This is a genomic window from Streptoalloteichus tenebrarius (assembly GCF_024171885.1).
GTDB lineage: Bacteria > Actinomycetota > Actinomycetes > Mycobacteriales > Pseudonocardiaceae > Streptoalloteichus > Streptoalloteichus tenebrarius.
The window spans coordinates 1-57,671 of sequence record NZ_JAMTCP010000038.1 but is presented as its reverse complement, the minus strand read 5'-3'; the positions used below and the strand labels follow the sequence as shown (position 1 = coordinate 57,671).

Annotated in this window: 46 protein-coding genes, 2 pseudogenes and 1 CRISPR repeat array; of the genes and pseudogenes, 11 read left to right on the top strand and 37 right to left on the bottom strand. The window is 71.0% G+C overall.

Annotated elements, in window-relative coordinates; genetic code table 11:
• Nucleotides 1-796 precede the first annotated feature (796 nt).
• The 14 genes from LX15_RS24975 to LX15_RS24910 form a co-directional block, all read right to left on the bottom strand.
• Entirely contained in the window at nucleotides 797-2,047 is a 1,251-nt protein-coding gene (locus LX15_RS24975) for a glycosyltransferase family 4 protein (protein WP_253672099.1), read from the bottom strand.
• A gap of 236 nt (nucleotides 2,048-2,283) precedes the next feature.
• Nucleotides 2,284-2,655: a hypothetical protein gene (locus tag LX15_RS24970; protein WP_253672098.1), complete on the bottom strand. Its 372-nt coding sequence runs from the start codon at nucleotides 2,653-2,655 to the stop codon at nucleotides 2,284-2,286.
• A 58-nt stretch (nucleotides 2,656-2,713) separates the two neighbouring features.
• Nucleotides 2,714-3,964 carry a DegT/DnrJ/EryC1/StrS family aminotransferase gene (locus LX15_RS24965; RefSeq protein ID WP_253672097.1) on the bottom strand — a complete coding sequence of 417 codons (1,251 nt, stop codon included), beginning with the start codon at nucleotides 3,962-3,964 and terminating at the stop codon, nucleotides 2,714-2,716.
• Complete coding sequence (locus LX15_RS24960) at nucleotides 3,961-4,746, bottom strand: PIG-L deacetylase family protein (RefSeq protein ID WP_253672096.1); 786 nt, start codon at nucleotides 4,744-4,746, stop codon at nucleotides 3,961-3,963. Before LX15_RS24960 ends, LX15_RS24965 begins: the two co-directional genes overlap by 4 nt.
• Nucleotides 4,737-6,026, bottom strand: a complete 1,290-nt coding sequence (locus LX15_RS24955) for a glycosyltransferase family 4 protein (protein WP_253672095.1) — start codon at nucleotides 6,024-6,026, stop codon at nucleotides 4,737-4,739. Before LX15_RS24955 ends, LX15_RS24960 begins: the two co-directional genes overlap by 10 nt.
• The gene (locus LX15_RS24950; RefSeq protein WP_253672094.1) at nucleotides 6,016-7,233 is read right to left on the bottom strand and encodes a Gfo/Idh/MocA family protein; all 1,218 of its coding nucleotides are present in this window, start codon (nucleotides 7,231-7,233) and stop codon (nucleotides 6,016-6,018) included. The genes LX15_RS24955 and LX15_RS24950 overlap by 11 nt, the downstream gene beginning before the upstream one ends.
• On the bottom strand, nucleotides 7,230-8,390 hold the full coding sequence (locus LX15_RS24945; protein WP_253672093.1) for a 2-deoxy-scyllo-inosose synthase: 1,161 nt from the start codon (nucleotides 8,388-8,390) through the stop codon (nucleotides 7,230-7,232). The genes LX15_RS24950 and LX15_RS24945 overlap by 4 nt, the downstream gene beginning before the upstream one ends.
• 29 nt (nucleotides 8,391-8,419) lie before the next feature.
• The gene (locus LX15_RS24940) at nucleotides 8,420-9,694 is read right to left on the bottom strand and encodes a DegT/DnrJ/EryC1/StrS aminotransferase family protein (protein ID WP_253672092.1); all 1,275 of its coding nucleotides are present in this window, start codon (nucleotides 9,692-9,694) and stop codon (nucleotides 8,420-8,422) included.
• A gap of 227 nt (nucleotides 9,695-9,921) precedes the next feature.
• On the bottom strand, nucleotides 9,922-11,634 hold the full coding sequence (locus LX15_RS24935) for a carbamoyltransferase family protein (protein ID WP_253672091.1): 1,713 nt from the start codon (nucleotides 11,632-11,634) through the stop codon (nucleotides 9,922-9,924).
• Nucleotides 11,635-11,750: 116 nt separating this feature from the next.
• The gene (locus tag LX15_RS24930) at nucleotides 11,751-13,277 is read right to left on the bottom strand and encodes a GMC oxidoreductase (protein ID WP_253672090.1); all 1,527 of its coding nucleotides are present in this window, start codon (nucleotides 13,275-13,277) and stop codon (nucleotides 11,751-11,753) included.
• A gap of 40 nt (nucleotides 13,278-13,317) precedes the next feature.
• On the bottom strand, nucleotides 13,318-14,505 hold the full coding sequence (locus LX15_RS24925; RefSeq protein WP_253672089.1) for an aminotransferase class III-fold pyridoxal phosphate-dependent enzyme: 1,188 nt from the start codon (nucleotides 14,503-14,505) through the stop codon (nucleotides 13,318-13,320).
• 139 nt (nucleotides 14,506-14,644) lie between these two features.
• Nucleotides 14,645-15,955: an MFS transporter gene (locus tag LX15_RS24920; protein WP_253672088.1), complete on the bottom strand. Its 1,311-nt coding sequence runs from the start codon at nucleotides 15,953-15,955 to the stop codon at nucleotides 14,645-14,647.
• 159 nt (nucleotides 15,956-16,114) lie between these two features.
• On the bottom strand, nucleotides 16,115-17,134 hold the full coding sequence (locus tag LX15_RS24915; protein ID WP_253672087.1) for a zinc-dependent alcohol dehydrogenase: 1,020 nt from the start codon (nucleotides 17,132-17,134) through the stop codon (nucleotides 16,115-16,117).
• A 684-nt stretch (nucleotides 17,135-17,818) separates the two neighbouring features.
• Nucleotides 17,819-18,379, bottom strand: a complete 561-nt coding sequence (locus tag LX15_RS24910; protein WP_253672086.1) for an alpha-ketoglutarate-dependent dioxygenase AlkB — start codon at nucleotides 18,377-18,379, stop codon at nucleotides 17,819-17,821.
• 858 nt (nucleotides 18,380-19,237) lie between these two features.
• On the opposite strand from LX15_RS24910, the gene LX15_RS24905 reads away from it, so the two are divergent.
• Nucleotides 19,238-20,179, top strand: coding sequence for an SMP-30/gluconolactonase/LRE family protein (locus LX15_RS24905; protein WP_253672085.1), 942 nt, complete (start codon nucleotides 19,238-19,240; stop codon nucleotides 20,177-20,179).
• 254 nt (nucleotides 20,180-20,433) lie between these two features.
• Here LX15_RS24905 and LX15_RS24900 read toward each other — a convergent pair whose 3' ends face one another.
• From LX15_RS24900 to cas3, 10 genes are all read right to left on the bottom strand, one after another.
• Nucleotides 20,434-20,793, bottom strand: a complete 360-nt coding sequence (locus LX15_RS24900) for a DUF6086 family protein (RefSeq protein ID WP_253672084.1) — start codon at nucleotides 20,791-20,793, stop codon at nucleotides 20,434-20,436.
• A 22-nt stretch (nucleotides 20,794-20,815) separates the two neighbouring features.
• Entirely contained in the window at nucleotides 20,816-21,259 is a 444-nt protein-coding gene (locus LX15_RS24895) for a hypothetical protein (RefSeq protein ID WP_253672083.1), read from the bottom strand.
• Between the two features lie 44 nt (nucleotides 21,260-21,303).
• A CRISPR array of direct repeats spans nucleotides 21,304-22,002; the repeat unit is 28 nt; unit sequence GAGCTATCCCCGCGCGGGCGGGGACGAC.
• A gap of 18 nt (nucleotides 22,003-22,020) precedes the next feature.
• Complete coding sequence (cas2e, locus tag LX15_RS24890) at nucleotides 22,021-22,239, bottom strand: type I-E CRISPR-associated endoribonuclease Cas2e (protein WP_253672082.1); 219 nt, start codon at nucleotides 22,237-22,239, stop codon at nucleotides 22,021-22,023.
• 8 nt (nucleotides 22,240-22,247) lie between these two features.
• Nucleotides 22,248-23,339: a type I-E CRISPR-associated endonuclease Cas1e gene (cas1e, locus tag LX15_RS24885; protein ID WP_253672081.1), complete on the bottom strand. Its 1,092-nt coding sequence runs from the start codon at nucleotides 23,337-23,339 to the stop codon at nucleotides 22,248-22,250.
• Nucleotides 23,332-24,141, bottom strand: coding sequence for a type I-E CRISPR-associated protein Cas6/Cse3/CasE (gene cas6e / locus LX15_RS24880; protein WP_301305208.1), 810 nt, complete (start codon nucleotides 24,139-24,141; stop codon nucleotides 23,332-23,334). The genes cas1e and cas6e overlap by 8 nt, the downstream gene beginning before the upstream one ends.
• Nucleotides 24,142-24,145: 4 nt before the next feature.
• A complete protein-coding gene (gene cas5e / locus LX15_RS24875; protein WP_253672079.1) occupies nucleotides 24,146-24,991 on the bottom strand; it encodes a type I-E CRISPR-associated protein Cas5/CasD in 846 nt (281 codons plus the stop codon).
• A complete protein-coding gene (gene cas7e, locus LX15_RS24870) occupies nucleotides 24,991-26,145 on the bottom strand; it encodes a type I-E CRISPR-associated protein Cas7/Cse4/CasC (protein WP_253672078.1) in 1,155 nt (384 codons plus the stop codon). Before cas7e ends, cas5e begins: the two co-directional genes overlap by 1 nt.
• 124 nt (nucleotides 26,146-26,269) lie before the next feature.
• On the bottom strand, nucleotides 26,270-26,872 hold the full coding sequence (casB, locus tag LX15_RS24865; protein ID WP_253672077.1) for a type I-E CRISPR-associated protein Cse2/CasB: 603 nt from the start codon (nucleotides 26,870-26,872) through the stop codon (nucleotides 26,270-26,272).
• Nucleotides 26,869-28,581, bottom strand: coding sequence for a type I-E CRISPR-associated protein Cse1/CasA (gene casA, locus LX15_RS24860; protein ID WP_253672076.1), 1,713 nt, complete (start codon nucleotides 28,579-28,581; stop codon nucleotides 26,869-26,871). Before casA ends, casB begins: the two co-directional genes overlap by 4 nt.
• A gap of 245 nt (nucleotides 28,582-28,826) precedes the next feature.
• On the bottom strand, nucleotides 28,827-31,787 hold the full coding sequence (gene cas3 / locus LX15_RS24855; protein ID WP_253672075.1) for a CRISPR-associated helicase Cas3': 2,961 nt from the start codon (nucleotides 31,785-31,787) through the stop codon (nucleotides 28,827-28,829).
• Nucleotides 31,788-32,378: 591 nt separating this feature from the next.
• Between cas3 and LX15_RS33665 the strand changes: the two are divergent.
• Nucleotides 32,379-32,546, top strand: a pseudogene (locus LX15_RS33665) (TipAS antibiotic-recognition domain-containing protein); the annotation flags it as partial.
• Nucleotides 32,547-32,778: 232 nt separating this feature from the next.
• On the opposite strand, the gene LX15_RS24850 reads toward LX15_RS33665, so the two are convergent.
• Nucleotides 32,779-33,687: a universal stress protein gene (locus LX15_RS24850; RefSeq protein WP_253672074.1), complete on the bottom strand. Its 909-nt coding sequence runs from the start codon at nucleotides 33,685-33,687 to the stop codon at nucleotides 32,779-32,781.
• Between the two features lie 364 nt (nucleotides 33,688-34,051).
• On the opposite strand from LX15_RS24850, the gene LX15_RS24845 reads away from it, so the two are divergent.
• A complete protein-coding gene (locus LX15_RS24845; RefSeq protein WP_253672073.1) occupies nucleotides 34,052-35,119 on the top strand; it encodes an ABC transporter permease in 1,068 nt (355 codons plus the stop codon).
• Between the two features lie 632 nt (nucleotides 35,120-35,751).
• Here the strand turns inward: LX15_RS24845 and LX15_RS24840 are convergent.
• The 4 genes and pseudogenes from LX15_RS24840 to LX15_RS24825 all read right to left on the bottom strand — a co-directional run bounded on the left by LX15_RS24840 (nucleotide 35,752) and on the right by LX15_RS24825 (nucleotide 41,960).
• Nucleotides 35,752-38,436: a bifunctional acetate--CoA ligase family protein/GNAT family N-acetyltransferase gene (locus LX15_RS24840; RefSeq protein WP_253672072.1), complete on the bottom strand. Its 2,685-nt coding sequence runs from the start codon at nucleotides 38,434-38,436 to the stop codon at nucleotides 35,752-35,754.
• Nucleotides 38,437-38,712: 276 nt separating this feature from the next.
• Nucleotides 38,713-38,971 (bottom strand): annotated as a pseudogene (locus LX15_RS24835) (IS5 family transposase); the annotation flags it as partial.
• Between the two features lie 1,238 nt (nucleotides 38,972-40,209).
• On the bottom strand, nucleotides 40,210-40,830 hold the full coding sequence (locus LX15_RS24830; protein ID WP_253672071.1) for a CBS domain-containing protein: 621 nt from the start codon (nucleotides 40,828-40,830) through the stop codon (nucleotides 40,210-40,212).
• Nucleotides 40,831-40,958: 128 nt separating this feature from the next.
• The gene (locus LX15_RS24825; protein WP_253672070.1) at nucleotides 40,959-41,960 is read right to left on the bottom strand and encodes an Acg family FMN-binding oxidoreductase; all 1,002 of its coding nucleotides are present in this window, start codon (nucleotides 41,958-41,960) and stop codon (nucleotides 40,959-40,961) included.
• Between the two features lie 296 nt (nucleotides 41,961-42,256).
• Here LX15_RS24825 and LX15_RS24820 point away from each other — a divergent pair, with 296 nt between their 5' ends.
• Nucleotides 42,257-42,754: a universal stress protein gene (locus LX15_RS24820; protein WP_253672069.1), complete on the top strand. Its 498-nt coding sequence runs from the start codon at nucleotides 42,257-42,259 to the stop codon at nucleotides 42,752-42,754.
• A gap of 421 nt (nucleotides 42,755-43,175) precedes the next feature.
• Nucleotides 43,176-43,730, top strand: coding sequence for a hypothetical protein (locus LX15_RS24815; RefSeq protein WP_253672068.1), 555 nt, complete (start codon nucleotides 43,176-43,178; stop codon nucleotides 43,728-43,730).
• Nucleotides 43,731-43,802: 72 nt separating this feature from the next.
• Here the strand turns inward: LX15_RS24815 and LX15_RS24810 are convergent, their stop codons facing one another.
• From LX15_RS24810 to LX15_RS24800, 3 genes are all read right to left on the bottom strand, one after another.
• Complete coding sequence (locus tag LX15_RS24810; RefSeq protein ID WP_253672067.1) at nucleotides 43,803-44,474, bottom strand: PEP/pyruvate-binding domain-containing protein; 672 nt, start codon at nucleotides 44,472-44,474, stop codon at nucleotides 43,803-43,805.
• A gap of 152 nt (nucleotides 44,475-44,626) precedes the next feature.
• Nucleotides 44,627-45,040: a DoxX family protein gene (locus tag LX15_RS24805; protein WP_253672066.1), complete on the bottom strand. Its 414-nt coding sequence runs from the start codon at nucleotides 45,038-45,040 to the stop codon at nucleotides 44,627-44,629.
• An 89-nt stretch (nucleotides 45,041-45,129) separates the two neighbouring features.
• Nucleotides 45,130-45,552, bottom strand: a complete 423-nt coding sequence (locus tag LX15_RS24800; protein WP_253672065.1) for a low affinity iron permease family protein — start codon at nucleotides 45,550-45,552, stop codon at nucleotides 45,130-45,132.
• A 326-nt stretch (nucleotides 45,553-45,878) separates the two neighbouring features.
• On the opposite strand from LX15_RS24800, the gene ctaD reads away from it, so the two are divergent.
• The 3 genes from ctaD (at nucleotide 45,879) to LX15_RS24785 (ending at nucleotide 49,042) form a co-directional block, all read left to right on the top strand.
• Entirely contained in the window at nucleotides 45,879-47,648 is a 1,770-nt protein-coding gene (gene ctaD, locus LX15_RS24795; RefSeq protein WP_253672064.1) for an aa3-type cytochrome oxidase subunit I, read from the top strand.
• A gap of 10 nt (nucleotides 47,649-47,658) precedes the next feature.
• Entirely contained in the window at nucleotides 47,659-48,273 is a 615-nt protein-coding gene (locus LX15_RS24790; protein ID WP_253672063.1) for a DUF4383 domain-containing protein, read from the top strand.
• Nucleotides 48,274-48,499: 226 nt separating this feature from the next.
• Nucleotides 48,500-49,042 carry an AAA family ATPase gene (locus tag LX15_RS24785; protein WP_253672062.1) on the top strand — a complete coding sequence of 181 codons (543 nt, stop codon included), beginning with the start codon at nucleotides 48,500-48,502 and terminating at the stop codon, nucleotides 49,040-49,042.
• Between the two features lie 169 nt (nucleotides 49,043-49,211).
• Here the strand turns inward: LX15_RS24785 and LX15_RS24780 are convergent, their stop codons facing one another.
• A complete protein-coding gene (locus LX15_RS24780; protein WP_253672061.1) occupies nucleotides 49,212-51,743 on the bottom strand; it encodes an ATP-dependent Clp protease ATP-binding subunit in 2,532 nt (843 codons plus the stop codon).
• A 114-nt stretch (nucleotides 51,744-51,857) separates the two neighbouring features.
• Nucleotides 51,858-52,109: a hypothetical protein gene (locus LX15_RS24775; RefSeq protein ID WP_253672060.1), complete on the bottom strand. Its 252-nt coding sequence runs from the start codon at nucleotides 52,107-52,109 to the stop codon at nucleotides 51,858-51,860.
• Between the two features lie 339 nt (nucleotides 52,110-52,448).
• Between LX15_RS24775 and LX15_RS24770 the strand changes: the two genes are divergently transcribed.
• On the top strand, nucleotides 52,449-53,333 hold the full coding sequence (locus LX15_RS24770) for an NAD(P)H-binding protein (protein WP_253672059.1): 885 nt from the start codon (nucleotides 52,449-52,451) through the stop codon (nucleotides 53,331-53,333).
• A gap of 101 nt (nucleotides 53,334-53,434) precedes the next feature.
• Here the strand turns inward: LX15_RS24770 and LX15_RS24765 are convergent, their stop codons facing one another.
• From LX15_RS24765 to LX15_RS24755, 3 genes are all read right to left on the bottom strand, one after another.
• Nucleotides 53,435-53,647, bottom strand: coding sequence for a DUF397 domain-containing protein (locus LX15_RS24765; protein ID WP_253672058.1), 213 nt, complete (start codon nucleotides 53,645-53,647; stop codon nucleotides 53,435-53,437).
• Between the two features lie 120 nt (nucleotides 53,648-53,767).
• Nucleotides 53,768-53,872, bottom strand: coding sequence for a DUF397 domain-containing protein (locus LX15_RS24760; RefSeq protein ID WP_308213517.1), 105 nt, complete (start codon nucleotides 53,870-53,872; stop codon nucleotides 53,768-53,770).
• A gap of 43 nt (nucleotides 53,873-53,915) precedes the next feature.
• Nucleotides 53,916-55,328, bottom strand: a complete 1,413-nt coding sequence (locus tag LX15_RS24755; RefSeq protein WP_253672056.1) for an NsdA family TPR-like regulatory protein — start codon at nucleotides 55,326-55,328, stop codon at nucleotides 53,916-53,918.
• A gap of 187 nt (nucleotides 55,329-55,515) precedes the next feature.
• Here LX15_RS24755 and rfbB point away from each other — a divergent pair, with 187 nt between their 5' ends.
• On the top strand, nucleotides 55,516-56,547 hold the full coding sequence (gene rfbB, locus LX15_RS24750) for a dTDP-glucose 4,6-dehydratase (RefSeq protein ID WP_253672055.1): 1,032 nt from the start codon (nucleotides 55,516-55,518) through the stop codon (nucleotides 56,545-56,547).
• Entirely contained in the window at nucleotides 56,544-57,548 is a 1,005-nt protein-coding gene (locus LX15_RS24745; protein ID WP_253672054.1) for an ATP-grasp domain-containing protein, read from the top strand. The genes rfbB and LX15_RS24745 overlap by 4 nt, the downstream gene beginning before the upstream one ends.
• Nucleotides 57,549-57,671 lie beyond the last annotated feature (123 nt).

The window sequence follows — 57,671 nt, the reverse complement described above, 5'->3', positions numbered from 1 at the left end:
GCGCGACCCGCCGGAACGTGATGGCCGCGGAAGAGGTTCAACAACCGGTTCCGGCAGTGGTCGGCCGTGTCGGTGACGATCCGGAACAGACCGGCGAACAACACGCCCAATCGTCCGCCAGCGCCCGTCTCCACGGCACTTCCCATCCACTTCTCGTCCGCCCAGGGCAGCCGGAGGGCGTCCGCTCAGGGTGCAAGGTAGGTGCTGCGGGGCGGGGTCACCACGTCCTTGGTGACGATTGGCCGGCTAAATGCGCCCGTGCGCCACGCCGGTGATCCGTCTGGGGCAGTGGCCCGGGTCTGGGCATTGCGCCACTCGGACCGTTCGGAGTGGACGGTTCCGGTGTCGAGGTGGACTGGTTGACGCGGTCAGCGGCGTCATCAGGGACTCAAGCGCGGCCGCCCGGTTCCACTGAGGACACGCTCGTGGTGCGCGACCACCCGACGCACACCGCGCCCCACCGAACGCCGCCTCGTTGTGCCGACAGCCGCCCGGGAGGACTCACGGATGACCGGGGCGACGGATTCTTCCCCTACTCGTCGACTGTGTCCGTTCACTGCGATGGCGTTCCAGCCTCCCGACCCAGTCACGAGCGCGACAGAGATGCCGATGTGCACGACATGGGCGATCACCAAGGCGCGTGTGGTCCGCCACGCGGCGAGCGCGACGAGTCTGGAGCCGGACTGACATCCGGACAGAAGCGCACTCCGTCTCGAATGAGGGGCGGTGTCGGCGCAGTAGGAGACCGCGAACCCACAGGAAACGTCGGTGAGATCGGAGTACGAAACACACCGTCCTATTCCTGAGGGCGGAGACGGGCGGTTCCACTGAGGACACGCTCATAGTGGGCGATCACCCGACGCGCGGCGGCACCGCCGTCGAAGAGGTCGGTCAGCCAGGAACGGCCGGCCGCCACCTGGTCGCGGTGGGGCCGCGGGTCGTCGAGCACACCACGAACGGCCTCCGCGAGCGCCGTGACGTCGCCGGGAGGCACGAGCAGCGACGGCGTCACGTGGCCCACGGTGTCCCGCAGCCCACCCACGGCGTAGGCGGCCACGGGCGTTCCCGCCAGCATCGCCTCCAGCGCGCTCCCGCCCAGCTCCTCGTGCCGCGACGGCATCACGAGCACGTCCAGACCGGCCATGACCGCCGGGATGTCGTGATGGGGCAGGAACCCGGTGAACAGGAACCGGTCGGACAGGCCGGCGGCGGCGACCTCGTCGCGCATGCGCCCGCTCTGCGGCCCGTCCCCGACGACCAGGAAGGTCGCCTTCCGGTCGGACAGCGCGCCGGCCACGCGCACGAGGTCGGGCCAGCCCTTCTCGTGCGCGACGCGGCCGACGTAGCCGACGGCCTCGTGGTCGGACGGCACGCCCAGCTTCTCCAGCAGCACGCGCCCCTCTGCTCTGTCCACAGTGGACGACGTGTCCACCGAGTCGGGGACCACGTCGACGTCCTCCGCGCCCACCCCGAGCGCGGAGGCGACCACCGACGCGGTGCGGTCGGTCAGGGTCGACACGCCGGAGGCCCCGCGCAGCGCCCACTTCTCCGCCGCGACGACCAGCCGGTGCTGGAGCTGGTCGATCCACGACATGGGCTGGTACACCGACAGGCGCGAGCAGTGCAGCGTCACGCAGTAGGGCACGCCGAGCACGCGGGACGCGGCCGGTCCCGCCAGCAACGCCCAGAGCTGGCCGTCGGCGTGCACGTGGACCAGGTCGGGGCGCCAGGTGCGCCTGAGCCGCACGCACGCGGCCAGCGCGGCGACCAGCCACGCCTGGTTGAGCCCGACCAGGCCGGTCAGCTCCGACCGCAGCCGGGGCAGCGGGGCCCTGGTGATCCGCACGACCAGGTTCGGCGAGTCGACCCGCACCCGGGGCAGGCCGGGGAAGCCCAGCGTGAGCACCTGCTGGCGCACGCCGCGCCGGGCCAGCTCGCGGGACAGCCGCAGGATCTGCAACTGCATCCCGCCGACCGCGTCGAACTCGGCCGGCCACGAGGTGACGCAGTCGTGGTGGAAGAACGGGGTGAGCCGGAGAACACGCACGGGTCCACGTCCCATCTGGCGCCCAGCGCGCCGCGTCGGCGCCGTCCGAGGAAGGAGTGTCGGGGAGAAGCCACAGGAAGAGGGGAAAGGGTTGCGGGGAAAGGGCGGGAGGGCCGGGGGTGCGGGCGTGGCGCTTCGCCCGCACCCCCGGCGCGCGGCTGGTCGGCCGCGCCGGGCGCGGTGTGGTGTCAGACGCCCGCGCGGGCGCCCCGGTCAGGCTCCCGCGCGGGCCCCGGTCAGGCTCCCGCGCGCGGCGGAGGCGTCTGCCGCCGGCGGCGTTCCTCATCGGCCGCCTCGCGAAGGGCGAACGTGCTCGCGACGACCGCGGCCCTGGCGCTGTCGACGGCCCGCTGGATGTCCTCGGTCCGCCGGCCTCGGGGTCCGGCGGGCGCGGGCGCCGCGCCGTTCCCCGTGGCCGTCCCGGCGTTGGCCGCGACCATCTCCAGCGCGGCCTCGACGGCCGCGACGCTCGCCGCGCCGAGCGCGTCCCACTGGTCGGTGTGGGCGAGCACCAGCGCCATGGCCCTGCGCAACAGGTCCACCGCGTCGTGGAGGCCGTCGCCGTGGCGCGGGGGATCGGTCCGAAGGTCCTGCCTCGTCGGGTTCACGGCGCCTCCGTCCGGTCGGATCGTGCGGTCGGGAAAGCGACCCAACGGCGCTGTCGGGTCAGCGCAGGGCGTCGACGTTGCGGCGGACCTTCGCCACGGCCTCCAGGATCTGGTCGACGTCCGTGGCCGGGCCGGTGAGCAGGGAGTGGTGGACCCACACCGACTCGTCGTAGGCGGCCCGCTCGGAGACCGGGAGGTGGAAGTCCTCCGGCCCCATGCGGTCGCCGTACCGGTCGCGGATCATCGGCCAGTCCTCGGCGCTGACCGTGAACAGCGAGTCCCGGTGCAGCGGCGGGTAGAAGGTGATGCCCTCGAACTCGACGCCCTCGGCGAGCAGGGCCTCCAGCACCCGGTCGCGGTGCACGCCCGCCCACTGCTCGGGGTCGAAGCGGTAGAGCACCTCGTAGTACTGCCGGCGCGTCACCCTGGGGTCGTCGTCGCCGACCGGCGTGAAGCCGCCGATCTCGGTGAGCCCCTTGGTCAGCAGCTCCACGTTGGACTTCCGCTGGGCGTGCAGCTCGTCGTGCTGTTCGACCTGTCCGATGAGGAAGGCGGCCTGCAACTCGGTGGCCCGGTTGTTCCAGCCGAGCATGCGGCCCTCGAAGGAGTCGTAGCCCTCCTCCTTGCGCCCGCAGTTGACCAGCGACATGGCCCGGTGGTGGGTGGTCTCGTCCCCGCTGACCAGGAATCCGCCCTCGCCGGAGGTCATGATCTTGCTGCTCTCGAAGCTGAAGCTGCCGGCGTCGCCGTGCGTGCCGACGCAGCGGCCGCGCCACTCGGCGAAGTGCGCGTGGGCGCAGTCCTCCAGCACGACCAGGTCATGCTTCCTGGCGATCTCCAGCAGCGCGTCGAGGTCGGCGATCTGGTTGGCCAGGTGCACCGGCACGATCGCCCTGGTCCTGGGCGTGATGGCCGCCTCGACGGCCGCCGGGTCGATGCACCAGGTGTTCGGGTCGATGTCCACGAGCACCGGCACGGCGTTGATGTGCACGATGGACGCGGCCGTGCCCATCCACGTGTAGCCGGTGGTGATCACCTCGTCACCGGCGTGCACGCCGAGGGCCCGCAGGGCCACGGACAGGCTCACGGTGCCGTTGGCGACCAGCACGCCGTGCCGGGCGCCGAGCCGGCCGCAGAACTGCTCGGCGAACGCCCGGTGGGTGCGGTTCGGGAAGGGGATGCCGCCGAGGCTGCCGGACTCCAGCACCTCCCGGATGCGCTCCAGGTCCCGCTCGCGGAAGCGGGGGCCGTCGGGGAAGGGCTCGGTGCGCACGGGTGTGCCGCCGAACAACGCGAGTTCCGAGGTCACTTGTCCTCCAGGTTGACCGGGATGAGGTGGGGTGAGGGGGTGTCCTGGTCGACCAGGCCGAGGGTCCCTGCGAGGTCCGGGGGCAGGTCGGCCGAGGTCCACAGGCGTTCGACGGGCTCGGCGCCGCCGTCGGGGCGGTAGTTGAGGACCTCCCCGATGTCGGTGTCGCTCATCTGGGACCGGTAGCAGGCCAGCGCGGCGCGTTTGGCAGGGAGCTGGGCCGTGATCCGCACCGGCCAGGGGCGCAGCGTCCGCCCGTCGACCGGGGAGCGCGGAGTGGGCACGGCGTCGTCGAGCGCGTAGGGCAGGTCCTCGTACCACAGGCACGGGATCTCCCCGAGCGCTTCGGCGACGGCGTCGCGCGCCAGCCGGTGGTCGACGTGGCCGCCCACCGCCAACGGCGCGACGACGACGGCGCTCCCCGCGACCGCCCGAGCGACAACATCGTCCACAATGGACTTGCGTGGGTCGGTGGCCGTGGGGGCCACCAGTTCCGACTCGTCGTCCATGCCCAGGCACGAGCAGTCGGGCAGCCCGAGCGCGGAGGGCCGCAGCCGCTGGGACCGGGCGAAGCGCAGGTCCTCGGCCAGCCGGAGCAGGCTCACGGCGTCCTCGTCCCGCGCGTCGTCCCCGGCGAAGGGCGCGTAGACGCTGCGACTGAACACCGTGACCAGGTCCAGTCGCCACCCGGACGCACGCAGGCGCGGGCCGACACCGGCCAGCCATCCCCCGACGGACAACGCGATGTCGTCGGGGTGCGGGGCGAGGAGGGTCAGACGCATACGCCCAGCTCCCGGTAGATGTCCGTGAGCTGGTCCGCCGCCGTGGTCAGCGAGTACTTCGCGGACGGCAGCGGGGCGGCGGTCTCGGCGATCCGCTCCCGCAGCTCCGGGTCGTCCAGCAGCGCCTCGATGGCGTCGGCCATCGCGGGCGTGTCGAACGGCGGCACCAACAGCCCGGTCCTGCCATGCTCGATGAGCTTGTGCACGCCGTTGACGTCGTGCGCGACGATCGGCCGGCGCATGCTCATGCACTCCAGGATCACGATGCCCAGTTCCTCGTACCGGGAGGGCAGGACCACGAGCTGGGACAATGCCATCACCGAGGGGATCAGCTCGTGCGGCAGGAAACCGGTGATCGTGATCCGGTCGGCGACGCCCCTGTCCTCGGCCAGCTTCTCGATCTCCTGGCGGGTCGGGCCGTCCCCCGCGACGAGGAACCGGCAGTTACGCCCGCGCCGCCGCAGTTCGGCGGCGGCCTCGACGAAGAACTCCACGCCCTTCTCGGCCGCGATCCGCCCGACGTAGAGGACGACGGGCTGGCCGGTGTCCAGGCCGAAGCGCCGCCTGATCTCGGTCCTCCGCTCCTCGGTGTCGCCCTCGGCGAAGCGGTCGCTGGCCAGGTAGGCCAGCCGGTGGACGCGCCGGGGGTCCAGCGCCGCCGCGTCCCGCATCTCGGTGCGGGCCTTCTCGGTGAGCATCAGCACCGCCGCCGCGTTGCGGACGGTGAACCGCTCCGCCCACTTCGCGGCCGGGTCGGTGACCCGTTCCCACAACGTCGTGGGGTGCTGGCTCAGGAACCGGCTGGAGTGGATCTGCGCCACCAGCGGCACGCCCAGCGCCCGCGCGATGAGCCAGCCGTAGAACGGCGCCGAGCCCGACCCGTCGCAGTGGGCGTGCACCAGGGAGATCTCCCGCCGCAGCCGCCTCCGGTTCCGCAGGACCCACAGCAGGCTCCCCTTGGCCCACGCCCCGACCAGCCCGAAGTACCCCTCCAACTGGGACGGGATCGGCAACACCGGGAGGCGTCGCGCGTGGACGGTGACGTTGCGGGCGATGGCCAGGTCCCTGGGCACGCCGGGCGGGGCCATGGTGAGCACGCGGTGCGGGACGCCCCTGCCGGCCATCTCCTCCACGAGCGCCCGCACCAGCAGGTGCATCCCGCCCATCGAGTCGAACCGGGCCGACCAGCAGTCCTGGTACTCGGGGTAGAGGAAGAACGGGGTGAGCGCCAGCACGCCGCCCCGCCGCCGCACCGGTCTGTCACTGTCCTCAGTGGACACGGTCGCCTCCCCGGACGGCGTCGGGCACAGGGTGGCCGTTCGGGGACGGGGCCAGCTCGACGGTGCGGCCGGTGGCCGCGCTCTCCGCCGCCGCCTCCAGCACCCTGGCCGAGGTCCACGCCTCGACGGCGGAGTGCGGCAGGGGTGTGCCGTCCAGGACCGCCTCGACCACGGCGTGGTCCTGGTGGGTGTAGCCGCTCGCCCTGACCCACTCCCACTCCGGGCGGACCCACCCCTGGTTCGGCTCCCACACGCTGGCGAAGCCCCGTTCGGAGAAGGCGTGCACGCCCATCCCGGCCCACAGGTCGGCGCCGGCCCGACCGCTGGTGCCCAGCACCTCGGTCGTGATCTCCTCACCGCCGGGACAGGCCCAGGAGACGTCGCACTGGCCCAGCGCGCCGTCGGCGAACTCCAGCAGCAGCGTCGCCTGGTCCTCGACCCGCCCGGCGCGGGGCCGCACCCGCTGGCTGCGCGCGGTGACGGCGCGGACCTCCGCGCCGCCCAGCAGCCACCGGCAGATCTCGACCGCGTGGCAGCCGAGGTCGAGCAGGACGCCGCCGCCGGCGAGCGCCGGGTCCAGGCACCACCCGGAGTCCGGTCCCCCGTTGCGCACGACGACCCGCGCCAGGTGCGGCCGGCCGAACGCGTCGGCGTCGGCGACCAGCTCGCGGACCCGCCGGAACTTGGGGCTGTGCACGAAGTTGCTGCCGTGCGCGAGCACCAGTCCGCGCTCGTCGGCCAGTCGGAGCAGGCCGCGGATCTCGTCGGAGGTGAGCGCGAGGGGCTTCTCGACCAGCACGTGCCGGCCGGCCCGCAACGCCCGTGCGGCCTGCTCGGCGTGCAGGGCGTTCGGCGTCGTCACCACGACCAGCCCGATCCGGTCGTCGGACAGGACGCTGTCGAGGTCGTCGGTGACGGTCTCGACGGCGAACCGCCCCGCCAGCTCGCGCGCCGCGCCCCGGTCGAGGTCGCAGACCGCGGCGAGCCGCGCCCTCGGGTGCTCGGCGAACACCTCGGCGTGGACGCCTCCCATGAACCCCGCGCCGACCACGGCGACGCCCAGCGGCTCGTTCAGTGACTTGCCCAGCGGCTCGTTCAGTGACTTGCCCAGCGGCTCGTTCAGTGACTTGCCCAGTGGCTCGTTCAGTGACTTGCCCAGTGGCTCGTTCAGTGACTTGTGCGGTGGCTGGTTGAGCGGAGAGTTCACGACGCACCTCCGGCGGAACCCACGGACGCCCCGATCCGGGACGGGGCGTCGGCCAGCTCCCGGACGACCTCGTCCACGAGGGCGCGGGGCGCCGGCGTGAGCGGCAGCCCGTCCTGGTACAGGGGTTGGCCGACGTCGGCGAGCAGGACCATGGCGTAGTGGTCGGCGGGCAGCGGCTGGTAGCCCCGCTTGTTGTCGAAGCCGAGCCGGTAGGTGATCTCCTCGGTCGGCACGTCGGCCGGCAGCGTCGTCGCGACGCCGACCTTGCCGACCAGCTCCCTGTGCAGCTCGACGAGGTCGGCGTCGACGTGCCCGAGCCGGCGGGCGACCTCGGCCGCGGCGACCATGCCCACGCCGACCCCTGCGCCGTGGGACACCGCGCCGTGCGAGGCGTGCTCCAGCGCGTGGCCGACGGTGTGGCCGTACTCCAGGACCAGGCCCTCGCGCCGCTCGTACTTGTCGTGCTCGGTGACCTGGGCCTTGGCCGCGACGCTCTCGTCGATCATCCAGCGCAGGACGTCGTCGGCGTACCGCCCGTCCGGTCTCAGCTCGGCCGCCAGGAAGTCGATCATGCTGGGCCGGATGGCCAGCGCGTTCTTCACGACCTCGCACAGGCCCGAGCGGATCTCCCTGACCGGGAGGGTGCCCAGCATGGCGGTGTCGGCCAGCACCTCCACCGGCGGGTAGAAGGTGCCGACGAGGTTCTTGCCCACCTGCGCGTTGACGGCCTGCTTCAGCGACAGCACCGAGTCGAGCATGGCCACGACGGTCGTCGGCACGTGGACCAGGCGGATGCCGCGGAACAGCAGGGCGGCGAGCAGGCCCGCGATGTTGCCGGTGACGCCGCCGCCCAGGGCGACGACCACGCCGCGCCGGTCGACGCCCGCGTGGAGGGCGGCGTCGGCGAGCGTGTCCAGCGTGCCGAGGCCCTTGTGCTCCTCGCCGGCCGGGTGCGTCAGGACGCTGGCGGGACCGGCCGAGCGGCGCAGCCGCGCGGCGAGGTCGTGGCCGTACAGCTCGGCGACGGTCGCGTCGCACAGCACGAGGTAGTGGCTGGCCTCCAGCTCGCCGAGCCGGGTGACGATCCCGTCGACGCAGCCGGTGCCCAGCCGGTACGGGTACTGGACGTCTCCCATGGTGATGGTGGTGGTCTGCATCTGCGCTCCCCAAGGTCCGGAGCGGGCGCTCAGGCCCGCAGCTCCCCGTGGTGCCGCAGCACCTTGGCGACGGCGGCGGCGATGTCGTGCATGTCGGACTCGTCGCCCAGCAACGCGGCGTGGTGGAAGGTGATCAGGCGCCGGGTGAGCCGCTCGCACACCGGCAGGTGGAACCGGGCGGGGTCGATCCGCTTCTCGTGCTCCTCGCCGAGCGCGAACCGACGGCGGGAGGCCGGCGCGTAGAGCCGGTTGGTGTGCAGCGGCGCGTACGCCGGCGAGATGGGGAAACCGAGTTCGGCGGTGAGCGCCTCGGTCACCGTGGTGATCGGGAGGCCGACGAACGCGTCGTCGGGCAGCTCCGCCGCGTAGACGTAGTAGGTGCGGGACGTGGTGCCCGGCGAGGTGGCCTGCGGGCGCAGCCCCTGCTCGGCGAGGAGGGTGTTGAGCAGTTCGGCGTTGCGGCGGCGCAGGGCGTTCTGCTCGTCCAGTTCCCTGAGCTGTTCGACGAGGACGGCGGCCTGGAACTCCGACAGGCAGCGGTTGCTGCCCATCAGCTCCCCGGTCTCCACCAGTTCCATGCGGCCCGGCGCGGGGGCGGTGTCGGGGTAGCAGCGGCCGTCGGCGCGCAGGTGCTCCATCCTGCGGGCCAGCTCGGCGGAGTTGGTGATCGCGGCCCCGCCCTCGCCGCTGGTGAGCACCTTGCTGTGCTGCATGCTGAACGTGCCGACGTCGCCGACGGAGCCGACCTTGCGACCCCGGTGCTCGGCCCCGTGGGCCTGTGCGCAGTCCTCGATCAGCGGCAGCCCGTGCCGGTCGGCGACCGCGCGCAGCGCGTCGAGGTCGGCCACGGCGGAGTACAGGTGCACGACGACGACGGCCTTCGTGGCGGGGGTGATGGCGGCCTCGACCGCGGCCGGGTCCAGGCACAGGGTCCTCGGGTCGATGTCGACCAGGACGGGGACGGCGTTGACGCCGACGATGGTGGAGGCCGAGGCCACCCAGGACAGGCCGGGGGCGATGACCTCGTCGCCGACGCCCACGCCGCAGGACTCCAGCGCGAGCATGAGGCTGGCCGTGCCGCTGGCGGCGGGGACGCAGTGCGCGACCCCGTTGTAGGCGGCGAAGTCCCTGGCGAAGCGGCGCTCGGCCGACTCGATGCCCCGGTAGGGGCCGCTGATCGCCCAGCGGCCCGAGCGCAGCACGCGCTCCAGCGCGTCGAGCGCGCCCCTGGCGGGCTGGGGCCAGACCGGCCACGGCCGGGTGCGCACGGGTGTTCCGTTGTTGATCGCGAGGTGGACGGGCATGGTCGACGAACCCTTCCTCTGCGGGCGTGACGGGGGCGGCCGCGTGGTCGACCGGAGGGGCACTTCGGTGACGTCGCCGGCGCCGGCGACTCTGTCGCCGGCCGTGATGTGTCCACTGAGGACTGACGAGGGAGGTGAGTCCCGTGGACGTGGTGAGCCTGGTGAGGGTCGGGGCCTCGTGAAACTGGCGATCCTGTTGGGAGTCAACGGGATTGACGCGTGGTGGCCTAGTGGCGGAGGTCCTTCGTGACCAGGTACGGACCGACCGCCAGGGCGTCGATCGGCAGGCGGGAGAAGGTGAGCAGGGCGTCGGCCGGGGAGGACACGATCGGCTCGCCCCTGTCGTTGAACGAGGTGTTGAGGCAGACGGGGTCGCCGACGAGGTCGCCGAGTTCGGTGAGCATCCGGTGGTAGCGCGGGTTGCTCGCCTCGGTCACGGTCTGCGGCCGGGTGGACCAGTCCTCGTGCACCACCGACGGCAGGCGTTCGGCGTAGGCGGCGCGCACCTTCGTCGTCATGATCATGTACGGGAAGTCGGCGTCGACCTCCAGTACCTGGTCGCTGACCGACCGCAGCATGCTCGGGGCGAACGGGCGCCACCACTCCCTGTCCTTGACCCGCAGGTTGATGTGGTCGCGCATGGTCGGCGAGTGCGCGGAGCCGAGCAGGCTGCGCTGCCCCAGCGCGCGGGGGCCGACCTCGCCCCGCCCCTGGGCCCAGCCCACCACCTTGCCGGAGGCGATCAGGGCGGCCACCTCGCGCTCCAGGTTCGCCGGCTCCCGGTAGGCCAGGCCGGTGCGGTCGAGCGCGGCCCGCACCTGGTCGGGGGAGAACTCCGGCCCCCACGCCGCGGTGTCGCCCATGGGCGCGATCCGGTCGCCCAGCTCGACGGCGACCGCGGCGGCCGCGCCGAGGCTGACCCCGATGTCGCTGGCCACCGGCGGGACGAACATCTTGTCCACAGTGGACCGGGTGAGCAGCTTGCCGTTCATGGTCGCGTTGAGGCCCACGCCCCCAGCGACGAACAGGGTGCGTTCCCCGGTGCGGGCCAGCACCGAGTCGGCCAGGCCGAACACCGCCCGCTCCAGCGCGGCCTGCGCCGTGGCCGCGAGGTCGCGGTACTCGTAGGGGTCCCGTCGGGTGTCCCGGACGACCCGCCCCTTGGCCGGGTCGTAGCGGCGGACGAACTCGTTCGGCGGCAGCCGGTAGATCCGCTCCAGGTGGGCGAACCACGCCCGCTCGGTCACCGAGTACTCGTCCCAGTCCTCGGGGTCACGGGCCTGCGGGTCGATCAGGTTCAGGCGGTAGCCGTCCGAGTCGAACGCGAAGGCGGACAGCGTCTCGTCCACTGTGGTCCCGTGCGCGGCCAGTCCCATGAGCTTGCCGGGATTGTCCCCGCCGAGCCCCGTGTACTCGCTCACGTGCTCGTAGAAGAACCCCAGGGACCACGCGCCGGGGACCGTGTCGAGCACGGTGATCTTGCCGCCCTCGGCGTGGGCGAGGGTCACGCACTCCTCCTCGCCCTGGCCGTCCACGATGAGCACCGCGCCACGGTCCTCGCCGGAGAAGTAGTAGGCGCTCGCCGCGTGGGCCAGGTGGTGCTGGACGAAGTGCAGCGGTGGATCGGTGCGCCGGGGGAACACGTCCCTGGGCAACAGGATGTCCAGCGCCTCGCTGTCGGAGTGCGGCCAGCCGCCCAGTCGCTCGCGGTACATCGCCGGCAGGTCCCAGCCGAACGCGACCGCGTCGAGGTCGTCCACGGTCAGGCCGGCCTGGGCGAGGCAGAACGCCGCCGCCTGCACCGGGGCCGTGTTGTACCCGTGCTTCTTCCGTGTGAACCGCTCCTCCTCGGCGAAGGCCGCGATCCGGCCGTCGACGAGCAGGGCCGCCGACGCGTCGTGGAAGTCGCGGGGCCAGCCGTTCAGCCCGAGGACACGCATGTCTCTACCTCCGATGGGGAAGCCGGTGAGGGAAGCCGGCGCGGGGAGCTGGTGTGAAGAACCGGGGTGAGGAACCGGTGTGAGGAACCGGTGTGGCGGGGCCGACGCCCGGCCCGTCAGTCGATCGCGGACGCGATCCGGTGGGCGTTGGCCTGGATGGTCAGGGTGGGGTTGGGGTTGCCGGCGAACGGGAAGGTCGCGCCGTCCACGGCCCACACGTTGTCGTAGCCGTGCAGGCGGCCGAACGGGTCGGTCACCGAGGTGCGGGGATCGCGGCCGGAGCGCAGCGTGCCGTGCAGGTGGGCGCTGCCCAGCTCGTAGGCGGTGTCCACCTCCCGCACGTCGATCGCCCCTGCCTTGGTGAGGATGTCGGTGGCGCGCTCGGACAACACGGCCAACCGCGTGAGGTCTGCGGGGTGGGGCTCGTAGTCGAGGACGATGCGGGGAAAGCCGTCGCGGTCGCGCGTGCGGGACAGCCGCACCCGGTTCCGCGCCTGGGGCCGGTCGCCCAGCAGACACTCGACCTGGAGCACGGTGCCGCGCTCGGCCTCGCGCTCGGCCGCCGGCTCCCACGGGTTGGCCTCGTGGATCAGGCCGCCGACGCCGTCGGGGAACTCCTCTCCGGTCAGGTAGTCCAACACGCAGACGCTGGAGTACCGGTGCCGCAGCGGTGTGTACCCGGGAAGCCTGCGCGGCACGACTCCCCGCACGTAGACGCTGTTCTTCATCGCCAGGTGGCGGCCGACGAGGCCATTGCCGTTGCCCAGGCCGTCGGGTTCGAGCCGACTGGTCGACCGGAGCAGCAACGCGGCGGACTGGATGGCGTTGGCGGCCACCAGGAACCGGCGCGCCCGCAGGGTCCGGCGCGTGCCGGTCCCCCGGTCGACCACCTCGGCGGCGTCGACCCGATGGGAGCCGGAGGCCACAAGGCGGTCGACCCGGGTGTGGACGAGCACCGAGACGTCGCCCTCGGCCGGGGCGAGGACCCGGCTGACGACGTCGGCCTTCGCCCCGGTGGGGCAGGAGAACGACGTGCAGGGCGTGGCCTGCGCGCACCCGGGGCCGAACCGGTCCCGGATCCCGCTGATCGCCACGGGGGTGGGCAGGGGCGTCAGGTTGAGGGCGCGGGCGCCCTCGGCGAGCGCCAACCCGGGCGGGGTGGGCGGCAGGCTGGGCCGGTGGTAGACGGGGAACACGTAGTCCCCCACCCGCTTCCGGGACGGCCCGGCCACCGCGAGCTGGTACTCGATCCACTCGTAGTGCGGCTCCAGGTCGGCGAGGCCGACCTGCCAGTGGTCGTAGTCGGCCTCGCCGAGCAGCGACGAGGGCGGGGCCAGGTCGGAGTCCTGGTAGCGGTAGGACATCCCGGCGTAGAACACGGTGCCGCCGCCGAGCGCCATGGCGGTCCACGGGAAGCCGTCGCGCGTCCACCGCCCGTGGCGACGCGCGAACGCCCACCCGTCGGGGTCCTCGTGGTCCTCCACGTCCGCGCCGGGCGGGATCGGGCCGCCCTGCTCCACGACGAGCACGGACAGCCCCCGTTCGGCGAGCACGGCCGCGGCCACGGATCCCGAGGCGCCGCTGCCGACCACACAGGCGTCGTAGGTCCGACGCGCGGCCTCGTCCGCTGAGATCAGCAGCATCCGCTTCCCCTTCCCCTCGGGTCCGGCCCCGCCCGGCGTCTCACACGGACGCGATCGCGGCGGTGACCCGCTCCAGCAGCTCGTCGAGGTGGTCGGCCATCCGGTACATGAGGTTGAAGTCGTCGCCGACGTCGCAGAAGACGCCGTGCCGCAGCAGGGCGAGTTGCAGGCGCTCCGGCAGGTCCTCCTCCGCGGCGGAGAAGTCGAGGTCGAACATCGGCCCCCAGCCGTGCACCTCCACCGGGAGACCCCGCTCCGCGAAGGCGCTCCGGAAGGCCCGCTCGACCGTCCGCCCCGTGCGCTCCACGACGCCGGCCACGTCCTCCCGCAACAAGAAGTCCACAGTGGACAACGCAGCGGCGTAGCCCACCTGCTCGTTCTGGTAGGTGGACCACACGTGGGCCTCGGCGAGGCCCTCGGTGATCCGGCGGCTGCCGACGACGGCGGAGATGCTGTGCCCGTTGGCCAGTCCCTTGGAGACGGTCACGGCGTCGGGCTCCAGCCCGGCGCGGGCGCTGAGCCCGCCCTTCCCCGCCCGCATGCCGGTCTTGACCTCGTCCAGCACGAACAGACAGCCGGCCTCGGCCGCCAGGTCGCGCAGCGTCCGGTAGTGCTCCAGCGGGTGCCGGGTCGGCTCCGGGGTGACGACGACGGCCGCGATCTCGTCCGCGTGCCGGTCCAGGTACGCGCGGTAGACGTCGAGGTCGTCGTGGAACTCCGTGGCATAGGACGGGAAGAGCTTGGCCTCCGGCACCGCCTCCAGGTGCCAGTCGTGCCAGCCGTGGTAGCCGGAGGTGAGCACGGCGGTCCTGCCGGTCACGTGCTGGGAGAGCCGGGCGACGGACGAGACCGCGCAGGACCCGGTCCGGTAGAACAACGCCTGGTCGGCCCAGGGGAACCAGTCGAGGAGGCGCTCGGCCAGGGCGAGCCGCCGGGGGCTCGGGCCGGTGTAGAACAGGTTCCCCTCGTCCAGGCACGCCCTGATCGCGTCGGTGACCTCGCGCTCGGCGTGTCCGATGAGGACGGTGCCGAACGAGCAGGTGAGGTCGAGGTAGGCGTTGCCGTCCATGTCGTGCACGCGCGCCCCAGAACCCCTGGTCAGCACGCAGGGGTACTGGCCGTCCTCGTCCGGACGGGGGTTCGTGGTGACCTCGTGCGACCGGCGCAGGTGCTCGGCGGAGCGGCTCCAGTCCGTGATCGTCGCGATGGTCTCGTTGGTCCGGGTCATGGGACGTGCTCCTCGTGGGTCGGGGAACGGACACGGGTGCGGGATGGCCGCCGGGCGGCGGGCGCGGGTGTGGGTGAACCAGTGCGGGGGGACGGTGTCCGTCGGCGGTGGGCCGAGCCGGGCTCCGGCGCCGGTGGGGTCAGTCGCGCCGCCGCGGTTCCGGCTCGGGGCGGACCTGGCCGGTGGGACACGGCTCCCGGCGCAGCCACCGGAACGCGACCACCGCGATGAGGACCAGCGGCACCGCGAACCAGGCGACCAGCGTGGACATGGAGGTGACGGTGGAGACCGCGCCGGCGGCCAGGTAGAAGCCGACCGAGGCCACCTCGGAGCCGAACCCGACCACGGAGGTCACGGTCGCCCTGGCCGGCCCGGTGATCGCGTCCTGGAGCCGGGTGTCGGCCAGCACGAGCGCCCACTGCACCAGGCCGAAGCTCACGCCCACGGCCAGCATGCCGGACTGGAGCCCGCTCAACGCTCCAGCGGCCAGCAGGGCCGCCGAGGCCAACAGGGCCAGCCCCAGCGCGCCGGACGGCGCGTGCGCGGTCCTGCCGACCAGGCCGCTGCCCACGGCGGCGCAGACGACGGTCACCGCCACCAGCACCGGCACCATCGTCGTCGACGCGCCGTTGGCCCTGGCCAGCATCGGGAAGTACTCGTCGATCGCCGTCATGCTGTGCAGCGACGCGGCGACCAGCACCGCGCGCAGCACGACCCGGTCCCCGCGCACCTCGGACACCCCGGCGCGGAACGTGGCCACGTACCAGCGCCACCCTCCGCCCTCGCTGTCCACCTGCTCCCTCGGCGGCTCGGAGAACGACAGGGCCGCGAGGGCGCAGGCCAGCCCGCTGCCGAGGCTGACCACCCCAACGGCCGGGTAGCCGCCGAGCGCGAACAGCGGCCCGGCCAGCGTGATCGCGGTGAGCGTCGACAGCAGCGACACGGCCCGCCCGCTCCCCATGACCGCCGCGTACCGCCCGGTCGCGCCCGCCGCGCGCAGCTCATCGTAGACCAGCGACTCCAGCGTCCCCGAGGTCAACGCGTCGCACAGGCCCCAGCACAGGAACCCCGCCGCGAAGGCCCACGGCGACGGGAAGGCGACCCACAGGCCGAACCCGCAGGCGCGCACGGCGACGCCGAGGGCGAGCAGCCGGCGGCGGGAGAACATGTCGCCCAGGACGCCGGAGGGCACCTCCAGCACGAAGGCCGTGACCGACCAGAAGGCCAGCAGACCCGAGATGCCGGCGGTGGACAGCCCGTGGTCGGCGAACAGCAACGGGTAGAGCGGGAAGAACGGCACCAGCTCGTGCAGCCCGAAGAACAGGCACAGGCGCCGCGTCGTCCTCCGGGAACCCGTGCCCCGCGCGGAGGCCCCGTCGGACGAGCTGTCCTCTGTGGACGGCTCACCCGCGGGTGTGGGCGGGTCGGTGGACGCGGCTGGGTGGGACACGGATCGCTCCCTGGGAGGTCGCCCGGCGCTGCGGGCGCGGGTGGAGCGTCGTCGTCGACGCGGGGACGCTTCGCCGCCAGCCCTGACACGCGCCGTCGGGCACAGTGAGGCGCTCACGGACACTGACAGGCGCCGACAGGAGCCGTCGGACGGGCGTGTTCAGGCGCGGAGGTTGAAGAACGAGCGGACGTTGCCCTCGGCGCGACGCAGCGCGAGGTCCAGCGCCCTGGCGTGGTCGTCCAGCGCGAACTCGTGGCTGAGCAGCGGCTCGACCTCGATCTCTCCCCGCGCGAGCAGGTCGATGGCCTCGGGGAACCGACCGCCCGGCCCCAACGAACCCCTGATCGTCAACGCCTTCACGGCGACGTGGTGGGTCGCCATCGGGCCGACCTCCTCGACCCGGTACCCCACGAGCCCGATCCGGCCGCCAGGGCGCACGACCTCGATCGCCTCCTGGACCGCGACCGGGTAGCCGGAGGCCTCCAGCACGACGTCCGGCGTGAGGTCGGGGTGCTTAGCCACCAGCTCCGCCAGCTCGCCAGGGCGGCCGGTGGTCACCGTCCGCGCGCCAAGCTGGGCGGCGACCGCCCTGCGCTCCGCGACCGGCTCGCCGACCGTGGTGATCACGCCGCCGCGCTGCCGGGCCACCTGCATCAGCATCAGGCCGATCCCGCCCGCGCCGAGGACGGCCACGCGCTCACCGGGCTCGACGCCCACAGTGGACACCGCGTGCAGGGCGACGGCGACCGGCTCCACCTGGCAGGCCGCCCGCAGCGACAGGCCCTCCGGCAACACGTGGAGGTTGCCGGTCGGGATCGTCATGTACTCGGCGCACGCCCCGTCGCGGGTGAACCCCAGCTCCTGGAGGTTCTCGCAGAGCACCGGTGTCCCCCGCCCGCACGCCGCGCAGGAGCCGCACGCGCAGGTGAGGTCGCCGACCACGTCGCGGCCGACCAGCTCGGCGCCGGGTCCGTTGACCTCGACGACGGTGCCGCTCCACTCGTGACCGGGCACGACGGGGTAACTGAAGCCGTGCCAGACGCCCCGGTACAGCGACAGGTCGCTGCCGCAGATCGAGTTGTACCCGAGGTGGATCAGCGCCTCTCCCGGCGCGGGAACGGGCACCTCGCGGGTGCCGAAAACCGCTTCTCCCGGAGCTTCGAACGACAGTGCCTTCACGCGACGACCCCCAAGTCCTGGCGTGCCAGCAAAGGACGGATGGCGACGGAACGAGGGGCAGGGTCGTGTCGCCAAACATCCGGGTTTCCGGTGCATTTCCGAACGGCGACGACGCTACCGGCGGCCGAGATCGAGGGGACAGAGCCGTCCGAGTGATCGGCGACAGGGCTACGCCGCGCGAACTAGGCGGCATCCGGCCACCCCGGCGTTCACCGGACGGAGGGGCGATATTCACCGTTCCCCCGCCTTGACCGACCTGTGCGGACGCCCGTATCACCACCACACTCGACCGGGCGTTCGCTTCCGTGAAAGCCACACGTCCCCGCCGCGACGGGCGCGTCCCCGACCTCGAAGGGGCGGGAGTAGCCGCCCCGCGTCCGTCCAGGGCAACGGCCGTCGCGCCCCGCGCACCCGCCGCCGCGCGCGACACCGGCCGCCCGCTACTCCGGACGGCGTCGACGGGAACCCATGATCACAATTCACGCCGTGGACACGAAAATTCGGCCACTGAAAGAAAGCAGCCACTTTCCCCACCGAGCCGCCGGAACACGCCGCGAGGAAGCTCACGCATTTCTTTCTTTGTTACCAGGAGGAGCCTCGGGTCGCGCCATCTCGGCCGCCCGCCGACGCGGGGGCGCCGGGGCGACGGTCTCACTCCGGCGCGCCCTCGGCCGGCGCCCCGCCTCACCGGGCGGGGTCGCGCAAGGTGCGGAAGGTGATGGAGTACCGCAGCTCGGGCACCGGAGGAATGCTGTGCTGCCACGCGGACCTCGCCGCGCCGGACAGGACGTAGGCCGACCGCGGCGCCAGCTCCAGCTCGTACACCCGCCGCTCCTCGCCGACACGGCGCTGGAACCGCATGAGGCACGACGACAACAACGACACCCCGACCACGGACGGGCCGAACATCGGCGCGTCGCGGTGCCAGCCGATGGTCGCGCCGGGCGGGTAGCGGGCGATGAGCGTCTGCGCCAGGGACTCCGGCCGGAGGCCGGCCAGGTGGGCGCAGCGGTCGCGCAGCCACCAGAACTCCTCGGGCAGGGGATCGGTCGGCGTCAGCCGCCACGACTCGTAGCCGTAGTCGAACCCGAAGTGACGAACCGTGCGACGGGCCACCTGCCCATGCATCCGCACCTCGTGCAGGGGCATCGCCTCGACCGCCGTGAGCAGGGACCGCTCCTCGGCCTCGTCGAGCAGGTCGGGCTGGTGGACGAGCCCCTCAGGGCGCTCGACCACCCCACGCATCCGCGCCATGCTCCCGGAGTACCCCAGCCCCCGTCCGGCCGCACCCCGGCCCCGCCGTCCACAAGGGACACCTCTCCCGCACCCCCTCCACATGATCATTCAAGCCACGGCTGTCGTCCGCCCCTCCCAGCGCGGCGGGCCGGTGCCCGCGAGGCCTGAGCCCCGGCTCGTCGACTGTCCGCGTTCTGAAGCCAAGCCGTTCGGCGCACTGTCGTTCGCGGTACTCGTGTTCCTCGTACTGGCGTCCGTGGTACTGGTGTTGTTGGTGCCGTCGTACCGCCGTTCGCGGTACTGGCGCTCGTAGTGCCGGCGTTCGTGATGCCGGTGCTCGTGATGCTGGTGCTCGTGATACTGATGTTCGTCGTCTGGCGTTTGGGATGCCGACGTCCGCGGTGCCAGCGATCGTGACCCCGACGTCCGTCCTCTCGCGTTCGTGACGCCGACGACCCCGGTGCCAGCGATCGCGACCCCGACGTTCGTCCTCTCGCGTTCGTGACGCCGGCGCCCGCGGTGCCAGCGATCGCGACGCCGACGTTCGTCCTCTCGCGTTCGTCGTACTCGTGTTCCGCTCCCCTGGCGTGTCTCACCCGGTGACACACCCCCAGGGGAGGGCTCGACACGGCCCGCCTCCGCGCGCTTACATCGGAGTCCCGGGGAACTCGCCCGACGGACGACAAGGCCGAGGGAGGGTCGCTGGCCGTGGTGGGCGCGCCGATGACCTGGCTGGGCGCCGTGAGTGCCCGCGAGGCCCACCTCTCTTCTTCCCGCCGCCCGACCCCGTGCCCCGGGTCCGCCGCCCGAACGAACGGACACCACTCGTGGCGACCACACGTCGCCGGGTTCGGGAAGGACATGATCATGCGCAGACGGAGTCTGTGGGTGGAGATGGCCTCGGTGGTCCTCGCGGTCGCGGCCGCCGCCGCGCCGGTCGCCGCCCACCGCACGGCCGAGGCCGGCGCCTACCCGTCGTCGTTCTCCCTGCCCGCCGGTTTCCGGCCGGAGGGGATCGCGATCGACTCCGACGGGTACGCCTACTTCGGGTCCATGGGGACCGGAGCCATCTACAAGGCCAACCTGGCGACCGGGACCGGGAGGACGCTGCGCCAGGGTTCCGGTTCCCCCGCCATCGGCCTAAAGGTCGACTCCCGGGGCCGGCTCTTCGTCGCCGGCGGCGGTGGGGGCGACCTCAAGGTGATCGACAGCCGCACCGGGAACCTGCTGGCCACCTACCGCCTCGCCACCGGCGCGAGTTTCGTCAACGACGTGGTCCTCACCCCGGACGCCGTGTGGCTGACCGACTCGACGCAGCCGGTGCTCTACCAGCTCCCCCTGGGGCGCGACGGGGAGTTGCCCGCTCCTTCGGCCGTCGTCCGCCTCCGGTTGAGCGGTGACATCGTGTACCGGGAGGGCACCAACGCCAACGGCATCGCCACCACCCCGGACGGGAAGGCCCTCCTGGTGATCCAGTGGAACACCGGCATCCTCTTCCGCGTCGACCCGGCCTCCGGCGTCGCCAAGGCCGTCGACCTCCACGGCGAGCAACTGCCCCGCGGCGATGGACTGCTCCGCGAAGGTGACACCCTCTACGTCGTCCAGAACCGCCTGAACACCGTGGCCGTCCTCAGCCTGGACCACAGTGGACACTCCGCCACCCTCACCAAGCGGGTCACCGACCCCCGCTTCGACGTCCCCACCACCGTCGCCTCCTTCCGCGACCGCCTCTACCTGCCCAACGCCCGCTTCAACACCACGCCCACCCCCACCACCCCCTACAACGTCATCTCCATCCCCCGCCCCTGACAGGCGCCCTCGCCATGGCCTGGTCCCGACCACTCCCGGGACCAGGCCAGGCCCCAACCGGCCTGCCTGACCGAGGCGTTCTCCCTCCCTGTCCCACCTCGACGCCATCCCCCCTCGGCTGCCGCTCCAGGCAGTTCCGGCAGGGCGATTCCGGCACCAGATGCGTTTTTGTCACCTGACGCGGAAAGCCCGTTCAAGGGCTTTCCGCGTCAGAAGCTCGACCAAGCGTCTACCCGATTACAGGTCGAGCACACCTAGTTGGTGGGCATGTGCCCCAGAAGAGCCTTTCCGAACGCCACGAGATCCTGTTGTTCCGAGTTCTGAGGGGCAACAGGGGAGCCCGCACGCTCCAACATCGCCAGGCAGGTCGCAAGGAATCCCCGAGACAGCACGTAGTAGGTCAAGTTTGTCATCACCGAGCTGTTGAGCATGGACCGCACGAACGCAGCGAAGGCGTCTCGGTCGATGTCGATGAAGTCGCTCGCCATCAACGACATCCCGTGGCTTTGTTTCAGATCCTCAGAGAGCCTATTAGCGATATCCATAAACAGATGACCAATGTCAAGCGACGGGCTCCACACGGTCTCACCCTCAACTTCGAACACGTATCCCATTACCAGAACTCCAAGAGGATTTTCACATCAGGGTTACTTCCACACACCGCGTCGACGCCGTTCTCAATTTCTTTCCGCGGCGCGGTTTCGACGCCCGCCTTCTCGAATCGGATTCCGATCGGCGCCTTTCGCACCCAGGCATGTACTTCTGTGCCTCAATGTAGGAGTTCAGCTTTTTGACGACCTGTTGCCGCACCCAATCTTCGGGGATTTGTACCCAAGCAGCAGACTTCCTCTCCCAGAGAATTCTATTCTCAATGATGTCAATGTCCGTGATTCTTCTTCCCTTGTTGGCGGGATCGTACACGTCATAGTTCCGCGAACCTTCGTGGGGCGGCTCCACGTTCGACGGCCTGTTGCTGTTCTTCTTGATGCCTTCGGCGGCGCCCTTGATGCCGTCGATGGCCATGGCGAGGCCGCCGAGAGCGGCGGCACCGCCTCCCACAATCGCCGGGCCACCGGTCACCGCGCAGGCCGAAAGGCCTGCGGCCGCGCCGCACCATCGCCGAGGAGCTATCCCCGCGCGGGCGGGGACGACCTGATCGAAGACCGCTTCGTGGTGCGGGTCGAGGAGCTATCCCCGCGCGGGCGGGGACGACTGGCCGACCTGGCGGCTGGCGAGCGGCAGCAGGGAGCTATCCCCGCGCGGGCGGGGACGACCCCGTCCTGAGCCGGTGCGCCCGGTCTCTCGGCGAGCTATCCCCGCGCGGGCGGGGACGACAGGCCGGGCAGCCAGGGATAGCGGCGACGGCGGGAGCTATCCCCGCGCGGGCGGGGACGACTACCCCCGATCGGCGGGTGCAGTCAACCACCAGGAGCTATCCCCGCGCGGGCGGGGACGACGTGGCGACCCGGCCCCGGCGGCGGTCGTAGAGGGAGCTATCCCCGCGCGGGCGGGGACGACGCAGCCGTCTGTGAACGCCCTCGCACCGCACGCGAGCTATCCCCGCGCGGGCGGGGACGACCTTGGGGGCCATCACAGTCCTCATCTGAAGTGGGAGCTATCCCCGCGCGGGCGGGGACGACTACAGAGCCTCCACCGCCTCGTCGATGTGATACGAGCTATCCCCGCGCGGGCGGGGACGACCGCGGCAAGAAGGACGACTCCGAATCGAAGTTCGAGCTATCCCCGCGCGGGCGGGGACGACGCGATGTCCTGGTCCACCGTCAACGTGCAGGTGGAGCTATCCCCGCGCGGGCGGGGACGACACTTGTTGACCTGCGGCTTCATCGGCGGAGACGTGCCGAAAGTACCAGTCCGTCGAAGTCGACTGGATACCAACGGTCTCGGCCCGCGGTGCGAACGGCCCACCCTTGCTCATTGTCGGAAGGCTCCACGAGCACCGCCTGTCCCTCACCGATCCGACTGGCCAGCAGGTCCCAGAGCCGATCGCGGACGCGCCGGCTCGGGTTCCCCACGAACACTCCGGCGTTGACCTCCACCATCCACCTGGTCAGGTGCCCACGTAGTCCCTCGGGTGCGGCGATGAGCACGATGACGCTGGTCCTGGCCGCCTCAACCCGTCACTGGGAGTGTCGAACTCCGGACCGACCACCGCTATGTGCCGTTCCCCCATCCCGGGATCGACCAGCGACATGGCGATATCGTCTATCGGCTCGCTGGACCAGTTGACTCCGCCAGGGACCGACCCGACCTCCTCGTCCCACAACTCGTTGAGGTCCTGGTCGAGGTCCTCGCCCTCGGCCCCTTCAGGAGTCAGCAGCGCCTTCACGTCCCGGATGATCGTGCCCAGAAGGCGGTTCTCGGCGATGCGGTCTCGCAGGGCGACCCGGGCATCTCGCTCCGTGACAAGTCCTTTGGCGGCGAGGTCGAACGCGAGGGGAATGGTGTACTCGGCCTTGTACAGGTCGGCGATGTCCATGACGAACGAGGTGGCCGCACCGGTGTGGACAAAGCCGAGCCCTGGGCTGGCGCCCAGACCGACGATGACGGCATGGCAAATGCCATAAAGGGCGGCGTTGGCCGCCGACAGCAGCCTGTTCAGGTCATCGCCCGCCGCGAAGGGTTCGCCGGGGCGGTACACGCGGCCGTTCCACGGGACACCGGTGCGCCGGGAGTGCGACTGGTAGAGCTTGCGCACTCGGGCTCCTTCCCTGCCGCGGAGCTGCCGCATCGTCATCTCGGAGACGTCCTCGCCCGGGAAACGCATCCCGTACATGGCTCGGGCGACGGCAAGACGATGTTGACGGCGGCTGACTAACCAGGCCTGGCGATTCAGCAGTCCGGCACCGCGGCTGGGTCCCAATCCCGAGGCATACAGCCGGACGCCCTGCTCGCCGACCCAGCACACGGCTGTGCCGGAATCGCCGAGCAGGTTGACGGCACCGTGGGTGATACGAGTGCCGGGGCCCAGCAGCATGACGGCGATCAGGGCGGCAGGCACCCGGACGGTCTCACGCTTGTTAATCAGGACGACGGCGTTCTCGTCCCGGTCGATATGACTCCGTTCCACGTAGATGCTTGAGACTCGGTCAACCAAGCGGTGCAGGTCGAGCGGGTCGGCCTTCCACCAGATGTCAGCCACGCGCGTCACCGGTCCCCGTCGACGGCTTCGTCAGTGGAGCGAGGGTGAGCAGTCCGCAACCGTAGGCCTTTCCCGGTCCGATCCCGGCAAGAAGCCGTTCGGTGAGCAGCTCTGGGTCGGTGACGCGAAGCCGGCCCTGGAAGGTGACGGTGGACAACACCACGGGCGGTTTCCCGTCTCGCTTGCTGAACGAGCGGCGTTCGCGGGCGATGATCCGCACGTCCCGCGGGGCCTGGTCAAGGCTGCTATCCGTCTCAGCCTCGGGCGTGGTGTGAGGATCGATGTCGACGGCTGGTTCCGCTGTGAAGGCTTCGGGCACGTCGAATCCCCACTTGAGGGTCCGGGTAAGAAACCACCTCAGTTGCATGGCCGCGGTTCGATGGCCGAGTCGATATGAACGCCTCCGTGCGGTGACGGTGTCGTCCTGCGCCTGCCGCTCCGTGGGTTTGTCCGGCGTCCGGGTGTTCTGCACCGGGTTGGCGGTCAGGCGGAAGGCGAACTCCTGACCAGCCCGCAGACGTCTCAGCAGCGGGTTGTAGTCGGCGATCACGAAGTGCTCGCCGTCGGCCTCCGGCCATCCGGCCTGCTCGACGAGGTGGTTCCAATCCGGCCGGGACTGGGTGAGGACAACCAGGTGTGGCCGACGCGGGTCGTCGGCGTCCAGGCGCCACAGGCTGCGTTCAGTAGTCGGATGGTCGGGAATCGCGTTGACCACGGCGGCGTGTAGGTCGCGGGGGTTGGCCAGCATACGGCGACTTGCCTTACGCAGCGGGTTGATCCTGATTCGGGATAGGTAGGGCATGTGCTTACCAGCCGAGGAGAGCGAAGGGGTCATGGCCAGAATCGACGTCGGGATCGTTCTTGGTGGCGCTGGCGGTGGCGGCCGTGGGAACCGACAGCCACGTGCGCTGGATGCGGCGGGAGGTGAAAGCCCTGGCGCGGGGGTCGAAGTTGACCGGCACGTCGTAGGCCAGGTCCTCTTCCACGTTCTGGCCGTCGGGCACGTTCTGGCCTTCGAGCGCCTCCTGGCCTTCGAGCACGACACGCAGGTCCACACTGCGGGGGCCGCGCCGCTGAGCCCGGGCGGGGACCTGCCAGGGTTCGTTGGCCAGCACGGTCCTCAGTGATCCTTCCCGCAGGCCCAGGCTCACCGGCTGGGTCGGAACGCAGCTCCGACGTCCCAGCGCCAGGGGAAACGCCGGCCGGCGGACGGCGCTGTCAAGGCGCTCCAGAAGATCCCGAGGGCCGGCCAGACCGGCCACGAACACCGCGTCCTCCAAGTAGAAGCGGGTCGTGACGTGGGTGAACTTGGGCGGCGACGTGGGTTTCTGCACGCCCTTGGCCGAGACTCCGGCTTGGGGAAGCGGGCCCCCTCGGTAGTCGCTGACGGTGTGGTAGTCGCGAAGCAGTCGCCCAGCCTGGTCAACGCGCACTCCGAGCCGCAGAGCGGTCAGGTCAGCCACCGACTCGCCCCGCGGACGACCCTCAGCGGCGGCGAGCAGCCCGATGATTCCCGACTTGGTGGGTTCGGGTCGAGTGTCGCGCCTGTTGAACGCGCTGCGGTCACCCCAGGACTGCAACGGCCCCGCCAGGCGAAGGAGCAGGACGGCTTGCCCGGTATCACTGGGAACGCTGGGGCTGGGGGTCGCCATCAGGCGTTCTCCCCGAACTCGGCGAGGTGACTGTCCAGTTCGGTGAGCAGCTCGGGGAAGGTTCGTGCCGGACCGAACGCCTCGGCGAGTTCGGCGGCGGTTTCCCTGTCATCCCCGAAGCTGTGGCAGAGGCCCGTGTGGAGGGGTTCATCACCCCAGTTCCGCACAGCGGTGCGCTGTTCGCGGGCCAGGCGTCGAGCCGAGGCGGCCGCGATGCCCTGGGTCGCGGGAACGGGGTTCTCGAACGCCGAGACCAGGTTCACCGGCTGATCCGCGCGCACGCTGATCGCGACGAGGTGAGGCAGAGTCCGATGGGCGAAGGCGTTGCCGTAGCCGGTGGGCATGGACCGGGCGAACGACTGGACGAACAGGCCGGCCGCGCGGCGGGCGGCGGCCACATCCCCGAGATTGTCGACGAGCTGGTGCAGCCCCACGGTGGCATAGCGGTACAGAGTGGCCGAGTTGAAGCCGACCGTGCCGATCATGCCGGCCCCGAGCTCGTCCTTGTCGTCGTCGTTCTCGTCGTCCACAGCGGTGAAGTAGTCGAACTCAAGCTCGGTGGCGTGGGTGGACAGGGCGTGAGCCACCTGCGTGGCGGCGTCGACGTTGAGCGCGGGCACGTCAGCGACCATTCGCCCGAACAACGCCACGTCCACGGGATGCCCCGCGCCCAACGTGTCCACGATCGGCAGCTTCTTGAGTTCTCCCTTCAGCGCCGACTCCTCCAGGGCGGCCAGTTCGCTGGCCCGCGACGCGAGGAGGTCTGCCAACGCCACGAGCTGGCGCCGCCCGTAGAAGAGCAGGTAGGCGGTCTCACTGTCCTTCTTCCCCGGCGTGATCCCCAGCGTGGACACCACTTCAGCGGCCAACCTGCCTGCCGTCTCGGCGTCCACGGCCGTGGTGCGTTCGGCCACGAGCGAACCCAGCTTGCTGACGATCCTCCTGGTGCGGACGCCCAGGTCCTCCTTGGGCACTCCGTTCTCGTGATCGGCGAAGAACTTCCGCGTCGCCCTCTTCCACGCCTGCGAGGACACTCGGGAGCGGCGCACCCCACCGAAGTACGCCTCCTTGGGGTTCCCCTGGTCATCTCGGTTGAGGTTGGCCGGGGGGACGGTCTGGAGGATGTGGACGTCAAGGTAGCGGCGCTGGGCCATGAGATCTCCGTAGTCGACGTGGCGGCGATGGCCGCCGAAACGAAGTGAATCAGTCGAAAGACATCGGGGAACGACAACCTCGCTCGTCGCCCTGGGAAGGGCGGAGGGGGAGCGAAGGCACTGCTCAGGATTCGGTGGGCTTCGCGGCAGCGGTGGACGCGGAACTCCAGTCGAAGTAGGCGAGCCCCCAGCGACGACGCACTCGTTGGCGCCCGTCGCTGTAATGCCAATCGAGGACGTCCTGTAGCAGCAGGTCGTAGTCGAGCGGGATGCCCTGGGTCCGGAGTTGGTCGACCAGACCGCGCAACCGATAGGCGAACGCGGAGACGCTGGTCGCGTTCACCGTCGCGGCGACCCGCCGGTCGAGAGCTTCTTCAGCGAACCTGCCGGTCTGCCGCAGCCGCCGCAGCGCTCGTCCCACGCTCAGGCCCGGCTTGTGCATCGGTGAACGTTGGCCTTGCTGGTGCAGGCCGAACAGCGCCAGTGCCACGTGCTCGGCGGCCTGCTCCACCGAAACCTCTCCCCTGCGGGCGGCATGGTCGTCGATGGGAGAGGTGTAGAACGGCACCAGGGCGAACACCGTGCCCGCTGGTCGGTCGAGTCCTGTCCGCAACACCGCCAGATCCTCGCCTGGCGGCATCTGGTCCTTTTTTTCCCGGGCCCGACGCCACTTCCCGTCGGCGCCGATGAACCGCGTCCAGTAGCGCGAGGGGGTCTTCTCGCTCATGCTTCCTCGGCTTTCGTGGTCTGGTCGCCGTCCTGCTCCCGGCTTTTCCGCTCGGCGGCGGCACGCCAGAGAATGCGGTCAAGTTGTCGCCAGAAGCCCGCTTCCGCGGTGGCGAGACGGTAGGTGCGCTGTTCCCGGTCACTCTGGATCGTATGACCGAGGAACGCGCTGCCAGGAACAGAACCCAACAGACGCTCGGCGACCTGCGCGGTAGCCGAGAACGCCTTCTGTTCCCATGCCAGATGCCCGCGCTCGACCAGGTCGCGGTTCTCGCCTGCGGCACGAAGCCCGGCCAACAGCCGCCGAACCAGGTCGTCAAGGGCATGCAGGAGCACCTCGCCAGGCCGTTGTCCCTTGTCCCACGGGATCGGCTCACCACCGAGCGCACGACGTAGGTCGGCGGAGAGGTGATTGACCGTGTTCGCCAGATCCTCGGCTTGCGAAACGACTTCCAGGATGACGGCCCTGGCCAAGGAGTCATCACTCAGTGCCGCCAGTGGCAGCGGGATGGAGTCCGTGATCACGTCCTCGACGATCGCGGACTGGTTGCCGTAGACAACTCCGAAGACCTCGATTTGCAACGGGTAGTCCAGAGGCATCTCCTCCCGCCGTGCCTTGAGTTGGTCGAGCAGGATGCTGGTCGCGTATCCCGTGGCGTTCGTTTGCGCTTCCCGGTCTTCTCGGCTTACCGCCAGTAGGGCATCGAGCCCTCGCCAGACGGCCTTGCCCGGTTGATGGCGTCGAGGTCTGCGCGGTGGTACTGGCTTTCGCTGCTTGGCCCGCGTGGTCTTCCCAGTGGCCTCCAGCGTCCAGGCCGTGTGCGGCTCGAAGTCCGGCACCTGGGACAACCGGTCGCCCGCCGCGATGATCACCCGGGACACGCGCACACCGGCGTCGGTGTACTCAGGGAACAATCGAATCCGCCGTGACTGCCACGTCCACAGGTCCAGCAGTCCCTCGGCCGCCCGGGGCTGCCAGGCGGGGAGAGCAACCGAGTGGGTCTCCTCCACCTTGCCGTTCATGTTCCGCCGCGTCCACTGAGGACGGTCGTTGGACCGCGCCGCCGGGCCGCTGGGCAGGTTCAGCAGTAGCGTGTCGTAGAGGGTGCTGCCGACCGGCATGACGAAACCGAGCTGACCCAACGGGCCGACAGGGTTTCCGGTGGTCTTGCCGGCCTTCACCTTCGGGTCCCCCACCGCCCCGGTCTTGATCGCGGCGGTGTCCCAGCAGTGCGCGTGGATCAACCATCGTGCCGCCTGCGCGGGAGTCAACTCCAGAGGGTCGGCATCAGACCGGGACGAGAACAGGGGGACGTTGTTGCCCGTCGGCGCTGTCACCACCAGCGACGCCGTCCCTTTCGTCTCACCGCTGACGGCCTCCAGGTTCGCGACCTGGGCGAAGGGGTTGACGTCATCGAAAAGCTCGAAGAGGTGACGGTGCTCGTCGAGATATCGGTCCAACCGGTCACGTTGGTCCTGCGTGAACTCTCGCTGCTGGAAGAGTGACACCCAGGCGGTCGTGTCACGTGGACGTCCGAGCGCGTGGAGGACGACCGGCAGCAGGACCTGTCGGAACAGCGCGGGCTTCTGCGTGGGGAAGTCCACGACAAGATCGCGGAACTGGTGCGCGTCAAGTAGGAGACCCCGTAGCGACTGCTCCTTCACCTCTGTTCCCTCGCAGGGATAGGCGAGCAGCCACGGGTCGTCCACTAAGTTGACCATATGCCCCTCGGGACGAAACTGGCTTTGTATGTGAGTGCAGAGAGTATCAGCTTGTAGCTCTGAGTCAAGGATGGGGGTATCTTTGGGGCGCCCCGCGCCACTGAGGTGGTCACCAGCCCGCGGGGGTGAGCCGTGGCTGTGTATGTGCCGGATCAAGGGTTCCAGGTTGGCCCCGCACACGCGGGGATGGCTTCGGAGGGTGGCACATCCCGTTCACCTTCCGAGGCCGCCTCCTACCGGCCGGCCGTGCTCGCCTCCTCCACCAGTCCAAGCTCCTTGTCGTAGCGCAGGGTTGTGCCGTTGGGCAGGCAGAAGGGCCGCCCGTCGACCTCGGCACGGCCAGCCTGGTCCAACACCAGCGCGAGGCTGTGCCGAAGCCAGGGATGTCCGTACCACCCAGCCAGAGGCCTCAACTGTTCGAGGGCGAGGTCGGTGAACTTCGAGGGCAGTCGCACTGTCGCGCCAAGTACCTCATCAAGCAGGTCGGGAGCGACGTCTCCGTTGTGCGTCAGCGGTCGTCCAGCCAGTGTGCGGTAGCGCTCTCCGTCGCGCACCACCAGAATCACTTCGACGCTGGGTTCACCGTCGCGAACCACAGCTTCCATGGCCCTCTCCGTCCCCACGCTGGACGGCCCAGCGAAGTGAAGCCCAGCCAGGGTGCGCTCCTCGTGCTCTCCCAACCGGGTCAGCAGGTACATGTCCGCCTGCTCGGCACGTGCGCGCTGGCGTTGCTCCCACTCCTCCCGCGCGACCCGCTCGGCCTCCCGCCATTCCGCTGGCACCATTTCGCAGGTCGGCTCATAGACGCGCGCCACCAACTCCGGCACCTGGCTCGGGACCGCCCAGATGTTGCCGGGTTTCGCATCGTCGTCGGTTGTCAGCTCAGCGACCTGGAGAACCGCGGCGGCCGAACGCATCATCAGGTAGCGCCCGTAGATCATCTGGCTCGCGCCGAGGATGTCCGGCGCTTCTCCCACGCCAGGATCGAATCCCGTGACCACCACGCGCGGTCGGTCCACACCTGCCGGTCGAACCACCTTCTCGTGTCGGTGCAACCTGCCGATCCGCTGCAACAACAAGTCGATGGTCGTCAGATCCGTGACCAGCAGGTCGGCATCCACGTCGAAGGACTGCTCGGCGAGCTGGGTGGCCACCAGGACGAACCGCCGCGGCCGCTGGACGTTCTCCTCACCCTCATTGTCGTGCCTGGCACCGAGCAACTTCAGACAGCGCTCGGTGCGGTCGGCCCGTTCCTGGGCAGCGAGTCGAGCGTGCAGCAGAGTGACGTCCTTCCCAAACCACGCAGGTTGACGCAACAGCTCATAGATCGACTGTGCACGGGCCACGGTGTTGCGGATGACGAGCGCGCAACCGCCCTGTGAAAGGCGCTCCCTGAGCAGCTCCGCGACGGCGACGTCAGCGGCGTGTTGGGCCTGCCGTCGCTTCTCGCGGCTGGCTCGGCGGTCGGGGATGGGCTCGGCGAGCACCTCCACCTCGACCTGAAGGTCAGGCCGCCAGGACGACGTCTCGTTCGTTGTGACCACCGGCGTCTGACGGTTCGTGTCGAACCAGGCAGTGGTCACGCAGGGATAGCCCGCTGCCCGAATCGGCGCGTCGAGCGCGAACTCCTCCCGCGAGGCCGCCCCGGCCAGGTACGCCTCGATCAGCCGCTGGCGCTGCTGGGGCGGCAGGGTCGCCGACAGCAGCACCACCGGAACCCGGGCCTGCCCCAGCCACCGCAGACCTTCGACGAGGAACCTGGACATGTAGACGTCTGCGGCGTGGACCTCGTCCAACACCACCACCTTGCCCGCGAGCCCGGCCATCCGCAGCATCACGTGCTTGGTACGAGTTGCCGCCATCAGCAACTGGTCGATGGTCCCGACCACGAACGGACACAGCAGTCCTCGTTTGGCCCCCAGGAACCACTCGGCCGGAGTCTGCCGCTCCCGCCGTCGGGAGTCTGACGATGACAACCCGTAGGCATCGTCCTCGTCAGCCATTCCGAACTCGTCGACACCCCCGAACCGCTCCTGGGTCCCATCAGGGGAGGGCTCCAGCAGCCGCCGCCACTCCTTGTTGAACATGCGCTTGCCATGCAGCAACGCCACCTGTGCGGACAGTTCCGGATCGATGCATCCCAGCCACTGACGCACCTGTGTGAAGATCGGGTCGCTGGTGGCCTGGGTCGGCATCCCCACGAAGACCCCGTCCGCGCCGAAACGGGCAGCCAGGCTTTCCGACGCGAGCAACGCAGCCTTGGTCTTGCCCTCGCCCATCGGGGCCTCGACCACCATGATGCCAGGCTCCGCCATCGTCCGAGCAGCCTCGATCACCAGTCTCTGCGACGGTCGCGGCGACTGCGCGAAGCGCTCCTCGAACGCCTCCGGCCCAGGTTCAGGCCGAGAGCCCCATCCCCCGCGCAGGCCAAGTTCAGCCCACGCTCGTCTGGCTCGTTCCCTCGACGCCTCGATACTCACGCGGGCGAGGTCATCGACGCCCTTGAAGTGCCCCTCGTCGCTGGCGATCCAGTCGGCCATCACCACGAGTCCACTGAGATGTAGCTGGGTGGCGCGCGAAGGTGCCAGGACGGGTTGCACGGAGGTCAGGTCGGCGAATCCAAGCTCACGAGTGAAGACCTCGATCACCGCGGCCTGGGCACGGCGCCAGTCACTGTGGCCTGCGAGTTCCCCCCTGGCCTGGCGAGGCTCCTGCAACTGTCCCTCGGAGGGAAACAGACCGTGGTGACCCGCGACCAGCGGCCACACCCACGCCACCTGGTCCGCATGCCATCCCGCCTCTCGAAGAGCACGCCGGAGAAGGAAGCCACCGGCCCGATCATGCCGCCAGCGAAACCGTGCCACCATCGGCTCATTCCAGGACAGCCCGGCCCGGTTCACGGCCTGCGCACCCTCGAGCCACAGGCGCTGATGAGCCGGCGTGGCCTTGCCGCAGTCGTGGATTCCGCAGAGCCAGGCGAACAACAGCCTGCCTCGCCCTGTCCCGCCCGCCACCTCGTCCAACAGGTCACGCGTTGCCGGCGCAAGGTAGTGATCCCAGATCACCTCCCCTACGGATGCCGTGTCCAGCAGGTGCGACATCAACAGGTTGGTGACACCACCAGCCTTCTCCCTCGACTTCCCCCACAGAACGCCCAGCCACCGCACAATCTGCGGGTCATCGCCGAACCACACACAGCCTCCTCAGCCTCTGCGGCACTTCGGACGGGAGAGTACGAGGCCACACCGACGATCTCGTGGAGAGGAACGAACAGAAAGCTTCTCTTGTCAACATCCAAGGTGTCTCATCAGGAACCGCCTGGTCGCGGCGTGCGGATATGAACGCCCAGGCGTACCCAGCCGAACGACAGGCGCTCCACGCCACACGACCTCGACCCGCCACTCCCGTACTACGGTTTCACGTGGACATGTGCAAAGCAGCCACCCCTGAGACAAAGTGCCAGGCCAGAAAGCATCGGCCCCGCACGCGCGGGGATGCCTCTCTGTGTTCGTCCACTGTGCACGCCAGAACGGCATCGGCCCCGCACGCGCGGGGATGCCTCGGAAGTCCGGGAGTCCTGGAGGCTCCGCACCACATCGGCCCCGCACGCGCGGGGATGCCTCCCTGCTTGACCTGGCCCGGTTCACGACCAGGCCATCGGCACCGCACGCGCGGGGATGGCGAACCGGCCGAGATCAGCTCGGCCAGCGGCGTGGCCTCCAGGCATGGCCAGCTCCGGCTCGATGCACTCTGCGGTGATCCGGCGGCGCCACCGGTGGTAGAAGCTGGGTGAGCAGGCCATCGCCGAGGTCGAGCGGCAGTGGCCGGACCTGATCGGTCGCGTGCAGGCGGCGATCGGCGCGGGGACCGACCCGACCAGCGCCGAGGGCCGTGAGCTGGCCAGGGAGTGGATGGGGTCGCTGGAGCAGTTCCACGGCGGCGAACCGGGCCTGTGGGACTCGCTGTACCAGGATGTACGAGGAGAACGCCGGGCAGATCGAGGAGAACTATGGTGGGTCGACTCCGGCGCAGATGGAGTTCATCAAGCAGGCCAACGCCGCGAACTCCTGATCCGTTCCGCGAAGCGGAGAGTGGAACACCGGTCTGGCCGCTGATCACCACGTGGTGCGGACGACGGGACAGGTGTTCCGTCGTCCGCACCATCTTCGTGGTTGTCCACAGTGGTCAGTCGGTGCGCGGTGCGGCGTTGTTCGCGAGGCGGGAAGGACGCTCCGCCTTCTCACCCTGCGGTCGGACCACAGCCACGGGGCACCGGGCGGACCGGACCAGGTCCCGGCTCACGGAGCCGAGCAGCACGCTGGCCAGCCGGCCGAGCCCGTGCGTGCCGAGCACGAGCAGGCAGGCGCTCGCCGACTCAGCGCGAAGCGCCTCGACGGGGTCAGCGGCCCGCGCCTCGAAACTGACCGACACGTCGGGGTGGCGCTCCCGGTACCCGGCGAGCGACTCGGCCAGGAGGATGTGGTGGTCCTGCCTGGCCTCGACCCTCTCGACGTCGGTCAGCTCGCCGTACCAGTAGTGCGCCACGCGGAGCGGGACACCGCGGCGCGACGCCGCGTCGAACGCGAAGCCCAGCGCGGCCTGGGAGGCGGGGCTGCCGTCCACGCCGACCACCACCGGCCCCGTCCGGTCCGACGCCGCCGAGTCGGGCGGCACGGCCACGACCGGGCAGGCCGCGTCTCTGACGAGGCCGCCGGCGCGCGAGCCGAACACGGTCTCGGTGAGGGCGGAGTGGGGGTGGGTGCCGACGACCACCAGCGCGGCGTTCGCGGACTCCTCCAAGAGCACGAGTTCCGGCTGGCCGTAGGTCAGGACCGTGGTCACCGCGAGGTTGGGGAAGGCCTCCCGCGCGGTTGCCTCCGCCACGTCCATGACGGCCTCGCCAGCGCGCCGCGCCATCGTGTCCGCGTCGGGCACGTACTGGTCCATGGTGTACGGCATCACGACGTAGCCGTGCACCAGACGGAGCCCGACGCCCCTGCGGACCGCCTCGGCGGCGGCCCACCGCACGACCTCCCGGTCGGTCGGGTCGCCGACTCCCACCACGACGGGGTGGCCCACGTTCCTGTTCGTCATCTCGTCCTCCTGGTGCCCGTCCGCCGCGCCCGCGCGGGCCGACGGGCGTACGCGCCGCCGGTCACCGCGCTCCCGCGAGCGGTCTGTCCCTCGACAGTAGGTGGGTTCGACGGCAGGCGAGCAGCGGCGAAAGGCCCGCAGGTCGGGACTAAAGACCCTGTCTTCCCGGCCACACCCGCTCCCGCCCGACGTCGGGACCCAAGACCCTGCCTTCCCGGCCACACCCGCTCCCGCCCGACGGCAGCCGACGGTGACCGAGCGCGTCGGACGGCGTCCGCCCCCATCGGGTGGAAGTCCGACTCCGCGCCGACGCTCGGCTGGTCGGTCCGGTTTCCCGCGTCGGCGATGGTGTAAGCCTGCCCCCATGGCCGATCAGTCCGGCAGCCGGAGCGACCGCGACCCGCGCCAGGGAGGTGGCGCGATGGCCGAGCGCTGGCGCAGGTTCCGGGACTCGCCGTTCCTCCCGGCGTCGGTGCTCGTGCTGATCCTCGCCACCGTGGCCGGCCTGTTCGCGGGCTCCTACACCTACACCATGGCCAACCCCACGCCGCACCGCATCCCCGCCGGCGTCGTCGGAGCGCGGGACGACCCCCGCGGCGTGGTCTTCGTCGAGATGATGGAGCGCGCGCTGAACGCCGCGCTCGACCTCCGCCCCTACGACACCCCGGAGCAGGCCCGCGACGCGGTGGAGGAGCAGAAGATCTTCGGGATCATCACCGTGCGTCAGGACGGGATCGAGCTGGACGTGTCGGGAGCGTCCGGGGCGTCGGTGGCCCAGCTCCTCGCCGAGGCCGGGACCAGGGTCGGGCAGAACACCGGCATCCCGGTCCAGGTCAGGGACATCAAGCCGCTCCAGCGGGGCGACCCCCGGGGCCTGGCGTTGTTCTACATCTCGTTGGCCGCCGTGATCCTCGGCTTCGTCGGGGCCATCCAGCTCGGCGTCCACGCGAGCGGGCTCAACCCGGGGGAACGCATCGCCTTCACCGCCGCGTACTCCCTGCTCGGCGGCTTCACCATCGCCGTAGCCGTCGACTGGGTGCTCGGCGCCCTCGACCTGCCCTTCGTCGAGTCCTGGCTGATCCTCGCGTTGACGATGTTCACCTCGGGCATGGTCTTCACGATGTTCAACACCCTCATCGGGCGGTGGGCGATCCTGCCGACGTGGGGCGTGATGGTGCTGATCGGCAACCCGTCCTCCGGCGGCGCGGTGTCCTGGCCCCTGCTGCCGTCGGTGCTCGGCCACATCGGCCGCTGGCTTCCGCCGGGCGCGTCCGTCAACGCCCAGCACACCGCCGTCTACTTCCGGGGCCACCAGCAGCTCTTCCCGTTCCTGGTGCTCGCCGCATGGGCGATCCTGTCCTGCACGGTGTTCTGGATCTGGCGGCACCGTCACCCGGGAGGCCGCCCCAAGGACGGGGATCAGGACCGCTGAGTCGCCGGGTGTCGCCTCCCGGTCAACCGTTCCACAACGGACGTGGCCTGGCACCCAACACGGCGGTCGGCCAGGAGCACGTCACACCGCGTCCACTCACCCAAAAGGGCAGATCGTGAGGGTGGCGAGATCGATCACAGCTCGACAGGACAGGGCCGTCCTGCCATGACGGGTGATCGCACGATCTTGCTGAAGCTGGTTGAAGCGGCGCTCGACCACGATGTGTTGCTTGTCGATCTGATGCCGCGTCGGGCCAGGTGTCCACGGTCGGCACGGCTGGAGTAGCCCTTGTCCGCGAACACCCGCCCGACATGGCACGCCAGCGCCCGACCGCGCGGGTGACCCGGATACCGGCCAGAACACCCTCGAACAGGGTGGTGTCGCTGACACCGCCGCCCGTGAACACGACCGACAGTGGTCGACCATGCCCGTCACACGCGCGCACGATGCGAAGTCGACCGAGACCTCCCGGTCGAGTTCGTTAATGATCTCGGCGATCACCCGTGCCCGCCTCGCCAGAGTGGTCAGGGTTCCGGTGCGCGACCACCGCCAGAACCGGCTGTCGACACCTCTTTCACGGCCCACACCGTTCCCGCAGGTCACACCCCGCCGCCCGTCTGGATGGTTCTCGGTCACGCCCGGAGGCGCCGCAGGAACGGGTCGACGGACGGGCGGGGTTCGAGGCGGACCCTGGCGTCGACCACCACGGCCCCGGTGCCGTGCACGACGAGCGGGTTGAGGTCCAGCTCGGCCACCTCGGGGAGCAGGTCGGCCAGCCGTCCCACCCGCAACAGCACGTCGAGCACGGCCGGAGCGTCGAACCGGCGGGCCATCTGCTCGGCCAGCAGGGCGGGCGCGCACCGGAGCTGCCCGAGCATCTCGGCGGCGTCCCGGTCGGTGAGCGGAACCAGTCGGCAGGTGCGGTCGGCCACCAGATCGGTGTCCACCCCGCCCAACCCCAGGACGACCAGCGGGCCGAACACACCGTCGTTGTGCACGCCCACCAGCAGTTCCCGGCCGGGCTCCACCATGGGCTGCACCAACACCCCGGTCAGGTCCTCGCCGAACCGGTAGCGCAGCCGGGTCACGGCGGCGCGCACCTCGGCGTCGCCCCGCACGCCGAGCACCACTCCCCCGCCCCTGCTCTTGTGGAGCAGGCCGGTGGCCACGGCCTTGACCGCGACCGGCCCGAGGAATCCCCTGGCCGCGGCGACGGCCTCGTCGGCGTCGGCCACCACCGTCCCGGGAGTCACCGGGAGCCCGAAGTGGCCGAGCAGGCGGAGGGTCGACACCGGGTCCAGCCAACCGCCGTCCTGGTGGGTGGCGAGGTGGTCGGCGACCAGGTCGCGGGCCGCGTCCAGGTCGATGTCCGGCAGGTCGGGAACGGCGCCGGTCGGCCGCTCCCGCCACGCCGAGTACCGGGCGACGGCCGCGAGCGACCGGGCGGCCACGGCCGGGTCGGCGAAGGCGGGCACCACGCGGCCGGGGCCGGACGGGCGGAGGGGCCGCACCACGTCGAGCTGTCCGACGTGGACCGCGAAGACCGGTTTGTCACTGTCGGCCACGGCCGAGGCCACGTCGTCGACGGGGTTCGTGACCGCCGTGGGCGCGGCCAGGACGAGCACGGCGTCCACGCCGGGGTCGTCGAGCACCGCGCGTAGGCAGCGGACGAAGACCTCGTCGGTCACCCCGGCCGTGGTGTCCACCGGGTTGGCGACACTGGCGTGATCCGGCACCAGCCGGCGCAGGGCGTCCCGCGTTCGGGGATCGAGTTCCGGCAGGTCGAGCCCGTGCCGGGCGCAGGCGTCGGCGGCGAGCACGCCGGCGCCGCCGGCGTTGCTGACCACCGCGACCCTCGACCCCTTCGGCAGGGGCTGCCAGCTCAGGGCACAGGTCACGGCGAGCAGTTCGCTCAGGTCCTCCACCGCGATGACCCCGGCCTGTTCGTACAGCGCGTCCCTGGTCGCGGCCGGGGTGGCCGTCGCGGCGGTGTGGGAGGCGGCGGCCCTCCGCGCGACCTCGCTGGTCCCGGTCCGCACGGCGACGACCGGCTTGCGCGCGGCCAGCCGTCGGGCGAGCCGGGCGAACTTCCTCGGGTTGCCGAAGGACTCCAGGTAGAGCACGGCCACGTCGGTGTCGGCGTCGCGCCGCCACCACATGAGCAGGTCGTTGCCGCTCACGTCGTACTTGTCCCCTGTGGAGACCAGAGTGGACACTCCGAGCCCGACCGCGGAGAGCTGGTCGAGCAGCGCGATGCCCATGCCGCCGGACTGCGTGACGACGCCGACGCGGCCGGCCGGGACCTCCCCGCCGGAGAACGTCGCGGCCAGGCGGACCGACGCCTCGGTGTTGACCACGCCCAGGCAGTTGGGTCCCACCAGCCGCATGCCGTGGCGGCGCACGGCGGCCAGCAGTCCGTCGGCGAGGTCTTGGCGTTGCGTGATGCCCGCGCTGATGACCACGAGGGCGCGGACGCCGTGCCGCCCGCACTCCTCAGCGACCTCCGGCACGGCCTCGGCGGGAACGCACAGCACAGCGAGGTCCACTGTGGACGGCAGGTCGCGGACCGAGGGGACGGCGGGAATCCCCTCGACCTCGCTGGCGTGCGGGTTGACGGCGTAGCAGGCCCCGGTGAACCCTCCCGACAGGATGCCGCGCAGCACCGCGTTGCCGATCGCGTCCCGCCGACGGCTGGCACCGACGACGGCGACCGAGCGGGGACGCAGCAGGGCGGACAGGCTGGCCACGCCGGCGTGGCTCTCCCGTTCACCGACGGCCTCCAGGTACGCCTCCACCGGGTCCAGCGACAGGACGACGTGCAGGCACCCCTCCTCACGCCGCGTCGTCATCGGGAACCCCGCGTCGGTGAAGACCCGCACCATCCGGGCGTTCTCGGCGAGGACCTCGGCGACGAACCGGCGGATTCCCCGCTCCCTGGCGGCGGAGGCCAGGTGCTCCAGCAACAGGGTGCCCACGCCGTGGGCCTGCTGCCGGTGGTCCACGACCAGCGCGACCTCGGCCTCGGTCGGGTCGGCGAGCACGTCGAAGTGCGCGACCCCCACCAGCCGCTCGTCCAGGAACGCGCCGAGCGCGAGCCGCTGCGCGTCCGCCGGTTCCACGAGCCGGGCGAGCATCGCGTCGAGCCCGACCGGGCGGATGGTGAAGAACCGGAGGAACTGGTCGCGCTCCGGGAGTTCGGCGTGCAGGCGGGTGAGTTCGGCGCGGTCGGGCGGCCCCAGCCGCCGCACCACCGCCACCCGCCCGTCCGCGAGCACCGCGCGAACGCCGGTGGGCGGAGTCGTGGTGAACGCCGTCATGACGGTCCTCCCTCGATGGTCCCGCTGACCACGCTAGGTGCGGCGCCGACCGCGCTCCGCACACTTTGGTCCCCAGTCGACCGGGACCAACGGCCCGGCCCCTCCACTCGGAGAGTTCTTCGACGGGAGGCTGCACAGCGGTGGCGATCGGAGAACCGCGCCACGCGCCGACTCCACGGCCTTCCGCACCATGAGGCGATCAAGGCCAATGCGAGGCCGCTGGGCCTGTCCTCAAGCCCGGATGAGCAGGGTGGCCAGATCGATCCCTCAGTAGGAGATGGCGGCACGGATGTCACGCCGACGAAGGGAGTGGGCGCGACTGGAGCAACCCTTGTCCGCGATCACCCGCCCCGGACCGGGCCGGACCGGACCGGCCCGGCCCCGGCCCCCGGAGCCGCTCGCCTGCCAGCACGTCCTCGAACATGGCGCGGGCGTTGACATTGCCGCCGGTCAACAACACCGACAGTGGCCGACGCTGGCCGTCGCAGGCGAGAGGGATCGTCGTGGTGGGTCCACCGCAGGAGCGACCAAGGGCATGATCGTCCAGCTCCGCGGTCGGAGACCTGTGGAGACCTGTGATGCGACCAGCCCCCGTGTCACGGGGAGCAAGACCGCGCCGTCAGCGTCTGTCACGGCTCGAACCGTTCCGGCATCTCCCGCCAGGGGCACAATCGGGTCCTTGTAGGCGATGCCCTCGATCACCTGAGGCCTGATCACGCCACCTGGCCGCCCTGACACGGCGACCGGTCCGGCAACAACAGCTCCCACACCGCCCCGCGCCGCATCCCACACCCAACTCCCTGCCTAGAAACCAGGATTCCGCCGGACCCCAACATCAAGATCCACCAGACACGCCCCAGGGCCTGTCCTCCCAGCCAGATGAGCAGGGTGGCCAGATCGATCACGCCTCGGTAGGAGGTGGCGGTCTTGTCGTAGCGGGTGGCGATAAGGCGGAACCGGGTGAGCCGGTTGAAGCAGGTTCGACCACGGTGTGGTGTGGCGTGGGTAGGCGGCGGGGTCGAAGGCCGCGGGAGCAGCCGATGGCGTGATCGTCTGGTTCACGCCGGCGGTGTACTGGTGGGCGCGCGGTGCTGAAGTCGACCGAGACCTCCCGGGCGCGTTCGTTGATCACCTCGGCGACCACCCGCCACCCCTGTCACCAGAGGGGACAGGGTTCCGATGCGTGACCACCGCCAGAACCGGTTGTCAACTCCCCGCCCAGGGCTTATGCCGTTCCGACAGTTCGCGCCATGCCACACCCGTCTTCGCGGTGAACAGCCATCCCGTTGATCATGCGACGCCTCGTCCGCTCGCGGACGTCCCTTCGCGCGTCTGTCACTGCTCGCCGGGCAACTCGTGCCTGCGGAGCATGCCTCGGGATCACCCCAGATCAGCCGCACCAGCTTCGAGGACACGTCTTAGGCCTGTCCTCAAGCCCGGATGAGCAGGGTGGCCAGATCGATCCCTCAGTAGGAGATGGCGGTCTTGTCATGGCGGGTGGCGATAAGGCGGAACCGCGTGAGCCGGTCGAAGCAGCGTTCGACCACGGTGTGGCGCGGTAGATCACGGGATCGTAGGTGGGTGGGCGGGCGCCGATCCGGCCACGGCGGACATAGTGGACTCGAACGTCCCGGTGTTCGGAGATGGCGGCACGGATGTCACGCCGACGAAGGGAGTGGGCGCGACTGGAGCAACCCTTGTCCGCGATCACCCGCCCCGGACCGGCCCGGCCCCGCGGGATGCCGATCAGGACACGCGGCGGCGCGAGGGGGTTCAGCGCTGAGCGGGGACGCGGGCGACCGGCCGGACCCGCACGTCACGCACGCCCGGCACGGTCAGCACCAGCACGGTGACCACGTGTCGTTCAGTGGGGTCGTCGAACTCGTCCTCGACGGTGACGACGCCGTGCTCGACCCGCACGGTCCAGCGGTCGAAACCGCCGTAGATCACCAGGCGGTGGCGGACGTCGGCGGCGATCGCGGTGTCGTCCCTGGCCAGGACGCGGATGAGGTCACGAGCGGTGACGATGCCGACGACACGGGAGCCCTCGACGACGGGGATGCTGCTGATCCCCTCCTCCAGCATCGCCCTGGCGAGGTCCGCGACGTCCCTGCCCGGCTCCATCGCGCACACCGGGGTGGTCATCACCTCGCCCACGGTGCCGCGCACCGACTCGTCGGGGCGCTCTGGGTCGTCGTCCTGGGGTGAAGAGGCGCGGAGGGCGCGTCCCCGCCGCAGGTCGGACGCGGTGACGATGCCGACGAGATGGTCGACGTCCCGGACGACCGGCAGCGCGGTGAGGCCGTGCTCCGTGAGCAGCGCGGCCGCCGTCGCCGACGACGAGTCCGGCCCGACGGTGACGACGGGAGAGGTCATGATGTCCTTGGCGAGCATGCTTCCTTCTCATCGTCCTCTGCGGACGAATGTCGGTCCTTTGTGGACATTCTGGGCGCGCCTCGGCGCGTCTTGACGCGTGGTGGGCGGGAGCGGCCGGGGGGCACCGCTCCCGCCCGGGAACCGGTTCAACCGACCTTGCTGTCCTGCACCAGCAGGTCGGCCACCGGGCGTCGTGGCACCGCCGGGACCGGGGAGCCGAATCCGATCCGCAACAGCATCTGGGGCTCCAAGCCTCCTCCGAGCAGGCGTCGCAGTTCCTCGCGCACCGGTCGCACCTCCACCACCTGGGACAGGAACGACGCCGACAGGCCCAGCGAGGTGGCGGTCAACAGCACGCGCTCCATCGCCTGACCCGCCTGCACCTCGGCCAACCGCCCCTCATAGAACGTGCAGAGCACCACCAGCAGCGGGTCAGCCTCGAAGTCCTTGCCCGCCGCGCGTGGTCGGGCGTGCCCCCCGGTGAAGTCCCGCAACACCCACTCGTCCTGCGGCTCGGCCCGAGGCCCGCCAGCCGACGCGGGAACACCGTCCGTCCGGCCCGACTCGCCTCCGGTCCAACGCGTCAGCTCGGCCCGGTACGCGGGGTCCGCCCACAACGTCTCGTGGCCCCGCGCGGCCATCGTCCGCAGCCGGGCGCGCTCGGTGCGGTCCTCGACCACGTGCAGCCAGGCCCGCTCCGCCTGCGCGGCCCGGACCAACGCCTGACGATGACCAGCGGGGACGGGCTCATCCCGAAACGGCAGCCGGTTGGTCCGACGCAGCGGCACCGCCCGCACCAGCGCGTCCCGCTGCTGGTCCGGCCGGGCGAGACCTCCCCGGCGCACCACGGCCACCAACTCTGGGCGCGCCGGGTCCGGGACGACGCTGACCAGGGGGCGCACGCCGAAGGACTCCAACGCGACCCGCAGATTGAACAGCGCCGCGCCACACGACAGGTGCAGCTCCCGCTCCTCCGGGTCCACCACCGGCAGCCGACGCGTCGGGTCGGCGTGCAGCTCGATGCCCTCCGAGGTCACCCGGAACCGCCAGGGCTGGGTGTTATGCACGGAGGGGGCCGCCCCCGCGGCCGCGAGCACCGCCTCGACCTGGTCCGGCCGCAGACCCAGGGCCTCGGGAACCGCGTTCACGGCGTACCCCCCTCCGGGTGGTGATCGGGTCCGGGTCCCTCGCCCGGTCGCTGGGTCCACCCTGGTCCATCCGGGGAGTGCCCGCCCATGGGCGAAGGTCCCGACTCGGCCGGGTCTTGCCGCACCTCGTCGCCGACCGCCTCCGGTGAGGACGGTCGGGGCGCGACGCGTCGTCGTCCTCCAGGGGTGTCGTGCGGGACCTCCTCCCCTGTCCGACCCGGCCCCGCCCGGTCACCCTGGTGTCGGGAGCAGGGACTGTCGGACGGTCGGAGCGCGCCGAGGGAAGGGAGCCCGCGATGACGACACGGGAGAGGATCGTGGTCGTGGGGGTCGACGGCTCCCCGCGCGGTGTCGCGGCCCTGCGCTGGGCGCTGGAGTACGCGGAGGAGGTGGGCGCCAGGGTGCGCGCCGTCTCGGTCTGCCCGGTCTCGCCGGTGCTGCCGTCGTCGGTGCCGCTGCCGGTCTCCGACCTCGCCGGCGCGGACGCCCTCATGGACCAGCACCGGGCGCTGGTGGCGGAGGCCGTCAACGAGGCGAGGACCCCTTCCACCCGGGTCGCGGTCGACCAGGTCGTGGCGTACGGCGAGTCGGGGCCGGTGCTGTGCGCGGCCGCGGAGGACGCGACGCTGCTGGTGGTCGGCAGTCACGGCCACGGTCGCATGATGGCCGCCCTCCTCGGGTCGACGAGCGGGTACTGCGTCCACCACGCCCCGTGCCCGGTCGTCGTGGTCACCCCGACGGCGGCCGGCCGGCTGCGCCCGCCCGACACGGCGAACACGGACAGGCGGGAGTGAGCCGGACGCGAGGCCGCAGCCGCCGGGTGCCGGTTGTTGATCGTCGATCGTGGGTTGGCGGTTCTCGGCCGCGTCTGTCGTCCCGATTGACGGAACCGTCCCCGACGAGAGATGAAAACCGTTTGTCGTCCTCTGGTCGGGCAGTCGAGATCTCTGTCCCTTTCCTGACCGAGAAGGAACAGGACCGTTCTCGGCTTCTTTCAGGCGTCGCCGCGCAGCCAGACCACAGTGGACGGAGAACGTCCCGCGCCAGGTGCCACGTGTCCGCCCGAGCGCGTTCTTCTCGTGTCCCTGATGACAGATCGACGCCACGCCGGTGATTTCGGGTGCGTTCTGTCGGCGCCCGCTGACATGATCAAGTAGTCACGGGCGCCGGCCGCCGCCGGTCTCGCCCGTGTCATCATCGACCTTGGGGGAAACCATGAACACCACGAGCCGGCTGGTCGCCCTCGGGGTGGTCGGCGTCGCCGCGGCGGCGCTGGTCGCCTCGTCCCACCCGACCGTCACCGTGCGGCACGAGTTCTCCGGCCGTGTCGAGGCCGAGCCGAAGATCCACGTCGACGCGCCGCCCCTGAAACTGCCCCACCCCACGCTGCGCGTCGACGGCAACCCCACGGTCAACGCCAACATCGGGGGCACCCCGCAGGCCGGGGTCACCATCACCGGCGGGCCGTCGGCCCAGCTCGACGCCAACGCCCGGGGACGGGTCGACGCGGACGCCCAGGGGCGCCTCGACGCCATGGCGCAGGGCAGGGCCGACGCCCAGTTCCGCGCGGGAGTGGACGTGCCGGCGGTGACCGTCCTCGTCTCGACCGTGACCGTCACCCCGCCGCCCCAGACCGTCACCGTCACGGTCACCGTTCCGCCGTCGACGTCGAGTTCGCCCCCGGCTCCCACCGACCGCGCCCGCCCGAGCGCGGACGCCTCCGCCGCGGCGTCGCCGAACGACCTGCCCGCGGTGGTCCCGACGCGGTGACGGGCGGTGCGCGCCGGCCCCGCGGGTGCGGGGCGACCGCGTCGCCGCCACTCGGGGAACCGGCGTGGCAGGTCAGCCCCTGCGTCCCTCGATCACCACGCCTTCGAGGTCCACCGACACGAGGGCGGCCCGTCCGCCAGCGGTGCCAGCGGAGCCGGCGGTGCCGTTCTCGGTCTCCCTCGTGGGCCGGCCCGCGCCGCGCTGCACGATCACGGCGACCAGCGGTTCGTCCCTGCGACCGCTCCGCACGCGGCGCGCGACAGCCTCGGGCCGGAACAGCGCGGCCCACCGGTCGCGCACCGCGCGGAGTAACGCCTCGTCCCCGCGAACCTCGGCCACGGGGTCGTCCCCGACCTCGGCGACGACCTGACCGCCGTCCCCCGCCACCACGGAGGAACCCACGATCACCCACGCGTTCTCACCCAGGTGGTGGTAGGCGTCCAGCACCGCCTGCCGCACCGGGCCGGACATGCCCGCCGTGCGCACGATCGACACGAGTTGGCGGCACTGCTCCGCCAGTTGGTCCGGTTGGCCCACGACCGCCGTGGCCGCGCGCCACGTCTGCCGCAGCTCCTCCCTGCTCCCGGAGTCGGCGAGCGACCGCAGGTAGGACTCCGTGGTGACGACGAACCCGGCCGGCACCGGCCAGCCCGTCGCCACCAGCTCGCCCAGGCACGCGCCTCGTCCGCCCGCGATCCCCACATCGGTCCCGTCGAGTTGGTCCAACCAGCGCACGTAGCTCATCGGGTTTCCTCCCCTGCCATCGGTTCCGTCACGCCCGTCGGGTTTCCCCGTGGCGGGGCGAAACATCAGTGACGTTAGGAAGCAGCGCCGTGCGCGGGGAGCGGTGAAGGTCCGTCGCCGTCCGGGCCGAAGGTCCCGCGTCCGGTTCCGGGTCAGTTCGTGCCGAAGAGGGGCGACGTGGCGGTCAGCCCCATCTCACCGGAGCGGAACAGCACGAAGACCAGCAGAGCGGCGCCGGCCAGCGCGAGGTCCTTGAGGAACTGGGTCTGCTCCATCGACCGCGTCTGGCCGTCCCGCTCACGCCAGAACGCGTGCATCAGGAACGCGCTCGGGAGCAGGAACACGACCAGCATCAACGCGCCGAGGTCGCCCCACAGACCGAGCAGGACCAGCACCGCGGCCACCGCCATCCAGACACCGCTGCCGAGCACGCTGGCGCGGGCCGGGCGCACGCCCTTCGACTCGGTGTACGCGGTCATGGCGGAGGTGTGGGTCAGGTGGTTGAGGGCGGAGCCGAGGAACAGCAGGACGAACAGCACGCGTCCGATCAGCGCCACCACGTCCATCGTGGCCTCCCGGGAGTCGGATCGACCCCACCAGGGTGACGCGCCGTCCCATCCCGCGCGCGACGTGCGGTGTCGGCCAGGCTCTGCCGCTATGCGCCCTCCCGGTCCTCCAGTCCGACCGCGTCGCGCAGCTCCCGGCAGTCGCGGCGCAGGGAGGGGTGGTCGCGGGCCAGCTCGCCCATCAGGTCGGCGAGCGCGTCCGCGATGGCGTTCAGCTTCTGCTGAGACGCGTCCTCGCCCCGCTTCTGGGTGTTCTGCAACAGGGCGACCAGCAGGAACGTGACGATGGTGGTGACGGTGTTGATGATGAGCTGCCACGTGTCGACGTCACCGATGAGGAAGTAGGACGGCGCCCAGAGCAACACCATGAGCAGGCACAGGACGAAGAACCACGCCCGGGAGACGAACGCGTTGGCGATGGTGGCGAACCGGTCGAACAGCGACAGGTGGGAACCCACGTCGGAGGGCATCTTCGCCCCGTTCGACCCGTTTCCGTGGTCGCGTTGACTCATCTGGTCCTCCTGCCACGCGCCGGCCGTGCACCGTGTCTCACACGGTTGGGAGGGTAAAGTTCCCCCGTCCGGGAGAGCTGAAACGCTGACGCCGGCCGGCTCGGGCGGCCCGTGCGCGTCGAATCTCCCCTTCTCGTCGTGTTTCCCCCTGCTGCGTCAAAGCCGATCAGGTCCATTGGTCACGGGTGGTGAGAATCCGCTCGGCGCGCCCCCGGGAGAACGCGGAATCCTCACCCACCGGATGCGGTGAAGGCGGACGTTCGGGATGCGGTCGTGGGGTAGTCAGGGTGCGCTGTCGGCAAGCGTGGTGACCGTGGAGGTGCTCGGTGACGACTGTGGCGCGCACACCGATCTCGCTCAGCTACCGCAGCGGGTCATGGGGCAAGGGCTCCCGGCTGGTGTCGTTCCTGAAGACGACGGACCACAAGGCCATCGGCATCCTCTACATCATCACCGCCTTCGCGTTCTTCCTGCTCGGCGGTGTGATGGCGTTGTTCATCCGGGCCGAGGTCGCGCGGCCGGGGCTCCAGTTCCTGTCCAACGAGCAGTTCAACCAGCTCTTCACGATGCACGGCACGGTCATGCTGTTGCTCTACGCGACGCCGATCGTGTTCGGGTTCGCCAACTACATCCTGCCGTTGCAGATCGGTTCGCCGGACGTCGCCTTCCCGCGCCTCAACGCGTTGTCCTACTGGTTGTTCCTGTTCGGTGGAGTGCTCACGGTGAGTGGATTCCTCGCTCCCGGCGGAGCGGCCGACTTCGGGTGGTTCGCGTATACGCCGCTGTCCAACGCGGAGCACTCGCCGGGCACGGGCGGCAACCTGTGGAACGCCGGGCTCGTCGTCAGCGGCCTCGGCACCATCCTCGGCGCGGTCAACATGATCACCACGGTGGTCTGCCTGCGCGCGCCAGGCATGACGATGTTCCGGATGCCGCTGTTCACCTGGAACATCCTCATCACCAGCATCCTGGTGATCATCGCGTTCCCCATCTTCACGGCCGGGCTGCTGGGTCTGCTGGCCGACCGGCACCTGGGCGCGCACGCGTTGGACCCGGCGATCGGCGGGTCGATCCTGTGGCAGCACGTGTTCTGGTTCTTCGGGCACCCCGAGGTCTACATCGTCGCGTTGCCGTTCTTCGGGATCATCACCGAGATCATCCCGGTGTTCAGCCGCAAGCCCATCTTCGGCTACAAGGGCCTGGTCCTGGCCACCATCACGATCGCGGCGCTGTCCGTGGTCGTCTGGGCGCACCACATGTACGCGACCGGAGCCGTTCTGCTGCCCTTCTTCGCGCTCACCACATTCCTGATCGCGGTGCCCACGGGCGTGAAGTTCTTCAACTGGATCGGCACCATGTGGAAGGGCGCCATCACGTTGGAGTCCCCGATGCTGTGGGCGCTCGGGTTCCTCCTCACGTTCCTGCTGGGCGGGCTCTCCGGCATCCTGCTGGCCGCGCCGCCCGTCGACTTCCACGTCACCGACACCTATTTCGTGGTCGCCCACTTCCACTACGTGCTCTTCGGCACCATCGTGTTCGCGACGTTCGGCGGGATCTACTTCTGGTTCCCCAAGATGACCGGCCGACTCCTCGACGAGCCACTGGGCAAACTCCACTTCTGGCTCACGTTCCTCGGCTTCCACGGGACCTTCCTGATCCAGCACTGGCTCGGGGCCGAGGGGATGCCACGTCGGTACGCGGACTACCTGCCCAGCGACGGCTTCACGCTGTTGCACACCATTTCGACGATCGGCTCGTTCGTGCTCGGGTTGTCCGTGCTCCCGTTCCTGTGGAACGTCTTCAAGAGCTACCGGTACGGGACGCCGGTCGACGTGGACGACCCGTGGGGTTTCGGGAACTCGCTGGAGTGGGCCACCTCGTGCCCGCCGCCGCGGCACAACTTCCTGGCGTTGCCGAAGATCCGGTCCGAGCGCCCCGCGTTCGAGCTGCACTACCCGCACATGTCGGAGCGGATGCGGCTGGAGGCGCACGTCGGGTTGACCGGGAAGCCGGTGCACGCCCCCGCGCCGTCCGAGCGGATCGCCCACGCCGCCGAGCCCGAGGACGAGGCCGGCCCCGACCCGATGCACCGGTAGGCCCACCGAGATGCGCATGGCCCCCTACCTCCCGCCGGAGCACCCCCTCAGCAAGGTCTACCGGTTCGGAGGCTGGCTGTTCGGCGCGAAGCTCGTCGGCTTCGGCGGCACTGGCCTGGTCCTCACCCACCACGACGGGATGTTTCACCACTCCCCCAGTCCCGCCGTGGCGGCCGGGATCGTGCTGCTCGGGGTTGTGCTCCTCGGTGCCAGCACCCTGGGCGGGGCCACCGCCTCGACGGTTGAAGCGCTCGTGGGCGCTCTCCTAGTCCTGGCCTGCCTGTGCGCTCTGCTCGTCCTCGGGGTCTGGCACCGCGTCGCGCTCCCGCTTCCCCGGCTGTGCCTCTGCCTCACGACGGGCCTCGCGCTCCTAACCCTGGGCTGCTACGGCCGGCTCAGCGGTGGCCTCTGGCCCAGCAACCCCTTCGCGCGGGCCCGCCGCGGCGAACACCCCGACCACACACCTGACCTGGACGCCATCCACCGCCGCATCGCCGAGCTTGACGACCTCGTCCGCGCCGAGATCGCCATGGCCGAGGGCCACCCCACCCCCGACCAGGAACTCCTCCTCATGGCCCACAACCCCGCCGCCGCCCGCGCCCGCCGCCACCACCCCACCCCATGACGACCCCTCGTGCCACCAGACGGTGTGCGGCATTCCGTTGAGTCGGGCGCGGCTCCGGGGCTTCCAGCACGTACCGTGGCCGGACGCGGTGTGGATGGCCCGCACGGACACGGCCGGCGGTCGCCCCATCCACCTGTGCCCCGGTGCTCCGCCGCCCTGGAACCCCGTCGCACCGGCCACCGGCGGCGAGATCGGGTACGACGTCCGTGAAACCCGAGGAGCCACCGTGACCGCCAGAGACCAGGGGGGAAGTCGGGCTGAGGACCGGCCCGAGGTCGTCGTCCTCGTCGGGCTCCAGGCCTCGGGGAAGAGCACGTTCTTCCGTCAGCGGTTCGCGGACACCCATCTGCACGTGAGCAAGGACCTGATGCGCAACGTCCGGCGCAAGGAGGTCCGGCAGCACGCGCTGATCGAGTCGGCGCTGGCCCGAGGCGCCTCGGTCGTCGTGGACAACACGAACCCGTCGGTGGAGGAGCGACAGCGGATCATCACGTTGGCGAGGTCCTTCCACGCCCGCGTGGTCGGGTACTGGTTCCCGCCGGACGTGCCGACGATGCTCGCCCGCAACGCCGCCAGGGAAGGGCGCGAGCGGGTACCTGACGTGGGCTTCTTCGCCACGCTCAAGCGACTGGTTCCCCCACGTCCCGAGGAGGGGTTCGACCAGCTCTTCGTCGTGCGGGCGCGAACGGAGGGCCTGTTCGACGTGGAGCCCTGGCAGACAGGGAGAGACCCCGACCCTGACGCTGGCCAAGACCAAGACCAAGACTGAGACCGAGACACGGAGCCACACCGAGACCCGCACCCTGCCGCCGACCGATACCCGCACCGAGACCGAGACACCGACACGGGGAAGGTCGCTGATCACGGCGGGTGGGTAGGGCGGCCGCTCTCCGCGGGCACTGAGGACGGCCGGAGGAGAGCGGCGGTGCTGAGGAGAGTCAGGACTCGCCCACGGTGGCGTCGGAGGACTCCCGCGTGGTCACGTCGAAGGCGAGGCGGTCCTCGCGCTGGTCGACGGTGACGTGCTGTCCACGGGAGAGCCGGCCGTCGAGCAGCATCCGCGACAGCTCGTTGTCGATCTCGCGCTGGATGGTGCGGCGCATGGGCCGCGCGCCGAACTCCGGCTGGTGGCCGTGCTCGGCGATCCAGTCGACGGCCCTGGGCGTGAAGTCGACGGTGATGTCCTGGGCGTGCACCCGTCGCCGGGTCTCCTCCAGCAGCAGCTCGGTGATGCGGCGGAGCTGGTCGCGGTCGAGCCGGCGGAAGACGATGATCTCGTCGATCCGGTTGAGGAACTCGGGGCGGAAGGTGTCCCGCAGCCGGGACATGACCCGGTCCCGCAGGTCGCTGGCCTGGCGGTCCTCGGAGCGGGCGCTGCCGAAGCCGATCGGTCCGCCGCCGGCGATCGCCTCGGCGCCGACGTTGCTGGTCATGATGAGGACGGTGTTCTTGAAGTCGACGGTGCGGCCCTGCCCGTCGGTGAGTCGCCCGTCGTCGAGGACCTGCAACAGGATGTTGAAGACGTCGGGGTGGGCCTTCTCGATCTCGTCGAGCAGGACGACGGAGTACGGGTGCCGCCGCACGGTCTCGGTGAGCTGCCCCGCCTCCTCGTAGCCGACGTACCCGGGCGGCGCGCCGACGAGCCGGCTCACGGTGTGCCGCTCGCCGAACTCGCTCATGTCCACCCGGACCATCCGGTCGGAGTCGCCGAACAGCGCCTCGGCGAGGGCGCGGGCCAGCTCGGTCTTGCCGACCCCGGTCGGGCCGAGGAACAGGAAGCTGCCCACGGGCCGGTTCGGGTCGCCCAGCCCGGCCCGGGAGCGCCGGACGGCCTCGGCGACGGCCTCGACGGCCTCGTCCTGGCCGATGACCCGCTGCCGCAGGTGCTCCTCCAGCCGCAGCAGCCGGTCCTTCTCCTCCTCGGTGAGCTGGCTGGTCGGGATGCCGGTGGCCCTGGCGACGACCTCGGCGATGTCGTTCTCGGTGACCTGGGAGATGCTGGAGGGCCGGCCCTCGCCGCGCAGCTCGTCGACGCGCCGGCACAGTTCGGCGATCTGGTCGCGCAGGGAGCTGGCCCGTTCGTACTGCTCGTCGGCGACGGCCTGGTCCTTGTCGCGCCGGAGCTGTTCGAGCTGCCGTTCGAGGTCGCGCAGGTCGGTGGCGGGCCGGCGGGTGCGCAGCCGGACCCTGGCCCCGGCCTGGTCGATGAGGTCGATGGCCTTGTCGGGCAGGAACCGGTCGGTGATGTAGCGGTCGGCCAGCTCGGCGGCGGCGACCAGCGCCTCGTCGGTGAAGCGCACCTGGTGGTGGGCCTCGTACCGGTCGCGCAGGCCGCGCAGGATGGCGATGGTGTCCTCGACGGACGGCTCGGGCACCAGGATCGGCTGGAAGCGGCGTTCGAAGGCGGGGTCCTTCTCGATGTGCTTGCGGTACTCGTCGAGGGTCGTGGCGCCGATGATGTGCAGCTCGCCCCTGGCCAGCGCAGGTTTGAGGATGTTGCCGGCTCCCATCGCGCCCTCGCCGCCGCCCGCGCCGACGACGGTGTGCAGCTCGTCGAGGAAGGCGATCACCTCGTCGCCGTGCTCGCGCAGCTCGTCGATGACCTTCTTGATGCGTTCCTCGAACTCCCCTCGGTAGCGGGTGCCGGCCACGATGCCGGTCAGGTCGAGCTGCACGACGCGGCGGTTGGCGAGCACGTCGGGCACCTCGCCGTCGACGATGCGCTGGGCGATGCCCTCCACGATCGCGGTCTTGCCCACCCCGGCCTCGCCGATGAGCACCGGGTTGTTCTTGGTGCGGCGGGACAGCACCTCGATGGTCTGCTCGATCTCCTCGTCCCTGCCCACGACCGGGTCGATCTTGCCGGCGTGCGCCATCTCGGTCAGGTCCCTGCCGTACTGGTCGAGCGTGGGCGTCTCGGCGCGGCGCGGCTCCTCCGGGGGCGCGGCCCTGCCGGCGGCGGCGCGGCGCAGGGTCTCGGGCGTCAGCCGCAGGTCGGCGAGCATCCGCCCGGCTCCGGACTCGCGGTTGGCCGCCAACGCCAGCAACAGGTGCTCGGGTCCGATGTAGGAGTGGCCGAGGGCGAGCGAGATCTGGTGCGCGTCGAGCATGGCCCGCTTCGCGGCCGGGGTGAGGACGGGTGGCTCCTCGCGGCGCTCGTGGTGCGCGACCTGCTTCTCGATCTCGCGGGCGAGGGCGTCCGGGTCTGCGCCGGCCCTGACGAGGAGCTGGCGGGTGGGGTCGAGCTGGGTGGCCGCCCACAGCAGGTGCTCGGTGTCGAGGTCGGGGCCGCCCCAGTCGACGGCCTGCCGGACGGCGGCGGAGACCAGCTCCCGCGCCTGGTCGCTCATCAGGCGGATGATGTCGACGCGGGGCGCGGCCCGACGTGCCCCCGCGCCGAAGAAGCGGGCGAGGAACTCGTCGAAGGGGCTCTGGCCGAACCCGCCGGGCGGCCCGAAGAAACTGCTCATCGCTGCCTGCCTTCCGCCTGCGTGCTCCCCCGGCCGGGCGGCCGGCGTCGTTCGTGCGCGGTCCGCGCCGTCCTGTCGTGACGGTGGGACCGCGGGTCGTCCCGCGCGCCTCGTTCAGCGCGAGTGCGGGCCGGGCTCGGGCGAGTCGTCGTGCTGCTTGCCGCGGTGGATGCCCTCCAGCCGCTCTTCGTGCGACCCGCGCGTCATGTGGTGCCGCTGCTTCGAGGCTCCCCGGGTCACCTGCTCCTCGCTCGGGGTGGCGCCGCGCTCCCGTGCCTCGCGGGCCTTCTGCCGGCGCTGCTCCTCGTTGCCTTCCATCTTCTTGCCGACCATGGCGCTCACCTGCGGTTTCTTCTGGTTCGTCACGACCTGCCCGTGGCAAGGGTTGCCGTGGGCGCGGACGGCGAAACGGGTGCCACCGTGGCTCCGGCCACTCCACGGCTCGGGGAGATCGTCGCGCCGCCGCACCTCGGGCCGGGCACACCGAGAATCGGCCGGCACTCATCGTGACGGTCATTTGTTCACATCCGGGAACAGGCCAGTTCAGAGCATCGATGAAAGACGCGCCCTCGCACATTACGGAATGTAGTAACCGCAGGTCAGAGCCAGATGTGAACAGCGTGTTCGCGTTTGCTCGAAACGGTTGTCCGCGCTGAGGATGTGCCGGCGCGGAACGCACCGCGTGAACATTTCCGGGAGGGCGAGATGAGAGTTCTGGTGACTGGGGCGACCGGGAACATCGGCCGGATCGTCGTGAACCGCCTCCTGGCGGCGGGAGTGGAGGTGCGGGCGCTCACCCGCGCTCCGGAGCGGGCCGGGTTACCGCAGGACGTGCGACTCGTCCGGGGAGACCTCGCCGAGCCGGCCTCGCTGCGGGAGGCGTTCACGGGCATCGAACGCCTGTACCTGTTCCCCGTGCCGGAGACGGCGCGTGAGGTGGTCGCGCTCGCGAAGGAGGCCGGCGTGCGCCGCGTCGTGGTGTTGTCCTCGGGCGCGGTGACACAGGGTGAGGACACGGCGTTCCACCTGCCCGTCGAGCGGGCCGTCGAGGAGTCCGGTCTGGAGTGGACACATGTTCGACCGGGCGAGTTCATGCTCAACAAGTTGTGGTTGTGGGGTCCGTCCATCCGGGAGCAGAACGTGGTGCGGGACCCGTTCCCCGACGCCGCCTGGTTCCCGGTGCACGAACAGGACATCGCCGACGTCGCTGCGGCGGCGCTGCTGGAGGACGGGCACGTCGGCGCCGCCTACACGCTCAACGGGCCGGAGCTGCTCAGCCACGCCGAGCAGGTGCGGGCGATCGGCGCGGCGATCGGCCGGGAGATCCGGTTCGAGGTGGTCACGCCGGAGCGGGCCAGGGAGCTGTACCTGCGGCAGGGCGGGTTCGCGGCGGAGGTCGCGGACTTCCTGCTCGGCTTCGAGGACTACTCGGGAGAGCCCGCCGACCCGCAGGAGAAGGAGGAGTGGACGCCGTCCGCGTTGCCGCCGATGCCGACGGCCGAGCAGGTCACCGGACGTCCGGCCCGCACGTTCGCGGACTGGGCGCGGGACCACGCCGACGACTTCCGCGCGACCCCACGCCCTGAGTGAGTCCGCCACCCTCCCTCGGCGCGACGGGGATGGGACGGACCCTGAGCCGACCACGCGGCGGGGGCCAACGGGTTGGCCCCCGCCGTCGGTTCACGTCTGGGTCAGCTCAGGTCGAGCCGACCAGCCTTCACCGAGTCGACGAACGCCGTGAACGCGGCCGGCGCGAACACCAACGCCGGCCCCGACGGGTTCTTCGAGTCACGCACCGCAGCGACGTCCACAACGGACGCCACCTCGACGCACTGCATGCCGTTGCCACTGGAGCGGCTGGACTTGCGCCACCTCGTGACTGCTGAAGTTGCTGACTCCCGCATCGCAACTGCTCCCCTCGAACCGAGTCAGACCCGATGGTGCCCCACGGCAGGTTGTCGAACGAGGGGCCAAACGAACGAGGGCGGGGGCCGACCGCCCCCGCCCTCAGTGCATACTCACGGTCAGCTCAGGTCGAGCCGACCGGCCTTCACGCTGTGCACGAACGCGGCGAACACGGCCGGCGCGAAGACAAGCGCCGGACCGGTCGGGTTCTTCGAGTCACGCACCGCAACGACCTTTGCTACCGACGCCACCTCGACGCACTCTCCGTTACCTGTTGCCCTGTTGCCACTGGTCGGGTTCGGTGACGCCGGCGGCCAGGCAGAGTTGGGCACGGAGTTCCCGCGCGTTCGGGCTGGTGCCCGCCGCTGGGGTGATTTCGTGGGCGAGGTCGAGGAAGCGTCGTTTGACCCGGGTGGAGTCCAGGCCGGTGGCGACGTTGATGGCGTGTTGGGCGTAGGTGTGGGCGGCGTCGACGTCGCCGACGAGGACGAAGGCGCGGGCGGCGGCGATGGCGTCGAAGGCGCGGGAGCGCACCCGGGTGGGGTTGCGGTGGGCCGCGGCCGCGTCGAGCAGGGTGACCGCGGTGGTGGCGTGGCGGGCTTCACCGGTGGTGCGGGCGAGGAACAGCATCACCTCGCCGAGGGTGGAGGCGAGTTCGGGTTCGTCGAGGTAGGCCACGTAGGCGGGAGCGTTCGGGGTGTGGTCGAAGATGTCCTGGGCCTGGCTGACGTTGCGCAGGACCTCGGCGGTTTGGCCTTGCATGGCGGCGAAGCGGGCGGCGAGCGCGTGAAGGCCGGCGCGCAGGGCGGGCTGGGCGTGGTGGCGGCAGCCGTAGAGGGCGAGCGCGATGCAGTCGGCGGCGACGTCGGGGCGTTTGAGGTAGCCCCAAACACGGGCCAGGCATTGGAGTAGGTGTGCGGTGAGGTTGGTGTCGGCGCTGTCCCGGGCGGCGTGGACGGCCAGGGTGAGGTAGCGGATGGCGTGTGGCCAGTGGGCGGCGTCGTGGGCGGCCCAGCCGGCGACGCCGGCGAGGTCGGCGAGTTCGCGCAGCAGCAGGCGGCCGGTGCGGTCGGTGTAGGTGCCGTCGCGGACGGCATGGGTCGTCGCGGCCAGGTGGCTGGCCGCGGCGGCCAGGGTGCTGCCGCCGCCGTGGGCGTTGTCCAGTGCCCGGAACGCCGCGGTGCAGTCGCGGATACGAGCCACGTCGGCCTCGCCCAGGCGCTGCCCGGGGCCGGCCTGGGCCGGCAGCGGCCGGGCCGTGGTGAACGCCCAGGTGTGTAGCGCCTCCAGCAGCCGCTCCGGCTCCCAGGGCACGGCCGCTGGGGGCAGGCCGGTCGAGCGGTGCGGCGGCGGCGTGGTCTGCGCGAGCGTGGCGAGCAGGTCGTGGGGGCCGCGGTAGCGGGCGAGGTCGTCCTGCTGGTCGTCGTCCAGGCCGAGGTCGGCGGGGGTCAGGGTGCGGCCGCAGTGGGCGGAGAGCACCTCCGCCACGAACTGGGGGACCGGCGGGCGCGGGCGTTCCCCCTCCAGCCAGCGCCGGACCCGGGTGCCGTCAGGGTGGATGCGCAGACCTGCGGCGCGTGCCCGCTTGCCGACCTCGGCGGCGAGGCGACGCTGGGTCAGCCCGCTGCGGGAGAACCAATAGGCCAGCGCGGTGTCGCGACGGCTGGGCGTCTCGGTCACGAGGTCCTCCACAAAGCCCGGGGTCGTGGTCCTGTAGTAGTCCCCGGCCGAGGCTGGCGCAAGGGATTGTCACGATCGCGCCCCCACGCTTCCCCTGGCGCGCCAGGTGATTCGCCGCGGTGCCACCACGGGTGGGCCTGCGGCCCCGCCACGTCCGACGCGCCCAGGCTCATCGGTGCCCCGCCCCTTGAGATCTCTGGAGGTCATCGTGTGGAACAACGTGCTCGTCACCGGGGGAGCCGGGTTCATCGGCTCCCACTTCGTCACACGTCTGCTCGCCGCCGGCGAGGTCGGGCGGGTGACGGTGCTGGACGCGCTCACCTACGCCGGCTCCATCCACAACCTGGGCGAGGCGTTCTTGGCGCCGCACTTCCGGTTCGTGCACGGCGACATCACCGATCACGCCTTGGTCGACGCCGTGGTCGGCGAGCATGACGCTGTGGTGCACTTCGCCGCCGAGTCCCACGTGGACCGCTCGTTCTCCGCGGCGGGCCGGTTCGTGTCCACCAACGTGGCGGGCACCCAGATCCTGCTGGATGCGGCGATGCGGCACGGGGTGAGAAGGTTCGTGCACGTCTCCACTGACGAGGTGTACGGGCCCGTGCCCACCGGGGTCGCGAGCGAGGACGACCCGCTGCGGCCCACCGTGCCCTACGCGGCGTCCAAGGCAGCCAGCGACCTGATGGCCCTGTCCTACCATCGCACGTTCGGGGTCCCGGTGTGCGTGACGCGCAGCGCCAACAACTACGGCCCGCGCCAGCACCCGGAGAAGATCATCCCCCTGTTCGTCACCCGGCTGCTCAAGGGCCACCCGGTCACCCTGCACGGCCGGGGCGAGCACGTGCGGCACTGGCTGCACGTGACCGATCACTGCCAGGGCATCGAGGTCGTGCTGCGAGAGGGAGTCCCAGGGGAGATCTACAACATCGGCGGCGGAACGGAGCTGACCAACCGGGAGCTGACCGAGCGGATCCTGCGCGCCTGCGACGCCGACTGGGGCGCCGTCGAGTTCGTCGAGGACCGCCGCTGCAATGACCTGCGCTACGCCATGGACTGCACCAAGATCACCCGGCTGGGGTACCGCCCGGTGCGGGAGTTCGCGGACGGGCTGGCCGAGACCGTGGAGTGGTACCGCGCCCACCCGGACCGGTGGGCGCCGCTGCTGCGCGCCCCCCAGACCGCGGGCGCGCCGGCCGGCGAGGGAAAGGGGCGCGCGTGACCTCCGCGGCACCGCTGCGACGGATCCTGGTGACCGGGGTCGGCGGGGCCCCCGGATTCGACCTGGCCCGCAGCCTGCTCCGGCTCGGCCTCACGGTGATCGCCGCCGACGCCCATCCGCTGGCCCCCGGCCTGGCGTTGCCCGGGGTCACCCCGCGCACGATCCCACCCGCCACCGACCCGTGCTTCGGACCGCACCTGCTGGAGCTGTGCCGGCATCTGCGGCCGGAGGCGCTGATCTCCACCGTCGAGGCGGAGCTGCCGCACCTGGTGGCGATGCGCGAGGTGTTGGCCGAGGTGGGCGTGCGGACCTGGCTCCCGACCGCCGAGGCGGTGCGGGTGTGTGCCGACAAGGCTGCCTTCGCCGCCCTTCTGGCCGCCCACGGCATCCCCACCCCCCGCACCGGGTTACCCGACCAACTACACGACCTGCCCGAGGACACCGGGTTGGTGGTCAAACCGCGCCGCGGCCACGGAGCGCAGGGGGTGCGCTTCTGCCGCAGTCGAGCGCAGGCGCGGGTCCTGTGTGGACTCGTGCCGGACCCGGTGGTGCAGGAACGCGTGGCTGGCCGCGAGTGGACGGCGGACTGCCTGGTCGATGCGCAGGGCCGCGCGTCGGTGGTCCCGCGCTGGCGACTGCTGGTCAAGGGCGGTCTGGCGATGGTGTCGACGACCTTCCATGACCCCGAGGTGGTCGCGCTCGCGACGGCGACCCTGGCGGCCGTGGGGGTGGTCGGGCCCTGCTGCGTGCAGGGCTTCGTCCGCGACCCCGGCACCCCGCGAGTGGTGGTCACCGAGGTCAACGCCCGCTTCGCCGGCGGCTTCCCCGCCGCCCAGGCAGCCGGCGCCGACCTGGTGCTCCAGACGCTGCGCGGCCTGGCCGGTCACGGCGTCGACCACGACCGGCTGCGCTACCAACCCGGGATCCGGCTCACCAAGTACGTCGAGACGCTGCTGGCGGGGCCGGACCCCGACCTACCCACCCCTCCGCCGTTGTCCTGATGGAAGGCCGATGAATGGAAGGCCGATGACCATGCCCAACCGGAGTACCCCGGGTATCGAGCGCAACGCCGCGCCCTACCTGCACGGCACCGAGTACGCCGCCCTCGCCGCGGTCCTGGCCGC

Coding starts and splice junctions, on each gene's coding strand:
- LX15_RS24790 (WP_253672063.1), top strand. CDS start 47,659: ATGCGCATGGCCCCCTACCTCCCGCCGGAGCACCCCCTCAGCAAGGTC.
- LX15_RS24910 (WP_253672086.1), bottom strand. CDS start 18,379: ATGCGTGGGGTGGTCGAGCGCCCTGAGGGGCTCGTCCACCAGCCCGAC.
- LX15_RS24960 (WP_253672096.1), bottom strand. CDS start 4,746: ATGCGTCTGACCCTCCTCGCCCCGCACCCCGACGACATCGCGTTGTCC.
- cas6e (WP_301305208.1), bottom strand. CDS start 24,141: ATGCCCTACCTATCCCGAATCAGGATCAACCCGCTGCGTAAGGCAAGT.
- LX15_RS24840 (WP_253672072.1), bottom strand. CDS start 38,436: ATGACGGCGTTCACCACGACTCCGCCCACCGGCGTTCGCGCGGTGCTC.
- cas5e (WP_253672079.1), bottom strand. CDS start 24,991: ATGGCGACCCCCAGCCCCAGCGTTCCCAGTGATACCGGGCAAGCCGTC.
- LX15_RS24925 (WP_253672089.1), bottom strand. CDS start 14,505: ATGACCCGGACCAACGAGACCATCGCGACGATCACGGACTGGAGCCGC.
- cas7e (WP_253672078.1), bottom strand. CDS start 26,145: ATGGCCCAGCGCCGCTACCTTGACGTCCACATCCTCCAGACCGTCCCC.
- casB (WP_253672077.1), bottom strand. CDS start 26,872: ATGAGCGAGAAGACCCCCTCGCGCTACTGGACGCGGTTCATCGGCGCC.
- LX15_RS24770 (WP_253672059.1), top strand. CDS start 52,449: ATGAGAGTTCTGGTGACTGGGGCGACCGGGAACATCGGCCGGATCGTC.
- LX15_RS24765 (WP_253672058.1), bottom strand. CDS start 53,647: ATGCGGGAGTCAGCAACTTCAGCAGTCACGAGGTGGCGCAAGTCCAGC.
- LX15_RS24845 (WP_253672073.1), top strand. CDS start 34,052: ATGGCCGATCAGTCCGGCAGCCGGAGCGACCGCGACCCGCGCCAGGGA.
- LX15_RS24810 (WP_253672067.1), bottom strand. CDS start 44,474: ATGAGCTACGTGCGCTGGTTGGACCAACTCGACGGGACCGATGTGGGG.
- cas2e (WP_253672082.1), bottom strand. CDS start 22,239: ATGGTGGAGGTCAACGCCGGAGTGTTCGTGGGGAACCCGAGCCGGCGC.
- LX15_RS24830 (WP_253672071.1), bottom strand. CDS start 40,830: ATGCTCGCCAAGGACATCATGACCTCTCCCGTCGTCACCGTCGGGCCG.
- LX15_RS24930 (WP_253672090.1), bottom strand. CDS start 13,277: ATGCTGCTGATCTCAGCGGACGAGGCCGCGCGTCGGACCTACGACGCC.
- LX15_RS24780 (WP_253672061.1), bottom strand. CDS start 51,743: ATGAGCAGTTTCTTCGGGCCGCCCGGCGGGTTCGGCCAGAGCCCCTTC.
- LX15_RS24820 (WP_253672069.1), top strand. CDS start 42,257: ATGACGACACGGGAGAGGATCGTGGTCGTGGGGGTCGACGGCTCCCCG.
- LX15_RS24935 (WP_253672091.1), bottom strand. CDS start 11,634: ATGCGTGTCCTCGGGCTGAACGGCTGGCCCCGCGACTTCCACGACGCG.
- LX15_RS24900 (WP_253672084.1), bottom strand. CDS start 20,793: ATGGGATACGTGTTCGAAGTTGAGGGTGAGACCGTGTGGAGCCCGTCG.
- LX15_RS24850 (WP_253672074.1), bottom strand. CDS start 33,687: ATGACGAACAGGAACGTGGGCCACCCCGTCGTGGTGGGAGTCGGCGAC.
- LX15_RS24905 (WP_253672085.1), top strand. CDS start 19,238: ATGCGCAGACGGAGTCTGTGGGTGGAGATGGCCTCGGTGGTCCTCGCG.
- LX15_RS24945 (WP_253672093.1), bottom strand. CDS start 8,390: ATGCAGACCACCACCATCACCATGGGAGACGTCCAGTACCCGTACCGG.
- LX15_RS24800 (WP_253672065.1), bottom strand. CDS start 45,552: ATGAGTCAACGCGACCACGGAAACGGGTCGAACGGGGCGAAGATGCCC.
- LX15_RS24940 (WP_253672092.1), bottom strand. CDS start 9,694: ATGCCCGTCCACCTCGCGATCAACAACGGAACACCCGTGCGCACCCGG.
- LX15_RS24805 (WP_253672066.1), bottom strand. CDS start 45,040: ATGGACGTGGTGGCGCTGATCGGACGCGTGCTGTTCGTCCTGCTGTTC.
- LX15_RS24815 (WP_253672068.1), top strand. CDS start 43,176: ATGAACACCACGAGCCGGCTGGTCGCCCTCGGGGTGGTCGGCGTCGCC.